The 55,536-nt window shown below is 67.8% G+C and carries 53 protein-coding genes (1 of these 53 only partly in view); 20 read left to right on the top strand and 33 right to left on the bottom strand.

All coding sequences use genetic code 11. The annotated features are described in order from the left end of the window. Both yedA and rarD read left to right on the top strand, forming a co-directional pair. On the top strand, positions 1-480 hold the 3' portion of the coding sequence (gene yedA / locus AC5P5W_RS19185) for a drug/metabolite exporter YedA (RefSeq protein WP_049441840.1). The gene continues 426 nt to the left of window position 1, outside the view; 480 of the gene's 906 nt are visible here — the last part of the coding sequence; its start codon lies off the left edge, out of view; its stop codon occupies positions 478-480. Further along, the gene (rarD, locus tag AC5P5W_RS19180; RefSeq protein WP_197575149.1) at positions 477-1,373 is read left to right on the top strand and encodes an EamA family transporter RarD; all 897 of its coding nucleotides are present in this window, start codon (positions 477-479) and stop codon (positions 1,371-1,373) included. The genes yedA and rarD overlap by 4 nt, the downstream gene beginning before the upstream one ends. Before the next feature lie 207 nt (positions 1,374-1,580). On the opposite strand, the gene AC5P5W_RS19175 is transcribed toward rarD, so the two are convergent. Beyond that, positions 1,581-4,406 carry a TonB-dependent receptor gene (locus tag AC5P5W_RS19175; RefSeq protein WP_495221383.1) on the bottom strand — a complete coding sequence of 942 codons (2,826 nt, stop codon included), beginning with the start codon at positions 4,404-4,406 and terminating at the stop codon, positions 1,581-1,583. A gap of 358 nt (positions 4,407-4,764) precedes the next feature. Here AC5P5W_RS19175 and AC5P5W_RS19170 point away from each other — a divergent pair, with 358 nt between their 5' ends. Next, positions 4,765-5,043, top strand: coding sequence for a YrhB domain-containing protein (locus tag AC5P5W_RS19170; RefSeq protein WP_019661820.1), 279 nt, complete (start codon positions 4,765-4,767; stop codon positions 5,041-5,043). A gap of 96 nt (positions 5,044-5,139) precedes the next feature. Here AC5P5W_RS19170 and AC5P5W_RS19165 read toward each other — a convergent pair whose 3' ends face one another. The 4 genes from AC5P5W_RS19165 to AC5P5W_RS19150 all read right to left on the bottom strand — a co-directional run bounded on the left by AC5P5W_RS19165 (position 5,140) and on the right by AC5P5W_RS19150 (position 9,687). Then, positions 5,140-6,462, bottom strand: a complete 1,323-nt coding sequence (locus AC5P5W_RS19165; protein WP_197575379.1) for an ABC transporter permease — start codon at positions 6,460-6,462, stop codon at positions 5,140-5,142. Positions 6,463-6,475: 13 nt separating this feature from the next. Then, complete coding sequence (locus AC5P5W_RS19160; protein WP_014035671.1) at positions 6,476-7,633, bottom strand: ABC transporter permease; 1,158 nt, start codon at positions 7,631-7,633, stop codon at positions 6,476-6,478. Positions 7,634-7,647: 14 nt separating this feature from the next. Beyond that, positions 7,648-8,337, bottom strand: coding sequence for an ABC transporter ATP-binding protein (locus AC5P5W_RS19155; RefSeq protein ID WP_004137569.1), 690 nt, complete (start codon positions 8,335-8,337; stop codon positions 7,648-7,650). A gap of 102 nt (positions 8,338-8,439) precedes the next feature. Then, complete coding sequence (locus AC5P5W_RS19150) at positions 8,440-9,687, bottom strand: efflux RND transporter periplasmic adaptor subunit (protein ID WP_197575381.1); 1,248 nt, start codon at positions 9,685-9,687, stop codon at positions 8,440-8,442. Between the two features lie 202 nt (positions 9,688-9,889). Between AC5P5W_RS19150 and AC5P5W_RS19145 the strand changes: the two genes are divergently transcribed. The 3 genes from AC5P5W_RS19145 to AC5P5W_RS19135 are packed head-to-tail and all read left to right on the top strand — an operon-like array spanning position 9,890 to position 11,837. Beyond that, positions 9,890-10,018: a hypothetical protein gene (locus AC5P5W_RS19145; RefSeq protein ID WP_257473236.1), complete on the top strand. Its 129-nt coding sequence runs from the start codon at positions 9,890-9,892 to the stop codon at positions 10,016-10,018. Beyond that, positions 10,015-11,238, top strand: a complete 1,224-nt coding sequence (locus AC5P5W_RS19140) for a sensor histidine kinase (protein ID WP_032956229.1) — start codon at positions 10,015-10,017, stop codon at positions 11,236-11,238. The genes AC5P5W_RS19145 and AC5P5W_RS19140 overlap by 4 nt, the downstream gene beginning before the upstream one ends. Then, a complete protein-coding gene (locus AC5P5W_RS19135) occupies positions 11,235-11,837 on the top strand; it encodes a response regulator transcription factor (RefSeq protein ID WP_014645643.1) in 603 nt (200 codons plus the stop codon). Before AC5P5W_RS19140 ends, AC5P5W_RS19135 begins: the two co-directional genes overlap by 4 nt. A 533-nt stretch (positions 11,838-12,370) precedes the next feature. On the opposite strand, the gene AC5P5W_RS19130 is transcribed toward AC5P5W_RS19135, so the two are convergent. The 10 genes from AC5P5W_RS19130 to AC5P5W_RS19085 all read right to left on the bottom strand — a co-directional run bounded on the left by AC5P5W_RS19130 (position 12,371) and on the right by AC5P5W_RS19085 (position 20,876). Beyond that, entirely contained in the window at positions 12,371-12,907 is a 537-nt protein-coding gene (locus AC5P5W_RS19130) for a cytochrome b (RefSeq protein ID WP_049441850.1), read from the bottom strand. Then, positions 12,904-14,007 carry a catalase family peroxidase gene (locus tag AC5P5W_RS19125; RefSeq protein ID WP_053495702.1) on the bottom strand — a complete coding sequence of 368 codons (1,104 nt, stop codon included), beginning with the start codon at positions 14,005-14,007 and terminating at the stop codon, positions 12,904-12,906. The genes AC5P5W_RS19130 and AC5P5W_RS19125 overlap by 4 nt, the downstream gene beginning before the upstream one ends. 136 nt (positions 14,008-14,143) lie before the next feature. Then, complete coding sequence (locus AC5P5W_RS19120) at positions 14,144-15,511, bottom strand: leucyl aminopeptidase family protein (protein ID WP_005411979.1); 1,368 nt, start codon at positions 15,509-15,511, stop codon at positions 14,144-14,146. Positions 15,512-15,514: 3 nt separating this feature from the next. Continuing rightward, complete coding sequence (locus AC5P5W_RS19115) at positions 15,515-16,234, bottom strand: HAD family hydrolase (RefSeq protein ID WP_049441851.1); 720 nt, start codon at positions 16,232-16,234, stop codon at positions 15,515-15,517. Between the two features lie 74 nt (positions 16,235-16,308). Beyond that, on the bottom strand, positions 16,309-16,776 hold the full coding sequence (locus AC5P5W_RS19110) for a hypothetical protein (RefSeq protein WP_495221380.1): 468 nt from the start codon (positions 16,774-16,776) through the stop codon (positions 16,309-16,311). Positions 16,777-16,867: 91 nt separating this feature from the next. Further along, positions 16,868-17,977, bottom strand: a complete 1,110-nt coding sequence (locus AC5P5W_RS19105) for an AI-2E family transporter (RefSeq protein ID WP_049441853.1) — start codon at positions 17,975-17,977, stop codon at positions 16,868-16,870. Between the two features lie 67 nt (positions 17,978-18,044). Continuing rightward, a complete protein-coding gene (locus AC5P5W_RS19100) occupies positions 18,045-18,500 on the bottom strand; it encodes a hypothetical protein (RefSeq protein WP_014645650.1) in 456 nt (151 codons plus the stop codon). After that, complete coding sequence (locus tag AC5P5W_RS19095) at positions 18,497-18,967, bottom strand: phage holin family protein (protein WP_014645651.1); 471 nt, start codon at positions 18,965-18,967, stop codon at positions 18,497-18,499. Before AC5P5W_RS19095 ends, AC5P5W_RS19100 begins: the two co-directional genes overlap by 4 nt. Before the next feature lie 8 nt (positions 18,968-18,975). Continuing rightward, positions 18,976-19,341: a hypothetical protein gene (locus AC5P5W_RS19090; protein ID WP_004153835.1), complete on the bottom strand. Its 366-nt coding sequence runs from the start codon at positions 19,339-19,341 to the stop codon at positions 18,976-18,978. 101 nt (positions 19,342-19,442) lie between these two features. Then, positions 19,443-20,876, bottom strand: coding sequence for a Do family serine endopeptidase (locus AC5P5W_RS19085; protein WP_014645652.1), 1,434 nt, complete (start codon positions 20,874-20,876; stop codon positions 19,443-19,445). 490 nt (positions 20,877-21,366) lie between these two features. Here AC5P5W_RS19085 and AC5P5W_RS19080 point away from each other — a divergent pair, with 490 nt between their 5' ends. Beyond that, on the top strand, positions 21,367-22,263 hold the full coding sequence (locus tag AC5P5W_RS19080; RefSeq protein ID WP_495221378.1) for a histone: 897 nt from the start codon (positions 21,367-21,369) through the stop codon (positions 22,261-22,263). Between the two features lie 107 nt (positions 22,264-22,370). After that, complete coding sequence (locus tag AC5P5W_RS19075; protein ID WP_014645654.1) at positions 22,371-23,057, top strand: hypothetical protein; 687 nt, start codon at positions 22,371-22,373, stop codon at positions 23,055-23,057. A 15-nt stretch (positions 23,058-23,072) separates the two neighbouring features. Here AC5P5W_RS19075 and AC5P5W_RS19070 read toward each other — a convergent pair whose 3' ends face one another. After that, positions 23,073-23,432, bottom strand: coding sequence for a DUF1428 domain-containing protein (locus tag AC5P5W_RS19070; RefSeq protein ID WP_014645655.1), 360 nt, complete (start codon positions 23,430-23,432; stop codon positions 23,073-23,075). Positions 23,433-23,709: 277 nt separating this feature from the next. Between AC5P5W_RS19070 and AC5P5W_RS19065 the strand changes: the two genes are divergently transcribed. Then, on the top strand, positions 23,710-24,282 hold the full coding sequence (locus AC5P5W_RS19065) for an OmpO family porin (protein ID WP_014645657.1): 573 nt from the start codon (positions 23,710-23,712) through the stop codon (positions 24,280-24,282). Between the two features lie 198 nt (positions 24,283-24,480). Next, positions 24,481-25,164, top strand: coding sequence for a response regulator transcription factor (locus AC5P5W_RS19060; RefSeq protein ID WP_032961444.1), 684 nt, complete (start codon positions 24,481-24,483; stop codon positions 25,162-25,164). Between the two features lie 6 nt (positions 25,165-25,170). Here the strand turns inward: AC5P5W_RS19060 and AC5P5W_RS19055 are convergent, their stop codons facing one another. Next, positions 25,171-25,560, bottom strand: a complete 390-nt coding sequence (locus AC5P5W_RS19055) for a DUF6165 family protein (RefSeq protein ID WP_010486915.1) — start codon at positions 25,558-25,560, stop codon at positions 25,171-25,173. 178 nt (positions 25,561-25,738) lie between these two features. Between AC5P5W_RS19055 and AC5P5W_RS19050 the strand changes: the two genes are divergently transcribed. Then, a complete protein-coding gene (locus AC5P5W_RS19050) occupies positions 25,739-26,437 on the top strand; it encodes a TorF family putative porin (protein WP_197574627.1) in 699 nt (232 codons plus the stop codon). Here the strand turns inward: AC5P5W_RS19050 and AC5P5W_RS19045 are convergent. Further along, positions 26,434-27,582 carry an MFS transporter gene (locus AC5P5W_RS19045; RefSeq protein ID WP_329768298.1) on the bottom strand — a complete coding sequence of 383 codons (1,149 nt, stop codon included), beginning with the start codon at positions 27,580-27,582 and terminating at the stop codon, positions 26,434-26,436. The two genes, AC5P5W_RS19050 and AC5P5W_RS19045, sit on opposite strands and share 4 nt — an antisense overlap. Positions 27,583-27,725: 143 nt before the next feature. Between AC5P5W_RS19045 and AC5P5W_RS19040 the strand changes: the two genes are divergently transcribed. Further along, the gene (locus tag AC5P5W_RS19040) at positions 27,726-28,613 is read left to right on the top strand and encodes a LysR family transcriptional regulator (protein WP_032961439.1); all 888 of its coding nucleotides are present in this window, start codon (positions 27,726-27,728) and stop codon (positions 28,611-28,613) included. On the opposite strand, the gene AC5P5W_RS19035 is transcribed toward AC5P5W_RS19040, so the two are convergent. Continuing rightward, complete coding sequence (locus AC5P5W_RS19035; RefSeq protein WP_014645662.1) at positions 28,582-29,049, bottom strand: YehS family protein; 468 nt, start codon at positions 29,047-29,049, stop codon at positions 28,582-28,584. The two genes, AC5P5W_RS19040 and AC5P5W_RS19035, sit on opposite strands and share 32 nt — an antisense overlap. A 160-nt stretch (positions 29,050-29,209) precedes the next feature. Between AC5P5W_RS19035 and AC5P5W_RS19030 the strand changes: the two genes are divergently transcribed. Next, positions 29,210-29,962: an SDR family NAD(P)-dependent oxidoreductase gene (locus tag AC5P5W_RS19030; protein ID WP_014035694.1), complete on the top strand. Its 753-nt coding sequence runs from the start codon at positions 29,210-29,212 to the stop codon at positions 29,960-29,962. A 90-nt stretch (positions 29,963-30,052) separates the two neighbouring features. On the opposite strand, the gene AC5P5W_RS19025 is transcribed toward AC5P5W_RS19030, so the two are convergent. From AC5P5W_RS19025 to AC5P5W_RS19010, 4 genes are all read right to left on the bottom strand, one after another. Then, the gene (locus AC5P5W_RS19025; RefSeq protein WP_046428160.1) at positions 30,053-30,949 is read right to left on the bottom strand and encodes an SPOR domain-containing protein; all 897 of its coding nucleotides are present in this window, start codon (positions 30,947-30,949) and stop codon (positions 30,053-30,055) included. A gap of 21 nt (positions 30,950-30,970) precedes the next feature. After that, complete coding sequence (argS, locus tag AC5P5W_RS19020) at positions 30,971-32,659, bottom strand: arginine--tRNA ligase (RefSeq protein WP_032961431.1); 1,689 nt, start codon at positions 32,657-32,659, stop codon at positions 30,971-30,973. Positions 32,660-32,771: 112 nt separating this feature from the next. Next, positions 32,772-33,476 (bottom strand): RadC family protein, encoded by a 705-nt coding sequence (radC, locus tag AC5P5W_RS19015; protein WP_014035697.1) that lies wholly within the window; start codon positions 33,474-33,476, stop codon positions 32,772-32,774. Between the two features lie 70 nt (positions 33,477-33,546). Next, entirely contained in the window at positions 33,547-34,173 is a 627-nt protein-coding gene (locus AC5P5W_RS19010; protein ID WP_014645666.1) for a response regulator, read from the bottom strand. Between the two features lie 199 nt (positions 34,174-34,372). Between AC5P5W_RS19010 and coaBC the strand changes: the two genes are divergently transcribed. Genes coaBC through AC5P5W_RS18995 form a run of 3 tightly spaced genes read left to right on the top strand, consistent with a single transcriptional unit; the run spans position 34,373 to position 38,493 of the window. After that, positions 34,373-35,662: a bifunctional phosphopantothenoylcysteine decarboxylase/phosphopantothenate--cysteine ligase CoaBC gene (gene coaBC / locus AC5P5W_RS19005; protein ID WP_495221370.1), complete on the top strand. Its 1,290-nt coding sequence runs from the start codon at positions 34,373-34,375 to the stop codon at positions 35,660-35,662. Next, positions 35,659-36,132, top strand: coding sequence for a dUTP diphosphatase (dut, locus tag AC5P5W_RS19000; protein WP_014035700.1), 474 nt, complete (start codon positions 35,659-35,661; stop codon positions 36,130-36,132). Before coaBC ends, dut begins: the two co-directional genes overlap by 4 nt. Before the next feature lie 12 nt (positions 36,133-36,144). Then, positions 36,145-38,493, top strand: a complete 2,349-nt coding sequence (locus AC5P5W_RS18995; protein WP_197574623.1) for a phosphomannomutase/phosphoglucomutase — start codon at positions 36,145-36,147, stop codon at positions 38,491-38,493. 395 nt (positions 38,494-38,888) lie between these two features. Here AC5P5W_RS18995 and AC5P5W_RS18990 read toward each other — a convergent pair whose 3' ends face one another. From AC5P5W_RS18990 to pyrE, 8 genes are all read right to left on the bottom strand, one after another. Further along, on the bottom strand, positions 38,889-39,602 hold the full coding sequence (locus AC5P5W_RS18990; RefSeq protein WP_032961423.1) for a response regulator transcription factor: 714 nt from the start codon (positions 39,600-39,602) through the stop codon (positions 38,889-38,891). Next, a complete protein-coding gene (locus AC5P5W_RS18985) occupies positions 39,583-42,243 on the bottom strand; it encodes an ATP-binding protein (RefSeq protein ID WP_495221369.1) in 2,661 nt (886 codons plus the stop codon). Before AC5P5W_RS18985 ends, AC5P5W_RS18990 begins: the two co-directional genes overlap by 20 nt. Positions 42,244-42,294: 51 nt before the next feature. After that, positions 42,295-42,945: a potassium-transporting ATPase subunit KdpC gene (gene kdpC / locus AC5P5W_RS18980; RefSeq protein WP_197574622.1), complete on the bottom strand. Its 651-nt coding sequence runs from the start codon at positions 42,943-42,945 to the stop codon at positions 42,295-42,297. Then, a complete protein-coding gene (gene kdpB / locus AC5P5W_RS18975) occupies positions 42,942-44,999 on the bottom strand; it encodes a potassium-transporting ATPase subunit KdpB (protein WP_197561268.1) in 2,058 nt (685 codons plus the stop codon). Before kdpB ends, kdpC begins: the two co-directional genes overlap by 4 nt. Before the next feature lie 10 nt (positions 45,000-45,009). Further along, positions 45,010-46,719 carry a potassium-transporting ATPase subunit KdpA gene (kdpA, locus tag AC5P5W_RS18970; protein ID WP_014645673.1) on the bottom strand — a complete coding sequence of 570 codons (1,710 nt, stop codon included), beginning with the start codon at positions 46,717-46,719 and terminating at the stop codon, positions 45,010-45,012. A gap of 11 nt (positions 46,720-46,730) precedes the next feature. Next, on the bottom strand, positions 46,731-46,823 hold the full coding sequence (locus AC5P5W_RS18965) for a potassium-transporting ATPase subunit F (protein ID WP_005407770.1): 93 nt from the start codon (positions 46,821-46,823) through the stop codon (positions 46,731-46,733). Positions 46,824-47,044: 221 nt separating this feature from the next. Continuing rightward, positions 47,045-47,707 (bottom strand): hypothetical protein, encoded by a 663-nt coding sequence (locus tag AC5P5W_RS18960; RefSeq protein ID WP_032961414.1) that lies wholly within the window; start codon positions 47,705-47,707, stop codon positions 47,045-47,047. 18 nt (positions 47,708-47,725) lie between these two features. Beyond that, positions 47,726-48,385, bottom strand: coding sequence for an orotate phosphoribosyltransferase (pyrE, locus tag AC5P5W_RS18955; RefSeq protein WP_032961411.1), 660 nt, complete (start codon positions 48,383-48,385; stop codon positions 47,726-47,728). A 162-nt stretch (positions 48,386-48,547) separates the two neighbouring features. On the opposite strand from pyrE, the gene AC5P5W_RS18950 reads away from it, so the two are divergent. The 3 genes from AC5P5W_RS18950 to AC5P5W_RS18940 all read left to right on the top strand — a co-directional run bounded on the left by AC5P5W_RS18950 (position 48,548) and on the right by AC5P5W_RS18940 (position 50,958). Further along, on the top strand, positions 48,548-49,348 hold the full coding sequence (locus tag AC5P5W_RS18950) for an exodeoxyribonuclease III (RefSeq protein ID WP_069118571.1): 801 nt from the start codon (positions 48,548-48,550) through the stop codon (positions 49,346-49,348). Further along, entirely contained in the window at positions 49,345-50,649 is a 1,305-nt protein-coding gene (locus AC5P5W_RS18945) for an AmpG family muropeptide MFS transporter (RefSeq protein WP_197574619.1), read from the top strand. The genes AC5P5W_RS18950 and AC5P5W_RS18945 overlap by 4 nt, the downstream gene beginning before the upstream one ends. 78 nt (positions 50,650-50,727) lie before the next feature. Further along, positions 50,728-50,958: a hypothetical protein gene (locus tag AC5P5W_RS18940; RefSeq protein ID WP_014645678.1), complete on the top strand. Its 231-nt coding sequence runs from the start codon at positions 50,728-50,730 to the stop codon at positions 50,956-50,958. A 106-nt stretch (positions 50,959-51,064) separates the two neighbouring features. Here the strand turns inward: AC5P5W_RS18940 and AC5P5W_RS18935 are convergent, their stop codons facing one another. Together AC5P5W_RS18935 and AC5P5W_RS18930 are read right to left on the bottom strand one after the other, a co-directional pair. Further along, a complete protein-coding gene (locus AC5P5W_RS18935) occupies positions 51,065-52,192 on the bottom strand; it encodes an anhydro-N-acetylmuramic acid kinase (RefSeq protein ID WP_080281908.1) in 1,128 nt (375 codons plus the stop codon). Between the two features lie 66 nt (positions 52,193-52,258). Next, positions 52,259-53,731, bottom strand: a complete 1,473-nt coding sequence (locus AC5P5W_RS18930) for a M23 family metallopeptidase (protein ID WP_032961400.1) — start codon at positions 53,729-53,731, stop codon at positions 52,259-52,261. A gap of 167 nt (positions 53,732-53,898) precedes the next feature. On the opposite strand from AC5P5W_RS18930, the gene tyrS reads away from it, so the two are divergent. Then, entirely contained in the window at positions 53,899-55,110 is a 1,212-nt protein-coding gene (gene tyrS / locus AC5P5W_RS18925) for a tyrosine--tRNA ligase (RefSeq protein WP_049441862.1), read from the top strand. The last annotated feature ends 426 nt before the right edge of the window (positions 55,111-55,536 follow it).

The raw sequence follows: 55,536 nt of genomic DNA, 5'->3' as shown, positions 1-55,536 counted from the left end.
TTCCTCGGTGTGGTCTGGCTCAATGCCGGCAGCAGCCTGACCGCCTCGCCGACCGGGCTGGTGCTGCTGCTGATCGCGCCGATCGGCTGGGCCTTCGGTTCGGTGTGGGCACGCGGGCTGGACCTGCCGGGCCCGTTCATGACCGCGGCCGGGCAGATGATCTGCGGTGGCGTGCTGCTGGTGCTGATCGGCCTGGCGGTCGGCGAGCGCCCGAGCACGCTGCCCGATACCGGTGGCCTGCTGGCGATGGCGTACCTGTGCGTGTTCGGCTCCATCGTCGCGTTCACTGCCTACGTGTGGCTGCTGCAGAACGTGCGTCCGGCGCTGGCCGGCAGCTATGCGTACGTCAACCCGGTGATCGCGGTGCTGCTCGGCGCGCTGCTCAACGGTGAACGCTTCGGCTGGCGCGACCTGCTGGCGATGGCGGTGATTCTCCTGGGTGTGGTGGTACTGACGATGGCAAGGACGCGAAAGAGATGAGCATGGACGAGAAAGAACAACGCCGGGGCCTGCTGGTCACCGCGTCCACCTTCGTGATCTGGGGTCTGGTGCCGGTGTACTGGCACCTGCTCAACGAGGTGCCTTCGTTCCAGATCATCGCCCACCGCATCATCTGGAGCACCGTGCTGGTGCTGGGCTGGCTGCTGATCAGCTCGCGCCTGGGCTGGTGGCAGAAGATAGCCGCGCAGCCGCGCGCGCTGCCGATCCTGCTGGTGTCGAGCCTGACTATCGCCTTCAACTGGGGCCTGTACATCTGGGCGGTCAACGCCGGTCATGTCATCGAGACCAGCCTGGGCTACTTCATCAACCCGCTGGTGAACGTGCTGCTGGGCGTGCTGGTGCTGAAGGAACACCTGCGCCGCCTGCAATGGGTGGCGGTGGCGATGGCGGCGGTGGGCGTGGCCTGGCTGACCATCGACGCCGGCACACCGCCGTGGATCGCGCTCGGCCTGGCTTGTTCGTTCGGCCTGTATGGGCTGTTGCGCAAGCTGGTCTCGGTCGACCCGGTGGCCGGCCTGGGCGTGGAAAGCATGTACCTGTTCCTGCCGGCGCTGGCCTTCGCGATCTGGGCGGAAAACGGCCATGGCGGTGCGTTCTTCCATGGCTGGGGCTGGCGCAACGACCTGCTGCTGATCTTCGGTGGCGCAGTCACCGCCGTACCGCTTATCGGCTTTGCCTACGGCGTGAAGCGCATTCCGCTGTCGCTGGTCGGCATCCTGCAGTACATCGCACCGAGCCTGCAGCTGCTGCTGGGCGTGTTCTTCTTCCACGAAGTGTTCGATACCGCCAAGGCGATCGGTTTTGCCGCGATCTGGGCCGGCCTGATCCTGTTCGTCGGCGACAACATCCGCACGATGCGCGCCAAGCGCTAGCGCCGGCGGGGCTGCGGGGTCGGATCCCTCCGCAACGCGGAGGGCTCTGACCCTGTTCTATCCGTCGCGTGGGGTCGGATCCCTTCGCAGGGCGAAGGGATCCGACCCGCTTCCACCCAAAAAAGAACGGCGCCCCGAGGGGCGCCGTTCTGCTTCCGTCCACGGCCAGGAGAGAGGGATGGCCGTGGCGGGAAGGCGGTTGCAGGCTTAGAAGCGCTGCTGGTACTTCATGTACATGAAGCGGCCGATGTCGAAGCCACCGTAGTAGGTGAAGCTGCTGTTCGGCTGGCTGTACATGATCGGACCCTGGTGGTTGAACACGTTGTTCACGCCCAGCGACACGGTGCCATCCCACGGCAGGCTGTAACGCACCTGCAGGTCGTGGAAGGTGTTGGAGCCCACCTTGTTGGTCGGCGACGCGCTGGTGTACGACGAGTTGAAGCCCGGCAGGTTGCACTCATCCATGTACGAGCACTTCTCCTTCATGCTGGAGTAGTAGCGCGCGGTCCAGCCGATGCCGAGGTCGCCATACTGCCAATCCAGGTTGAAGGTGGAGCGCACGCGGAAGTCGCCGGCCCAACCGGTACGCTGTTCCACCGGGGTGGTCGCGGCGCTGTCGTTGCGCTGCTCCAGGTAGTCGGTGTACGTGGTGTTCCAGTTGACGGCGAACTTGCCGAACGCGGTTTCCGGCAGGCGGTAGCGCACGTTGATGTCATAGCCGGCGGTTTCGCGGTAGCCCGCGTTGACCAGCGAGCGGTCCAGCGAGTTGACCTGGCCGTTGCTGCCACGGGTGAAGCGGCCGCAGGCGGCATCCGAACCCTGCACGTAGCACTGTTCCAGGATGTTGGTGGCCGACTCACCGACGATGGCGTTGTCGATGCGGATCTTCCACCAGTCCAGGCTGACGTCCAGGCCCTGCACGAAGTCCGGGCTGTAGACCAGGCCGACGGTCCAGGTCTTGGCGGTTTCCGGCTTCAGGCCCGGGTTGGAGCCCGAGCTGAAATCGGTGGTGGCCTGCTGGCCGGGCTTGGTGGCCACGCTGCCATCGCTGTTGAGCTGGCGGAAGTTGGCCGGCACCTTCAGCGCCTGGCAGCGGGCAGCGACGGTCGGGCTGGTGGCGGCGGTACCGAAGGAGGTATCGCACGGATCGGTGAACGAGTCGCGGCTGCTGACGGTGCCGCCGTACAGGTCATCCACGGTCGGCGCACGGAAGCCGGTGCCGTAGGTGGCGCGCACCAGCAGGCTGTCGATCGGCTTCCACTTCAGGCCGAACTTGCTGTTGGTGGTCGAACCGAAGTTGTTGTAGTCCGAGTAGCGGCCGGCCATGTCCAGCGACAGTTCGCGGGCGAACGGCAGGTCGGCCAGCAGCGGCACCTGCAGCTCCAGGTAGACCTCGTTGAGCGAGTAGTTGCCGCGGGTCGGCTGGCCGCTGGTGCCGGCGATCTCGCCCTTCTGCACCATCGTGTCCGGAGTGTAGCTGGCTTCTTCGCTGCGGTGCTCGAAGCCCATCGCGGCCAGGATGTCGCCGGCCGGCAGGGTGAACAGCGAGCCGGAGATGTTGCCGCTGGCGACCTTGGTGGTGCTCTGCATCTTGTCGACGAAGCGGGTGAACAGGTAGTCCTGCACGTCCTGGTTGCTCAGCGAGCCGGGTCCGGTGTAACCCATCGGGGCGGCCGGGTTCCACGGCACGCAGCCGGCGATCACCGCGCCCGGCGCACCGCAGCGGGCCACGTTGCCGTCCATGAAGGACGGGCCGACGGCCAGGTTGACGTGCGGCTGGTACATGCTGCCGGTACCGATGCGCTCGCCTTCGTTGCGGCTGTACATGTAGTTGACGTTCCAGTCCCAGTACCGCGAACCGGTTTCGAAGCTGCCTTCCAGACCAATGCTGGCGCGCTTGGTTTCCAGGTTGTTCTCGGTGCCGCGCGGCAGTTCCTCGGTACGGTGCGCGAACAGCGCATCCTGGCCCCACAGGTTGAACGCGCTGTCCTTGGACAGGGCGGCACGGCTGCCATTGCGGGCCTGCGCGGCGCTGACCGAGTACGGGTAACCGGCCAGGTGCTTGGTCGACTCGCGCTTGCTGTACAACGCGTCGGCGACGATGCGCAGGTTGTCGGTGATCGAGAAGCCACCGTTGGCGAACACCGAGGTGCGTTCCAGGCCGGTCAGCAGGCTCATGTTCGACTTGGTGTTTGCACCATCAGCCGGGTCCGGCGCATGGAAGTTGCCGGCCTTGCCCGGGTCGCCGCCCGGGCCCACCGTCAGGTTCTTGCCACCGACGGTGACGTAGCCCCACGGGGTGTTGCCATTGAGGCCATCGTTGGGGTGGCGCGGGCCGTTGGTGTAACGGCTGAACTCGCGGTCCTTGCCCAGCACCTCATCTTCCTTGGTGCGCTCGGCGCCCACGCTGAACCAGCCGCGCTCGAAGGTCTTGCCGAAGGTCGCGCTGTAGGCGCGCTTCTGGCCGTCACCCTGGCCGTACTGGCCGACATAGACGCTGGCTTCGCCACCATCGAAATTCTTGCGGGTGATGATGTTGACCACGCCGGCGATGGCATCGGAGCCGTACAGCGCGGAGGCGCCGTCGGTCAGCACTTCCACGCGCTCGACGATGGACGACGGGATCGAGGCCAGGTCGGAGTAACCGCCGGCGCTGACGCCCATGCGGCGGCCGTCGATCAGCACCAGGCTGCGTTCCGGGCCCAGGTTGCGCAGGCTGACGTACATGCCGCCGAAGTCGCGCGAGGAGGTCAGCGACGAGGCGCGGCTCATGCTCGGCGCACCGGCGGCAGGAATGTCCTGCAGGATGTCAGCGACATTGACGTAGCCCTTCTTCTCGATCTCGGCGCGGTTGAGCGCGACCACCGGCTGTGCGGTTTCGACACTGGCCTGGCGGATGCGCGAGCCGGTGATTTCGATGCGGTCGAGGTTGGTCGGGGTATCGCTGGTGCTCTGTGCGAAGGCGGGGGTGGTGCAGCTGGCGGCCAGCGCGATGACGATCGCGTTGCGCAGCGGATTGGTTTTCAGGGACATCCGTGAAATCTCGTGTTTCGGTAAAAACAAGCGCCCGTTCTATGGGCGCGTGGGGTGCTGCAAACCAACGTGGGGGGCGCGATTCTAGAATGTTTCCATTCGTAACTGTTTGTCTCGGCGCTGCTGGAAGTGCGCGAAAATGAATCGCAACCAACAATCCACAGATGCGCTGTGCGCAGCGTCACGCGCGCTGCGTTTGCGATGGGCAGAGGCATCGATAGCGGCACGAAGCTGGCACGCTTGAGTGGTTGCGACAACGCGTCGCAGTACGCGCTTGTATGCAGGCGCGCAGCCGTTGTGATGCACCTGCCCGCATGAAATGCTCTTCGCCTTGTCATCGAAGGCAGGAGACGAAGGAATGATCCAGCTTGAAGAAGCACGCCGTCGCGTGGAGGCTGCACTTGCCAGCGACGATGAGCCGGTTGCCATCACGCATGAGCACGAAGTGGTCGAAGGCTGGCTGTTCTGCTTCCAGTCGCTGCGCTACCTGCAATCCGGCGAAATCTCGGATGCATTGGCCGGCAATGGGCCGATCTTCGTCGACCGGCACACAGGCGAGCAGCACGCGCTGGGCACGGCGTATCCGCCCGAGGAGGTCCTTCGCCAGCATCTGGCCGCGCGCGGCCCCGCCGTCTGATGCTGCGGCGGCGGATTTCTGAGTTCGGCAACGTGAAAGGGACGGAGCCTTCGCTCCGTCCCCTTGCGTGATGCGCAGTCCACCGCTGCGCGATGCTCAGGTTTCGCGCAGCGCCGTGGTGATCGGCAAACGTGCCGCGCGCAGTGCCGGGAACAGGCCGCCGACCAGGCCGATGCCCAGTGCCCATTTCAGGCCGGTCCACAGCAGTTCCGGCGACACATGGAACTTGAACACCACTGCGCTGAAGTTGCTGCCGATGGTGGACACGCTGTAGCCATTGAACAGCAGCCACGCCACCGCACAGCCGAGCAGGCCACCGAGCAGCGCCAGCAGCATCGTCTCCAGCATCACTGCCGTCACCACCGGCAGGCCGCGGAAGCCGATCGCACGCATGGTGGCGATTTCGCGGGCGCGCGTGGCGACGGCCGCATACATGGTGTTGAGCGCGCCAAACACCGCACCGACCGCCATGATCGTGCCGATCACCTTGCCAAGGATGTCGATCAACTTGGTCAGCCCGCCGCCCTGCTTGCTGTAGTACACGCGGGTGGTTTCCACGTCCAGTTTCAGGCGCGGGTCGGCGGCGACGGCGGCCTTGAACTGATCGAAGCCTGCCTTGCCCTCGGTGCGCACGCTGATCGACTGCCAGGCGCTGCGCTGGTAGGTGGTGGCCAGCGTATCGGCGTCGGTCCACAGTTCCGAATCATGCGCATCGCCGGTGGCGAACACACCCACTACGGTCCAGGTCTGGTTGCCCAGGGTCAGTGTCCTGCCCACCTCCATGTCGCGGAACTGGCCCTTGGCGCCCTGGCCGACCACGATCTCGCGCAGGCCGGTGGCGAACTTGCGCCCCTCGACGATCCTGACCTTGTCATGCACCGCCCATGCCTGCGGGCCCACGCCGCGGAACTGCGCGTTGACGTCGGTGCCATCGGACTTCGACACCAGGTTGACCACCTGCGACAGCTCCGGCGACAGCAGCGGCCGGCCCTGCGCATCGCGGCTGATGCCGGGCAGGGTGGACAGCATCGGTACCTGCTCGCGGGTGATCACCGAGTTGGTCTCGGCCTGCGAGCCACCGCGCAGCACGATGGCAGTGGTGTCATCGCCGGTGTTGTTGAGCGTGGCCTGGAAGCCTTCGCCCATCGCCAGCATTGCCACCAGCACGCCGACCACGCCGGCGATGCCGACCACGATCACCGAGGACGCGCCCCAGCGCTGCGGCAGGCTGGCCACGCCGATATGGGTGGCGGCCAGCGCCAGTCGCCCCCCGCGGGTCAGCAGCAGCCACAGGGCCACCAGCACGGTCACGGCCAGCACGCCGGTCCACGGCAGGCTGATCCACAGCACCAGGCCGACCGCCAGCAGCAGCACCGTCACGCCGTTGCCCAGCCACTTCTTGAGTTTGCTCTTGAACATGTCTGTGTTCTCCTCAGCGACCGGCCAGTGCGTCGACGATCTTCAGGCGCTTGGCACGCAGCGCCGGCAACAGGCCGACGATGATGCCGATCACCACGATCAGGCCCAGCCCCATCAGCCAGGTTGGCGTCGGCACGTGCGGCGGCAGCATGCCCATGCTCTTCGGGCCGATGGCCGGCAGGATCAGCGCGGCCAGGCCCATGCCGATCAGGCCGCCCAGGCCGATCAGCAGCACCGATTCCACCATCACCAGGGTCAGCACGGTGCTGTCCTTGAAGCCCAGCGTTTTCAGCGTGGCCAGCTCCGGCACGCGCTCGCGCACGGCCTGCGCCATGGTGTTGCCGGTCAACAGCAGCAGGGTGAAGAACACCGCGCCCATGATCGAGGTGACGATCATGCCGATATCCGCGAACTGCTTGACGAAGGCCTGCTGGAACGCCGATTCGGTCTGGGTCTTGGTCTCGTGGTCGGAGTTGGCCGAGATCGCGTCGATCGCCTGCGCCACCCGCGAAGAGTGGTCCGGGTTGTCCAGCGTTACCGTGTACCAGCTCACCTGGTTCTTGATGTAGTCGTTGGATTCATCGAAGTACTTCCAGTTCATCATCAACTGGCGTTCTTCGTTGGCGGCCAGCGCACGGTCCTTGGAACGGTAGATGCCCTTGAGCACCAGCGGCCAGTCGTTGCTGCCGCCACGCGGGAAGATCGTGGCCTGCAGCGGGATGGTGTCGCCGATCTTCCAGCCGAACTGCTTGGCCAGGGTTTCGCCGACGATGGCGCCGGTACGGGTCTGCTTCCAGTCTTCCAGCTGTGCCGGGTCGATCTGCAGCTCGCGGTAGACATCGAAGTAGTTGGGGGACACCGAGAAGTTCGGGAAGAAGTTCTTCGGGTCCTGGTAGATGCCGCCGAACCACATGCCATAGGCCACGTCGCGCACGCCGGCCACCTGCCGCACCTGGGCCTCCAGGCGGATCGGCAGCGACTGGGTGATCGACAGCCGCGATGCGACCACCAGGCGGTTGGCGCCTTCCACGCTGCCGCCGGAGGTGAATGCCACGCGCACCGAATCGAGCATGCCGAACAGCAGGAACGCGGCCACCACGGAGAGCAGGGTCAGCAACGTGCGGGTACGGCTGCGGAACAGCTGCGCCCACACCAACGAGAAGTATTTCATCGCCGTGGCCTCCGTCAGTGGGCCAGCGGCGCGTCGGCCAGCTCGCCCTTGTCCAGGTGCACCGTGTGCGTGGCGTACTCGGCGGCCTTCGGGTCATGGGTGACCATGATGATGGTCTTGCCATGCTCCCGGTTGAGCTGCTGCAGCAGGCCGAGGATCTCCTCGGCGGACTGGCGGTCGAGGTCGCCGGTCGGTTCGTCGCAGATCAGGAAGGTCGGGTCGGAGACGATCGCCCGGGCGATTGCCACGCGCTGCTGCTGGCCGCCGGACAGTTCATTCGGGCGGTGGCTGCGGCGGTCGGCCAGGCCGACCAGGGTCAGCGCGATCTCGGCGTTGCGGCGGCGCTGCGCCGCATTGAGGTGGGTCAGCAGCAGCGGCAGTTCCACGTTCTTCTGCGCGGTCAGCATCGGCATCAGGTTGTAGAACTGGAACACGAAGCCGACGTGGTGGCTGCGCCAGGTCGACAGCTGGCCGCCGCTCATCTGGTCGATGCGCTCGCCCTCGATGCTGATCTCGCCGCCGCTGGGGTTGTCCAGGCCGCCGATCAGGTTGAGCAGGGTGGTCTTGCCCGAGCCGGACGGGCCCATCAGCGCGACGAAGTCGCCGCTGGCGATGTCCAGGTCGATGCCGTGCAGCACCTGCACTTTCTCGGGGCCACGCTGGTAGGTCTTGGTGATGTTGCGCAGTGAAACCAGGGTCGACATGGGTGGTTCTCCACGGAAGGCGGGAAACGGGGAAGCGCCACGGCAGGGGCCGCAGGCGTGCGTCGAGCGGTGCTGCCGGCGGCGCCCGTGGGCGCCAGGCCGCTACTGCGCTTGTTTCTGTTGCACCTTGGCGCCATCGCGCAGGCTGTCCGGCGGGTTCAGCACCACCGATTCACCTGCGCTCACGCCCTTGAGGATCTGGCGGTCCTTGCCCATCGCCTGGCCGGCCTCGACCGTGCGCTGCTGCACGCGGCTTTCGTCACCCAGCACGAAGGCAACCGAGGCGCCCTCGCGCTGGACCACGGCGCCCGCCGGCACGCGCACGCCCTGCGGTTTGGCGGCCGCCTGCGGCTGCGCCTGTTCCAGGAAGCTGACGCGCACGCCCATCTCCGGCACGATGCGCGGGTCCTTCACCTTCAGCGCCACGCGCACCTTCACCGTGGCCTTGCCGCGGTCGGCGGTGGGGATGATGGCGATCACCTCGCCCGGAATCTTCCACTCCGGATAGGCGTTGAGCGTGGCTTCGACCGGCATCTTCGGCTGCACGCGGCCGATGAAGGCCTCGCCGACCTCGACTTCGATCTCCAGCGAGTCCATGTCGACGATGGTGCCGATGCCGGTACGGGTGAACCCACCGCCCGCCGACAGCGGCGAGACGATTTCGCCGGGCTGCGCGGCCTTGGCAGTGACCACGCCGGAGAACGGCGCGCGCACGATGTTGTTGTCCACGCCCAGATCGGCGATGGCCAGCTGGTCGTTGGCCACCCTGACGTTGCGCTGTGCGGTGTCCAGCTGTGCACGCAGGCTGTCACGCTGGGCCACCGCCTGGTCGTACTGCGAGCGCGACACCAGCTGCTGGCCGACCAGTGCCTGCAGGCGGCTGGCTTCAGCGGCCGCCTGCTTCTGCTGCGCTTCCAGGCCGGCCACCTGGCTGCGTGCGGCCTGCAGCTGCGAGGCATACAGGCTGCGCTGCGCGTCGGCATCGATCGGGTCCAGGGTGGCCATGATCTGGCCCTGTTCCACGCGCATGCCTTCCTCGATCATCACCTCGCGCACCTTGCCGGTGATCTTGGCCGATACCGTGGCCATGCGCCGGGCGACCACGTAGCCACTGGCATCGAGCACCGAACTGCTGGCGCTGCCCTGCTGGATGGCCACGGCGGGGGCGGTTTCCACGTCCACTGCCGGCGTACGCCCGAACAGGGCGAAGCCGACAGCGGCCAGCAACAACACGACCACGATGATCGCGATCCACAGCCAGCGGCGGCCACCGCCACTGCCGCCGGAGGCGGGCGGCGGCGATTTGCGGTCGATACGGAGTTCCTTCAACAGCTCGGCAGAAGCGTTCATTCGTTCCATCACAGGCGTTTGGGCGGGTGTGGCCGGAAGGGCGGACGGCGGCGGTTCCGGCGGTGGAGCGTGCGGCACAGCATGCAGGCAGGCACAGCGATGACGGCAGTGACAGCTGTCACCCGATGACACTGACGGCGGCAACTGCGAAACGTGACCACGGCGGCACAGGATGGCAACGTCCCCGCTACCGGTACCGCCCATGGATCCGATCACCCCGTCGCTGGCCCGCCACAGCCGCGCCGCCAAGCGTACCGTGATCCGCGCTCGGTTGCGCCGGTGCCGCCCGGCCGGTGGTGGCGCCTGCGCGCAGGCGGCTGAACTGGCATGATCGGCGGCGATCGTCCCCGCCTGGAACCGCCCGTGCCGTCGACATGGCTTGCCTCGCTGCTGCGCCCCGCGCCGGACTCGGCGGTGGCCGATACGCTGCGCCGGGGAAAATCGCCCTGGAGCGAGGCAGTCCACCTGCTGTGGTCGGTGTGGATCTTCCTGACGCCCTTGCTTGGCCACGGCTTCACCCTGCGCTGGCTGCTGCTGACGCTGGCCAGCTATCCGGTGTTCCTGCTGCTGTACGCCAAGGTGATGGTGGCGCCGCGCCATCACGCTCCGCGCTATGCGCTGGGCCTGATCGCGATGTCGCTGGTGCTGCTGCCCTGGTATCCGTCCGGGCTGACCTACTTCGTGTTCGGCTGCGTGCTGCTGCGGGTGAGCGGACGCGGTGGCTGGTGGCAGTATCTGCTGCAGCTCACTGGCCTGAACCTTCTGTTCTGCAGCCTCGCGCTGCTGTTCCAGTACCCGTGGCAGAGCCTGGTCTGGATCCCGGCCGTGTCCTACATCGTGGGGCTGGTCGTGAACGTGGAAGCGCTCAACCAGCAGAAGGATGCGGCACTGCAGCTGTCGCAGGACGAGGTGCGGCGGCTGGCGGCCACTGCCGAGCGCGAACGCATCGGCCGCGACCTGCATGACCTGCTCGGCCACACCCTGTCGCTGATCACATTGAAGCTGGAGCTGGCGCGCAAGCTGCACGACCGCGGCGACGCGCGCGCGCGGCTGGAGATCGGCGAGGCCGAGGCCATCGCCCGCGAAGCGCTGGCACAGGTGCGCAGCGCGGTTACCGGCATCCGCGCCAGCGACCTGGCCGGTGAGCTGGCATCGGCGCGGCTGCTGCTGGAATGCCAGCAGGTCCACCTTCAATACGCACCACCACCGGCGATGCCGGTGGATGTCGAACGCGGGCTGGCGCTGGTGCTGCGCGAGGCCGCAACCAATATCGTGCGCCATGCACAGGCGACACAGGCACGGGTGGAGTTCATGCTGGAGGGACGCATGCTGGCGATGCAGATCCGCGACGATGGCCGTGGCGGCGTGCAGGCCGAGGGCAACGGGCTGAGCGGCATGCGCGAACGCGTGGCCGCCCTGGGGGGCAGCCTGCAGGTACAGTCCGCAAAGGGTGAGGGCACGCGACTGACCGTGCGCGTGCCACTGGCTGCCGCGACCACACCGTTGCCGCCGGGAGCGCCGCCGTCGCTGGCACAGGACGGTGCCGCATGATCCGCATCCTGCTGGCCGAGGATCAGGCGATGGTGCGCGGTGCACTGTCGGCGTTGCTGGGCCTGGAGCCGGATATCGAGGTGCTGGGCAGCGCCGCCGATGGCGAAACAGCGTGGCGGATGCTGCAGCAGCTGCAACCGGACATCCTGGTCACCGACATCGAGATGCCCGGCCTGTCCGGGCTCGAGCTTGCCCAGCGCATCGCGCGCCACGAGCTGCCGATCAAGGTGGTGATCGTGACCACCTTCGCCCGCGCCGGCTTCCTGCGCCGCGCGCTGGAAGCCGGCGTGCTGGGCTACCTGCTGAAGGATGCACCGGCCGAGAACCTGGCCGATGCCCTGCGCAAGGTGAAACAGGGCATCCGCGCGATCGACCCGCAGCTGGCACTGGATGCGTGGTCGCAGGCCGATCCGCTGACCGACCGCGAGCGCCGCGTACTGCGGCTGGCGGGCGAGGGCCGCACCGCCAGCGAGATCGCCGAGCAGCTGGGGTTGTCGCACGGTACGGTGCGCAATTACCTGTCCGAGTGCATCGGCAAGCTGGGCGTGGCCAACCGGATCGAGGCGTACCGGCTGGCGCGGCAGAAAGGGTGGTTGTAGCGGATCATTTCCGCGCCTGCGGAGAGGTGTCACTTTCTTTGCTCGTGCAAAGAAAGTAACCAAAGAAACACGCCGCCAGAGCGCGAGCCGTCGCTACGCGACGGTTCCCTGCGCTTCTCGGCGAATCAGGGGACGGCGCCGAACTCGCTGCGCTCAGACACCGGCGCCTCTGCGCCCCCTGATTCCCCTGCGATGCTCGGCTCGCTCAAGGCGGACCCAACGTCAAAGGCAAAATCTGCACCCGGTAGATCCACGCCATGCGTGGATGCTCTTGCTGTTGATCTTGACCTTCCAGTCCGCCTTGAGCGAGCCGAGCACCGCAGGACCGGCGAGGGCGAAGAGGCGCGGGTGTCTGAGCGCAGCGAGTTCCCGCGCCGTCCCTCGACGGACCGAGGAGCGCAGGGCACCGGCGTGCGAAGCACGCCGGCTCGCGGCCGGCGGAGCGTTTCTTTGGTTACTTTCTTTGCGCGCAAAGAAAGTGACACCCCCCGCGGTCGCGGAAACAATCCGCCGGGAACGCCCGGCGAATCCTTTCAATTCTTCCCGCGCGCCATCGCCTGGAACACCCCGTCACGCCGCACCCACAGGTGGAACAGCGCCGCACCCACATGCATCAGCACCGTGGCAAACAACACATAGGCCAGCAGGCTGTGCGCATTGCGCAACGCGGCATACAGCGCCGGGGTATGGGGCACGATCGGCGGCAGGTGCAGGCCGCCCCACAGCACGATCGGGTAACCGCCGGCCGACAGCATCGCCCAGCCGATCAGCGGCATCGCCAGCATCAGTGCGTACAGCATCCAGTGCGAGGCCTTGGCCGCCATCACCTGCCACACAGGAAGATCCGCCGGCAGCGGCGGTGGGCGATGACGCAGCCGGTTGTACAGGCGCAGCAACACCAGTACGCCGATGGTGATGCCCAATGGGCGGTGCAGGTCGATCAGCATCGGCCGCAGGTGCAGCGAGGCGACCATGGTCACGCCAATGAACAGCATGGCGACGATCATCAGCGCCATGGACCAGTGCAGCACCCGCGCCAGCAGGTTGAAGTGGCCGTTGCCGGTGCTCATCGTGCGGCCTCCTTCCGTTGCTCGACGTTGCCGGTGGCGCGCTCGCGTTCGCGGCGGTTGAAGGACTGCGAATACACGGCCGAGCGGGCCGCCAGGATCGGATCGTCACTGCCACGCACGCCGCTGGGCAGGATCAGCGGATCGAAATTGATCTGCCCGCAGGCGCCCTGTTCCTGCGACTGCATGCGGTCCAGGCTGAGTACGCCGGCCACTACCTGATCACGCGATTCGGGCCACGGTACCGACGGATCATCGATGGCATCGCCAGGCTCGGCGGTGGTCACGACCAGGTTCCAGCGCACCGGGCCGCTGGCCAGGCGCTGCTGCAGTTCCTGGCTGAGGAAATCGACGCTGGCCTGCTTGCGGGTTTCCGCATCCATCTCCACCACCGGCGCCTGCGGCTGCCAGCGCCAGCGCACCGCGCGCTTCTGGCCCTGCGCATTGGTGAACCAGAAGCTGTTGACGCTGTTGAAGGTGGTGTCGGCCCAGCTGCTGGTCCACGGCGCGGTCTTGGCCCACTGCTGGAAAGCCTGCGCACTGGGGTATTTGGCCAGCACCGCGGCCATCTTCTGCGGATCGGGCTTGCCGGTGACCGGGTCGGGAATGGAGGCGCGGGTCTGCTCGTAGAACGCCTCGGCGCTGGGCACGGCGAAGAACGGGAAGCTGTTCATCGCCATGCGCCATTCCTGGCCATCATCGCTGACCATCTGCACCGCGAGGCTGCGCACGCGTGCAGTGTTGTCGGCGCCGTAGGGGTCGCCGCCGCCGATCGACAACCGGCCCATCACCGGCACGCGGCGCTGCGAGAACACCCGTGCGCTGGACAGGGTGGGCGCCTGCGCGCTGGGTTCGAACCAGCCGCTCACGCAGATGCCCTTGCTGTGCGCGCGGCGGAAGCCCGGGTGGGCCGGGCCGGTGGCCTCGATGGTGTCGGTGAAGCGCTGCGCGGTCAGGCGGTTTCCAATCCAGCCGGCCAGCCAGGCGAAGGCCAGCGCGACCGCACCCAGAATGAGTGCGATCAGTGCGATCCAGAGCAGGGGTGAATGCTTGCGTGGCGCGCCCGGCGTCTGGCCAGCGCGGGTGTAGCGGAAGAGCGACATGGTCGGAGTCCTGCCTTCACGGAGCGTGTGGGTGGTCGACCCACACATCCTCGCAGAACCCGGCCGGGGCCGAAATTCAATTTTTCGTCAGATTTTCCGGGGACGGGGTGCCGACCAACGGTCGGCACCCACCCGATCAGCTGTAGCGCTGCTTCAGCATCGCCCACGCCGAGCGCAGCGCCAGCGCTTCGCCACCGGCCGGACGGCCCGGGCGCTCGCCGTCGTTCCAGGCATACACATCCAGGTGCGCCCAGCGCTGGCCGTCTTCCAGGAAGCGTTCCAGGTACAGCGCGGCGGTCACCGAGCCGGCCATGCGCGAACCGGCGTTGGCCAGGTCGGCGATGCCGCTGCTCAGGTAGCGCAGGTAGGGGCGCCACAGCGGCATGCGCCAGACCGGGTCGCGGGTCGCGTCACCGGCCTGCAGCCACTGCTGGGCCACCGTGTCGTCGTTGCTGAACAGTGCCGGCAGGTCCGGGCCCAGTGCGATGCGCGCGGCACCGGTGAGGGTGGCGAAGTCCAGCACCAGGTCCGGCTTCTGCTCACCGGCGAAGGTCAGCGCATCGCACAGGATCACGCGGCCTTCGGCATCGGTGTTGTCGATCTCCACGCTCAGGCCCTTGCGGGTGGCGATCACTTCGCCCGGGCGGAAGGCATCGGGACCGATCGCGTTTTCCACCGCCGGCACCAGCAGGGTCAGCCGCACCGGCAGCCCACGTGCCATCACCAGGCCGGCAAGGGCCAGTGCATGCGCGGCGCCACCCATGTCCTTCTTCATGTTGCGCATGCCGTCGGCCGGCTTGATGTCCAGCCCGCCGGTATCGAAGCACACGCCCTTGCCCACCAGCACCAGCGCCGGGTCGGTTTCCCTGCCCCAGCGCAGCACGACCAGACGCGGCGCACGATGCGAAGCGCGGCCCACGGCGTGGATGGCCGGGAAATTCTGCTTCAGCAGTTCGTCGCCGGTAATCGCCTCGACCTGCGCACCATGTGCATCGGCCAGCGCGCGCGCGGCGTCTTCCAGCTGCTGCGGGCCCATGTCTTCGGTCGGGGTGTTGACCCAGTCGCGCACGCGCAGGCTGGCGGCGATCAGGTCGGCCACTTCGCCGGTCGGCGAGGCCACCAGCTGCGCCGGTGCGCGGTTGCGCTTGCGATAGCGGTCAAAGCGGTAGCTGCCCAGGCCCCAGCCCAGCTGCAGCAGCGCCAGTTCGGCGGCCGGCAGTTCATTGGCCAGCTGCCAGACGCTGCCTTCCGGCAGCGCGTGCGGCGCATGCGCATAGCTGTAGGCATCGGCACGATCACCCACGCCCATCACGGCACCGGCCAGGCCATCGGCGCCCGGCAGCAGTGCCACGCTGTGGGCGCCGGCGTTGAAGCCCTGCGATGCCAGCCACGCCTGCGTGGCAGCCGGCTGGCTGTCCTTCCAAGCGGCGAACTGCTCGCGGTCCAGCACGTACAACGGCAGCGCCGCAGCGGTGTCGGCGGTGAAACCAGTGATCTCGCTCATGCGTCAGGTACTCCGGGGTGCGGCGGCGTCGAGGTTGGCATCCAACCAGTCGGCCAGGCCGGTAAGGGTGTCGAACTGCAGGTCCGGCTGCAGCTGCGGATGGGTCCAGGTGGCTGCGTCGCGGTTGATCCAGCAGCCGCGCAGGCCGGCGGCAATCGCCCCGGCCACGTCCATGTCGGCATGGTCGCCGACGTGCAGCACCTGTGCCGGTGCCACACCCAGGCGGGTGCACGCGGCATGGAAGATGCTGGCTTCGGGCTTGGCCGCGCCGTGTTCGCGCGAACCCAGCTGGAAGGCGAAATGATGGGCCAGGCCGATCCGCTCCAGGTCGGCGTTGCCGTTGCTCAGCGCCGCCACCGGTACCCGTGCGGCAATGCGCGCCAGCGCGTCGATCGCATCGGGATAGCACTCCACCTGGTTGCGCGCGGCGTAGAACACTTCATACGCAGGCTCCAGCAGATCGAGGCTGGCACCGCTGGTGTGCAGTGCTTCGTGCAGGGTCAGCCGGCGCAGCGCACTCAGGTCGTGGTGGAGGTGCGGATGGGCGTGGTACAGCCGCTCGCGCAGTTCGCGCATCGCCTCCACCGGATACATCGCGGCGGTAGCAGGGCTGTGTTCGCACATCCAGGCGTGCAGGACCTGTTCGATGCGGGCGCCGATCGGAGCGAACGGCCACAGCGTGTCGTCAAGGTCGAGGGTGATGGCTTGGACGGGGAAATTCACCTCGCCATTCTACCCCTGCCCGCGCGGGCTTTCATGCGACGCGGCGGGCGGGTGGGCACTGTGGCTGGGCCGGGTCAGCGCAGGTTGTACGAGCAGGCGATGGTGGTCTGGCCGTCGAACTGCTGCACGTCCAGGTTGTGCTGCCCAACTTCCTTCGTGTAGGTGCCTGCTACCGGGTCGGACATCTTCGCCAGTGCCGCGACCTGTTCCACACTGGCCGAGCTGAAGTACGCGGTGAAACTGTCGATGCCATCCTCGCCGCTGTCGCCGTCATAGGACTGCAGCCGGTTCACGGGCTGGCCCAGCACCATCAAGGGCGTGGTCAGCCGGAACTCGCCGCTGGATTCGCCGTCCTGCGCCCTTGTCGGGGCCGGTGCCAGCATCCGGGCCATGGCGTCGAACTGCATGGGCGTGAGGTGCCGCTTGCAGGTAACCGCCTCAGCAAGCTGGGTGCGCGCCTGATCGGCAGTCGGCGGTGTCGCGGCGAACGCGGGAGCGGCAATGCAGGCCAAGGCAAGGCAACGCGTGGCGAGAGAGTTCATACGAGCGGATCCATCCGGGTAGGGCGCCATAGTCTGCCACTTCGTCCCTGTTTCTGGTTCCGCCACCTGCGTCCATCCGTTGTTGATGCCGTCACTCCAGCAGGCGTGCCCAGCCCTGCATGCCATCCAGGCGTGCCAGCACCAGCTTGATGCACACCAGCAGCGGCACTGCCAGCAGCAGCCCGATCATGCCCCAGGCCCAGCCGAACACCATCAGCGCCAGGATCAGCACCAGCGGCGACAGCTTCATCCGACGGCCCAGCACGATCGGGGTCACCATCTGCCCTTCCAGGGTGTGCAGGCCCAGGTAGGCGGCGGCCGGCAGCAGGGCCTGCAGCGGGTCGCGGAACTCGACGAAGCCCATCAACAGCATCAGCGCCACGCCGATCAGCGGACCCACGTACGGGGCGAAGTTCAGTAGTGCAGCCACCGTGCCCCACAGCAGTGCTTCCTGCAGGCCGATGCCGAGCAGCATCAGCACGCCGGCGAACACCAGCCCGACCAGGGTGTTGATGACGCTGATGGTCAGCACGTAACGCGAGACCTCCCGTTCGATCGAACGCAGGATGTCGGTGGTGAACCGCTGCTGCTGGCGGTTCGGGAACAGGGCGATCGCTGCGCGCTGCAGGCTCTGCCCGTAGATCATGAAGAACAGGGTCAGCAGCACCACCGCCAGCACCGACGCGGCCAGGCGCGGTGCACGGGTCAGCATGCGGTATGGATCGTCCAGCTGGGTGCGGATCACCTGCACCTTGTGGTTGCTGTCACCGCCGGCCACGCGGGCGAAGTTTTCCGCCGCCTGGTTGGCCTGCTGCACCGGCTTGGTCAGGTCCTGCACCTGCCGGGCCACCTTGCGCAGCTGCTGCGGTGCTTCCTGCGCCCATTCCATCGCCGGACCGATCAACTGCACCGCCAGCGAACCGGTCACGCCCAGCCCGGCGCCGAGGATCAGCAGTGCGCCCAGCGCGCGCGGAATCCACAGCTTCTGCAGCAGGCGCAGGATCGGGTTGCCGACCAGTGCGAAGAACACCGCCAGCAGCACCGGCAGGATGATGTCCTGCGCGGCCCACAGCGTGTAGCCCACCGCCAGGGTGGCCAGGACCACCAGCGACATCGGCCCGCGTGGACGCGACGGGGGCGGCAGCGGTGCCTCCGCACCCTGCGGATCGGCTGGTGACGGGGACAGGAGGGACTCGCTCATCGACGCACCAACCGGGAAGGGGAGCGCATTATCCGCCGGCCGCGATCGGCGCGGCGGAGTGCGTGGATCAACGTTCGGACAGCTCGGTGGCGGCTTCGGCCGGGCGCGGTTCGCGCGGTTCCGGTTCGGGTTCCGGGCGGGGGGCAGGTGCCGGCCGTGCGTTGGCGGCGGAGGCCGCCGCCTGTGCCTGTTCGCTGGCATCGTCGGCTTCTTCGGCCGCGTCGTCGGCGGTCGCTGCAGCCTGTGCCGCCATCGCCGTGGCGAACGCCGCCTGGGCACTGGCGAACAGGTTCGAGACCGAACCGACCATCTGCAGCCAGCGCGCACCGTTGACCTTGCCGGGCACTTCCAGCTTGCCGGCGATGAAGCCACCGGCCAGGCCGACCACCACGATGCGCAACGGCGACCAGCCCTTTCGCCAGACGTCGCTGAGCGTGGACCAGTGGTCCTGGGTCTCGCCCAGGCGCACGGTCACCACCTGTTCGCAGCGTTTCACCCGCCGCTGCAGCGCGCCGAACTTCATGGCTTGCCCTCGGGCAGCTGCACGCCGGCATCGGGGTCGTCTTCGCTGGGCTCGTCGAACAGGCCCAGGCGTGACAGCTGGCGCCGGGTGGCATGCATGCCGGTGTGATGGAAGAAGTAGGACACCCGCCAGATCGCGTAGCCGGTGACGGCCAGGCTCAGCAGCGAGGTGATCAGCAGCGCCTGCAGCCAGCTAAGGCCCCAGCTCTGCAGTAGGGCGATGAGGGTGGCCGCCATCAGCAGCCAGGCCGACGCACCAAATACGATCGCCACGCCGGCCCAGGCCAGCGCACGGCCGAAGGCGCTGCGGGCCAGGGCGAAGTCGGCCGAGGCCAGCCGGCGCAGCGAGCGCACGGTGTGCTTGGCCGAATCGGCGGCGGCACGACCGGCCGCGCCGACCTGGCGGATGCTCTCATCCAGCGGCGGGGTGGCCGCCGGATCAGGGGCTTGCGCGTTGTCTTCGCTCACGCCGCGGCTTACTTGTCGCTGCTGCCGCGGGCCAGCTTGGCGATGATCCAGCCGGCAGCGAAGGCGACGCCGAACGAAGCCAGCGGACGCTCACGGATCAACTCGGCGGCGCTGTCGATCAGGTCCTTGCCCTTGTCCATCAACGCGTCAACCTGTTCCTTGGCAGCGGCACCACCGAATTCGGCGGCGGCCAGGCCAGACAGTGCGCTGTCGGACAGTTCGGCCTTGACGTTGGCCTTGCCGATGCGCAGCTCGTCGGTCGCGGCACCGGTTGCGCCCTTGATCGCACCGCCGGCGGCCGTGGCGGCCTGCTTCAGGTGGGAACCGGCTTCACCCAGGTGTTCCTTCAGGTTCTCGGTATTGGTGGGGCTCATCGAATCACTCCTGTTGCGATGGGGGAACGGGTGTCGGCGGTGCCGACCTGGACTGACAGCAATAGCATTGCCGGGGTATAGGGGGTGTTACGGCAGGGCGATCAGCGCATCACGAGCTGGCCCTGCTGCTGGCCATTGTTGCGCAGCACGCGCACCACCAGGGTCGGCGGGCGCTGCTGGAAGTTGGCGCGCCAGCTGGCCAGGTCGGCGAATTCACCCACGGTGGCGTCGGTGATGATGTCGCCCTGCTGCAGGCCGTTGCTGGCCGCGCGGCTGCCACGCTTGACCTCGCTGACCAGCACGCCGCCGACACCCGACTGTCGCAGCGACTCGGGCAGGTCGACGAAGGTGGCACCGGTCAACCGCGGGTCCAGGCTCTCGCCGGTGACCGCACGCGCCTGTTCCTTCAGCGTGGCCTTGATCTGCACGGGCTTGCCTTCGCGGCGTACATCCAGCGTCATCGGGCTGCCGACCGCAGCCAGGCCTTCCACGTTGTGCAGGGCTTCGGCGCTGTCCACGCGTTGCCCGTTGGCCGAGACCACCACGTCGCCCGGCTTCAACCCGGCCGCGGCGGCCGCCGAACCGGCCAGCACGCGGGTGATCAGCGCACCGCGCGTTTCGCCCAGGCCCAGCCCCTGCGCGATCTGCGCGGTCAGGTTCTGGCTCTCCACGCCCAGCGTGCCGCGTACCACCACGCCGTGCTTGACCAGCTGGTCGACCACGCTGCGCGCCAGATTGGACGGAATCGCCAGGCCCAGGCCGATGTTGCCGGCCATGCTGCCCTGCGGGTTGAAGCTGGCGGTATTGATGCCGACCAGCTGGCCCTGCAGGTCGACCAGGGCGCCACCGGAATTGCCGGGGTTGATCGACGCATCGGTCTGGATGAAGTTCTGGTAGCCCAGGCCACGGATGCCGCTGCGGCCCACCGCCGAGACGATGCCCGAGGTGACCGTCTGGCTGAAGCCGAACGGGTTGCCGATGGCCACCACGAAGTCACCGACCCGCAGCTGGTCGCTGTTGCCGAGCTTGATGTCGGTCAGGTTCTGCGCCGGGATGCGGATCAGCGCGATGTCGGTATCGCGGTCCGAACCGAGGAACTCGGCCTTCACCGTGCGCCCGTCGGCCAGTGTCACCTGCACGTCATCGGCGTTGTCGATGACATGGTGGTTGGTCAGCACCAGGCCTTCCTTGGCGTCGATGATCACGCCCGAGCCCAGCGATTCGTTGATGCGCTCCTGCGGGATATCCGGGAACAGGCGGCGGAAGAACGGGTCGTTGAAGAACGGGTTGCGCACGCGCACCACCTGCTTGGTGTTGACGCTGACCACGGCCGGCATCGCCTTTTCCAGCATCGGCGCCAGCGAAGGCACCGCCTGTCCGGCCACCGCGGCCGGCAACGCGGCGGTGGTCGGCAGCACCGCTGGCAGCGGTGCTGCATCGGCACGGTTGTCCAGGTGGGCATTGATGCCGGTGGCAACGAAGCCACCGAAGGCGGCGGCGATTGCGAGCGTAAGCAGGGTGGGAAGCGGTCGCATGGTTGTCGGTTCGCTGGCGTGGGTGGGGGCGATTCGGCCCTACGGTAAAACAAGCTGAATGAGTGTGTCGCGATCTGGATAAATGCGCCATGAAAACCGCAGGCCGCGAAAGGCGAGTGAGGAGGCTGACAGCATGGCTGTGGCGACACCGCACAGGCGACGCCTGCACCACCGAAGACGATCGCCGGGGGCGCCGACACAGACCGATACCTGCGCAGTTCCGCGCAACCGGGTGCCGCAATGCGCCACAGCACGCATCGGATGCCGCGTCCGTGCAACGGCACGCAACGGCCATCTTCGACCACGCGCTTGCTGTGGCGTAGTCCTTAAAAAAAGGGGTTTCCTGTGAACCCGCCGCTTCCGCGGCAGTGGTGGGCTACACCATGGCCGTCGCATCAGATGCGATTGCGGGCGCGTGCCCCGTTCCACGATCGTCAATGTCGGTATAGCATCGCCCCGTTTTGATACTTAAGGCCCCCAGGAGGGCAACATGAGCAACGGTAATGGTGTGTCGGTCGTGACCGACGCCGTCGAGAACGTCAAAGAAGCCGCCACCAACGTTGGCGAGACCATCGCCCACGCCGCCGAAGACGCCGTGAAGTCGGTCAAGAAGACCGTCAAGCGCGCCACCAAGGCGGCCGGTACCCGCGTTGCCAAGGCCAAGAAGGCCGTGGCCAAGGTCGAGAAGACCGTTGCCAAGAAGGCCGACAAGGCCGCCAAGTCGGTCGGCAAGACCGTTGCCAATGCCAAGAAGAAGCTGGAAGCGGCCAAGAAGAACGCCAAGGCCGAAGCCGCTGCCCTGAAGAAGGAAGTGGCCAAGAAGAAGGCCGCTGCAGGCAAGGCTGTGACCAAGAAGGCCGCTGCCGCCAAGAAGACCACCAAGGCTGCCGGCAAGAAGGTCGCCACCGTGAAGAAGGCCGCCACCAAGAAGGCCGCCACCAAGAAGGCCGCCGTCGCGAAGAAGACCGTTGCCAAGAAGACCGCGGCCGCCAAGAAGGTGGTCGGCAAGAAGGTCGCCACCGCCAAGAAGGCTGTGGCCAAGAAGACCGTCGCCGCCAAGAAGGTCGCCGGCAAGAAGGCCGTGGCTGCGAAGAAGGTTGTCGGCAAGAAGGTTGCCGCCACCAAGAAGGTCGCCACCAAGAAGACCGCGGCCGCCAAGAAGGTTGTCGGCAAGAAGGCTGCCGTCGCCAAGAAGGCTGTTGGCAAGAAGGCCGCCGTCGCCAAGAAGGCTGTCGGCAAGAAGACCGCCGTCGCCAAGAAGGCGGTGGGCAGGAAGGTTGCCGCCACCCGCAAGACGGTCGCCAGGAAGGCTGCGCCGCTGAAGAAGGTCGCCGCCAAGAAGGCTCCGGCCAAGAAGGCCGTGCGCAAGGTCGCCAAGCGCAAGTAATCGCGCCGTGACCGAAGGCCCTGCCACCCACCGGGTGGTAGGGCCTTTCGCGTTTCTGGGGTGCTACCTGGGGCAAGATGCAGGTTCTTCCCGCCGGAGCCCCGACCATGCGCGGTATCGACTTCAGTTCCTGGCAGGGCGTGCTGTCCACGTTGGCCGGCCTGGTCCTGATCACCCTGCTCGGCGTCGGCATCCGCCTGCTGGTGATGCAGACCCTGCAGCAGCGCCGCGAGCGCGAGAACCGGCAGATCAACGAACGGCTGCGCACGCTGATGGCCGCCTACAAGACCCTGGGCGGTTCGTTCACCGGCGAGCTGGGCGTGGATCCCAGCCATCGTCGCGACCTGCGCCAGCGCGAAGATGCCGACGGCATCGCCGAGCCGCGCTCGGACCGTGCGCGGCGCATCCGCGATGCGGTCGAGGCCGCGCTGTCGGACATCCTGCTGCTGGGCACCGACGAACAGGTGCGGCTGGCCACGCGTGCCGCCAACGAACTGGCACAGGGGCGCCCGGTGCATACCCACGAACTGGTGGTCTCGCTGCGCGACTTCGTGCGCGAAGCGCTGGATCTGGCCCCGATTCCGGCCGATCTGCAGATTCCACCGCAGGGGCCGACCCGGCCCGTTGCCAGTGGTGGCGGCAAGGGCCGTAACGACGGCGATGCCAAGGGCGGCCGTGCAGGCGGTGGCGGTGGTGGTGGAATGGGCGCCGGCATGGGCGGCATGGGCCTCGGTGCCGGCGCCGCACTGGGCGCCGGCCATGCTGCTGCCAGCGATGAAACGGACGCGCGCTGAGCACGTCCGCCGGGTTCAGCGCGTCAGCTCGTAGAGCGGCACGAAGCCGCCGTAGATCATCCGCGCGCCGTCGAACGGCATCGGATTCTTCGTTGGATCAAACCGCGGATCCTCCATCATCTTCTTCATGCCGGCGTCGCGGGTCGGCTTGTCCGGCCATTCGATCCAGGAAAACACCACCGTCTCATCCGGCGTGGCTTTCACCGCGCCGAAGAAGTCGGTGGTCTTGCCGTGCGGCACGTCATCGCCCCAGCACTCGACCACGCGCAGCGCGCCGTACTCGATGAAAACGGGATCCCCTGTGCGTGCATGGGCGAGGAACTTCTCCTTGTTGGCGGTGGGCACCGCCAGGACGAAACCGTCGATGTAGCTCATTGCCTGCCTCCGGATGGACCGTGCCACATGCACGGCCTTCAGGTACACGACGAACCAGGGGATCGGGGATCGACAACGGTGGACGGTGAAGAAACCTGAAAAATGCACGCGCGCCGCGCGCGTATGCCAGACGCAGCCTGAATCAAGCCAAAAAATTCAGCAATGCGAAGACCGCTGTTTTCAGGGAGCGTTGTGGCGAATAACGGAGAATTTACATTCCCGATGCGATGGCGCCTTGGCGCTGCTGCACACCATAAGAAAGTAAAGGTGTACCCCCATGAAGAATTCGCTGATTGCTCTGGCCCTGGCCGCTGCCCTGCCGTTCACCGCTTCGGCTGCTGAGAACCTGTCCTACAACTACGCCGAAGCCGACTACGCCAAGACCGACGTTGAAGGCATCAAGGCCGACGGCTGGGGCGTGAAGGGTTCCTACGGCTTCCTGCCGAACTTCCACGCCTTCGGCGAATACAGCCGCCAGGAAATCGACCACACCAACCTGAAGGTTGACCAGTGGAAGGTCGGTGCCGGCTACAACGTTGAAATCGCTCCGAGCACCGACTTCGTTGCCCGCGTTGCCTACCAGAAGTTCGACCGCAAGCACGGTCTGGACTTCAACGGCTACAGCGCTGAAGCCGGTATCCGCACTGCCTTCGGCGCCCACGCCGAGGTCTACGGCATGGTCGGTTACGAAGACTACGCCAAGAAGCACGGCGTCAATCCGGATGGCCAGTGGTACGGCCGCCTGGGTGGTCAGGTCAAGCTGAACCAGAACTGGGGCCTGAACGGCGAGCTGAAGATGAACCGCCACGGCGACAAGGAATACACCGTCGGCCCGCGCTTCAGCTGGTAATTGCTGCCTCGGCGCGATTGCGCGCTGGAGACGCCCCAACAGGCCCGGCATTTGCCGGGCCTGTTGCGTTTGCGCCGTGGCAAACCGGAATGCTGTCTGACTGGCGGAATGCGCGGGCCAGCCATTGCAAGGAATTGGATTCCGCCGCTGCGGGCACCGACCTACGTTGGATGTCCCATGTTGCCTGGACATGCCGCAATGCCGCTGACCCTCCCGCCTCTGCTGCCTGATCGGCCACGACGCCTGGCGCTGCTGGACCCGCACCCGGTACTGCGGTTGGGCGTGGAAGTGCTGCTGCGCCAGCACGCGGGTGTGCAGGTACGGGTGAGCCTGTCCAGCGAGGCGCACCTGCTGCACCTGCTGGAGCGCAGCCCGACGTGTGTCGACCTGCTGCTGATCGATGCGTTGCCCATGGGCGACCTGGGCGATGGGTTGGCCCTGTTGCACGTGCTGTCGCAGCGCTGGCCGGCACTGCCGGTGCTGGTGCTCTCGGCACACTGCAATGCCAGCACGGTGGCCACCGCGATGCGTGCCGGTGCGCGCGGCTTCCTGTCCAAGTCGACGCCACCGGACGTGTTGCTGCGTGCCATTGATGTGGTCGCCCGGGGAGGGCGCTTCGTGCCACCGGAGCTGCGCGCGGAACTGAACCTGCCGGGCACGCGTGCACGCAGAATGCCGGCCCCGGCACTGGTGCCGTTGAGCCAGCGCGAACGGGAAGTGCTCGGGCTGGTGCTGAAAGGGGTCAGCACCAGCGAAATGGCCCTGCGATCGGGGCGTTCAGCCAGCACGATCAGCTCGCAGAAAACCTCGGCCTACCGCAAGCTCGGCATCCGCGGGGACGGTGACCTGTTCCGCTTCCGCCACCTGCTGGAATGCGGATGAGCGGCGTTACTCGCCCTGGTACTGCTTCTCTTCCACCAGTGCAGAACCGGCCACGCGGTTGATCTCGTTCTTCACCTGCACGCGCTCGCCATTGGTGCCATAGACACCGCGTGCCAGCTGGATGAATGCATCATCGAACACCTGGGCCGCTTCCTTGTCGCGCAGCTGGTCCTGGATGTCCCACATACGCTCGTTGATCGCCTTCAACTGCTGCTGCAGCGCGGCCAGGGCCGGCTGTGCCTGCAGCTGCTGCTGCAACAGGGGCAGCAGGCCGTCCAGCTCGGTGCGCACGTTGGCCAGCTTGGCGGCATCGTCGATGCGCTCGGCCTTGATCTGGAGAATGGTGATCTTGTCGATCAGCTCGCCGATCGATACCGGGGTCAGGATGGCGTCCACGCGGTTGGTTCCTGGAAACAGGGCGCCATGATACCGCGCCGCTGGCGCATGGCCCCGATCCACGGGATTTACGCCGAATTTGCGCCGTGGGCCGGGCCGCACCCTCGATCCGTTACGGCCACGCGCTGGACACTGCCGTCCCGGCGGCGTGACCGCCTTCGACGAGGAACACAGTGCAGTGAACAGCAAGGGGACGATGGCGGCGGTGGTGGCCGCCCTGGCAGGGCTGCTTGGCATGGGCAGCGCGCAGGCACAGGTGCAGGTCAGTGGCAGTGCGGCCTTGACCAGTGACTACGTGTGGCGCGGCAGCTCGCAGAGCGATGGTGACCCGGCGGTGCAAGCCGGCGCGAAGATCTCGATCCCATCGGGCTGGTACGCCAGCGTGTGGGGGTCCAACGTCTCGTTCAAGCCGGACAATGGCGCGCGCAGCGAGTTCGACCTGGTGGCGGGCTGGTCCGGCGCGCTGGCACCGGACTGGACGCTGGATGCGAACCTGACCCGCTATGTGTATCCGGGTACCGGTCGTGCGCTGGACTGGACCGAACTCAACACCACCGTGACCTGGAAGCAGCGCGCCTGGCTGCAGGTCGCGCATTCCAACGATGCGTTGGCCGGTGGCCATCGCGGAACCTATGCCCAGCTGGGCGTGCGTGTGCCGTTGCACGAACGCGTCCGCCTGGAAGCAGCGGTGGGCCAGTACTGGCTGGCCACCGCGCAGGGCCCGGATTACCTGCATGGCCAGCTCAGTGCCATTGCCACGCTGACTCCGGCATGGGAGCTGCGCGCCACCGTGCATGACACCGACAGCGCGGCCAAGCGACTGTTCCCGGGCAATGCCGGTGGACGCTGGGAGCTGGCGCTGCAGGGCAGCTTCTAGTTCGACGATGCCGCCTGGCGCGCGCGCAGCGCGCCGGGCAGCCACAGCAGCAGGGCCAGCACGGCCACGGCGGCACCGGCCACGCAGACGCCGGTCCAACCGTAGCGCTGGTAGACCTGCGCCGACAGCAGCGAACCCAGCGAGCCGCCGATGAAGTAGCCGGTCATGTAGCCGGCATTGAGGCGGTTGCGCGCCGCGGGCTGCAGCGCATAGATCAGGTTCTGGTTGCTGACGTGCAGCAGCTGTGCGGCCAGGTCCAGCACCACCACGCCGATCAGCAGCGCCAGCAGCGAGTGGGCCGACAGCCCCAGTGGCAGCCACGACAGCAGCAACAGCACCAGCGCGATGGCAGTGGCGCGTCCGGTCTGGCCGCGGTCGGACATGCGCCCGGCCAGGCCGGCCGCCAGCGTACCGGCTGCACCGACCAGCCCGAACAGGCCGATGGTGGCATCGCTGTAGGCGTACGGTGGCTGCGCCAGCAGGAACGCGAGCGGGGTCCAGAAAATCGCGAACATGGCAAAGCTGCAGGCACCCAGCAGGGTGCGCTGGCGCAGCACCGGCTCCTGCACGAACAGCACGCCGATCGAGCGCAGCAAGGCGAAATAGCCCAGGCCGGCGCTGTGGTGGAATCGCGGCAGGCCGCGCTGCAATGCCAGTGCGGTCAGCACCAGGGTGCCGGCAGCGATGGCATACACCAGGCGCCAGTCACCCAGGCTGGAAAGCAGGCCGGCCACGGTACGCGCCAGCAGGATGCCCAGCAGCAGGCCACTCATCAGCGTGCCGACCACGCGGCCACGATGTTCCGGCGCGGCCAGCGTGGCCGCGAACGGCACCAGCACCTGTGCCACCACCGAAAACAGTCCGGTGATCGCGGTCCCGACCAGCAGCCAGGCCAGCGACGGCGCGCAGGCACTGATCACCAGGCCACCGGCCGACAGCAGGCTCATCACCACGATCAAGCGGCGGCGCTCGAACAGGTCACCCAGTGGCACCAGCAGGATCAGTCCGGCGGCATAGCTCAGCTGTGCTGCGGTAACCACCATGCCGACCTGGCCGAACGGCACGCCGAAGGCATCTGCGATGGTGTGCAGCAGCGGTTGCGCATAGTAGTTGCTGGCCACGGCCACGCCGGTGGCGACCGACATCAGCAGCACCTGCCAGCGGTGCAGAGGGGGAAGGGAGGGGCTCACGTGGTGTTCCAGGAAGCGGGGTGCACAGTGTCCGCCTGCTGCGGTCATGATGGAAATGAATCATCATCATCCTTGTCATCTGAAAACAAGATAGCTGGATGAACCTCAAGCAGCTCGAGTTTGCCGTCGCCCTGGCCGAGGAGGGCAATTTCACCCGTGCCGCCGAGCGCTGTCACGTGGTGCAGTCCGCGCTCAGCCACCAGATCGCCCACCTGGAACAGGAACTGGGTGCCACGCTGTTCGAGCGCCTGCCACGCCAGGTGCGGGCTACCGCCGCCGGCGAGGCGTTGCTGGTGCACGCACGCCAGGTGCTGGCCAGCCTGCGCCACCTGCGCGCCGACGTGGCTGCCGTCAGTGGCGAAGTGCGTGGCCTGCTGGCCATCGGGCAGATTTCTTCGCTGACCGACATCGACGTCGTGGCGATGCTGGCGGCCTTCCAGCGGGTGCACCCACAGGTGGAGTTCCAGCTGCGCGTGGACAAGAGCGAAGACCTGATCGCACAGGTGCAGTCGCGCGCGCTGGATGTGGCACTGGTCGGCCTGGCGCCGTCGGCAGCGCTGGAGGGCGTCTGCCACCAGGTGCTGCAGGAGGAGGATCTGGTAGCGGTACTGGCGCCGTCGCACCGGCTCGCCGGGCGCACGCGGTTGCCATTGACCGCACTGCAGGATGAAGCGCTGGTCGACTTCCCGCGCGGTACCGGTGCGCGCCGGCAGACCGACGATGCCTTCGCCGCCGCTGGCCTGCCGCACACGGTGCGTTTCGAGGTCAACCTGATGGAACTGGTCGAGCGCTTCGTCCGCCACGGATTGGCGGTCGGCATCGTGCCGGCGTTGATCGCCGAAGGTTTCCAGGGCGTGGTTCAGATTCCACTGCAGCCGACCCCGACCCGGCGCGTACACCTGGTCTGGCAGCGGCTGCCGACGCCGGCCGCGCGCGCCTTCGTCGAGGCCGTGCTCAGCCGCGCAGGCGCAGGCTCAGGCCCTTGAGGAAGTTGCGCAGCATCTGGTCCAGGCAGCGCCGGTAGTTGGTGTGCCCGGGCTGGCGGAACAACGCACCGACTTCCGACTTGGACACGTTGAAGCCGGCGCTGGCGAAGATCTCCATCAGGTCCACGTCGCGCAGCTGGAAGGCCACGCGCAGCTTCTTCAGCACCAGGTTGTTGTCGATGCGCGTTTCCACCGCACGCTGCGGCTGGCTCTCGTCGCGACCGCGCAGGTGCACGATCAGGCCATCGAGGAAGTGCGCCAGTGCGCTGTCGTTCATCGCCTCGAAACCGGCTTCGTCCTCGCGGCGCAGCCAGGCCTTCACCTGCTCGGTATCCACGGCGAAGGCCGGGTCGGCCATCTGGCACAGGGTGACCACGTGCTGGTCACCCAGGTCCAGGGAGTAGCGCACGCTGCGCAGGACATCATTGTTGATCATGGCGCAATTGTACCGGTCACCCCGGCACGTGGGGTCGCCGCCGGGGTCAGATCCCTTTGCTCCGCAAAGGGATCTGACCCCGGATCCGGCCGATCCGGCAACACGGGTGCTGCCGGACGGTGCCAGAATGGAGATCTGGTTTTCCCCTTGGAGTTGCCTGATGACCCGCACTGTCCTGATTACCGGCGCCACGTCCGGCTTCGGCGCCGCCGCCGTCCACCGCTTCGCCCAGGCCGGCTGGAAAGTGATCGCCACCGGCCGCCGCGGCGAACGCCTGCAACCGCTGGTCGAGCGCTATGGCAAGGACGTGGTGCACGCCGCCGCCTTCGACATCCGCGATCCGGTGGCGATGGAGGCGGCCCTGCTGGCGCTGCCGCCGGCCTTCGGCGAGATCGACCTGCTGGTCAACAACGCCGGTCTGGCGCAGGGCACCGCACCGGCACAGAGCGCCAGGCTGTCGGACTGGACCACGATGATCGACACCAACATCACCGCGCTGGTGACCCTGACCCACCGCCTGTTGCCGCAGCTGGTGGAGCGCAAGGGTGCGATCATCAACATCTCGTCGGTGGCCGGCGTCTACCCGTACCCGGGTGGCAACGCCTACGGTGGCACCAAGGCCTTCGTCAGCCAGTTCTCGCTGGGCCTGCGTTCGGACCTGCACGGCACCGGCGTGCGCGTGACCACGATCGAGCCGGGCATGGCCGAGACCGAGTTCACCGTGGTCCGCACCCATGGCGACCAGAATGCGTCGGACAAGCTGTACAGCGGTGCCAATCCGATGACCGCCGAAGACATCGCCGAACAGATCTTCTGGGTGGCCACGCTGCCACCGCACCTGAACATCAATCGCCTGGAGCTGATGCCGGTCAGCCAGTCCTTCGCCGGGTTCCAGGTCGCCCGCGAGGGCTGACGCCGTGTGTGGAGTCGAGCCATGCTCGACTCGGCAGAAACAAAAAAAGCCGGGCAATGCCCGGCTTTCTTCATGCAGTCCCGCAGAACGTCACTGCGCCTTGATGGCCATCGCCTGCAGGCCGGTGCCATCCAGCTTCTGCTTCGCTTCAGACAGTTCGCCGGCGCTGCCGTACGGCCCCATGCGCACGCGATACACGGTCTTGCCGTTGATCTGCGCCGACTCCACGCGTGCCGCCAGGCCCATCATGGCCAGCTTGGCCTTGGTGGCTTCGGCGTCGCCGGACGCACCGAAGGCACCTGCCTGCAGGATGTAGCGGGCGTTGTCGGCGGGCGCCGGTGCGGCAGTGGTCGCCGGCGCGGTGGGCGCGGCTTCCGCGCGCGGCGCGGGGGTGGCGGCCGTGCTGGTCGACGCCGGTGCGGTGCTGGCCGGCGGGGTTGCCGCGGCCGGGCGCTCGCTCAGCGGTGCCGGCAGCGGACGGTTGCTCGCGGTCACCGGTGCGGTGCTGGCGACGCTGGCCGTTGCGGTCGGTGCCGGCGTGGCCGTGCTCGCCGGCGGCACCGGCTTGCCCTCCAGCGCGGCCTGCGCGCGCGACGCTTCGGCCTTGGCCCGGCGCTGGTCCTCGGCACGCGCGCTGGCGGCCAGTTCGGCGTCGGACATTTCCACTTCCTTGCCCGGCAGCAGGGTGTAGAAGTCGTACTGCGTCGCCGCGGGCTTCTCCGGTTCGGCCGGCTTCGGCGTGGCCGGCTGCGCGGCTGGCTGGCTGCCGACATCGCTGTCTGCATCAGCAACCGGGGCCGGCTGCGCGTTCGGGTTCGGCTGCGGACCGGCGCGCAGGAAGCCGTCGCCTTCGCCCTTGAACAGGTTCGGCGCCGCCAGGAACACCACGGCGGCGATCGCCACACCGGCCACCAGCCACACCCATCCGGGTGTGCCCTGGCTGCTGCTGTTGCGTCGTGCCTGGGTTTTGCCGCGTCGTGCTGCCATGTGTACTGCGTCTCCTGATGCTTACATTTTTTCCGGGGCGCTCACGCCCAGGAGTTCAAGGCCGTTGGCCAGCACCTGGCGCGCCGCGCAGGCCAGGGTCAGCTTGGCGTTGCGATCGGCGGCGTCTTCCACCAGCACCGGCGTCCCGTGATACCACGTGTGGAAGGCATGCGCCAATTCACGCAGGTACTGCGCCACCAGGTGCGGCTCCAGCGCCACGCCGGCCGCTTCCACCACTTCCGGATAGCGCGAGATCTCGTTCATCAACAGCAGCGAGGCATCGTCGGCCAGGTGGCCAAGGTTGGCCAGGCCATTGCCCTGCTCGTACACCAGGCCCTTTTCCTGCGCCTGGCGCAGCAGGCTGCAGACACGGGCGTGCGCGTACTGCACGTAGAACACCGGATTGTCGTTGCTCTGCTGGCGCGCCAGGTCGATGTCGAAGGTCAGCTGCGAATCGGGCTTGCGCGCGATCAGGAACCAGCGGGTCGCATCGCGGCCGGCTTCTTCGATCAGGTCGCGCAGGGTGAAGTAGCTGCCGGCACGCTTGGACAGCTTCACTTCCTCGCCGCCGCGCATGACCGTGACCATCTGGTGCAGCACGTATTCCGGCCAGCCCTGCGGGATGCCCACTTCCATCGCCTGCAGGCCGGCGCGCACGCGCGCCAGCGAGCCGTGATGGTCGGCGCCCAGTTCGGTGATCGCGCGCTCGTAGCCGCGCTGCCACTTGGACAGGTGGTAGGCCACGTCCGGCACGAAGTAGGTGAAGGTGCCGTCGGACTTGCGCATCACGCGGTCCTTGTCGTCACCGAAGTCGGTGCTGCGCAGCCACAGCGCGCCGCCTTCCTCATAGGTGTGGCCGGACGCCTGCAGCTTGGCCACCGCTTCGGCAACCTTGCCGTCGGCGTACAGCGAGCTTTCCAGGAAGTAGATGTCGAAGTCGACACCGAACGCGGCCAGGTCCAGGTTCTGCTCGTTGCGCAGGTAGGCCACGGCGAAGCGGCGGATTGCCTGCATGTCGTCCGGATCCTTGGCGCCGACCACGGTGCTGCCTTCCAGGTCGACGCTGGCACCGGCCATGTAGGCGCGGGCGACATCGGCGATGTACTCACCGCGGTAGCCGCCTTCCGGCCAGCCGTCCTGATCGGGTGCGATGCCCTTGATCCGCGCCTGGGTGGACAGCGCCAGGTTCTCGATCTGCACGCCAGCGTCGTTGTAGTAGAACTCGCGCTTGGCGTTCCAGCCGTTGGCATCGAGCACGCGGGCCACGCAGTCGCCGATCGCCGCTGCGCGGCCATGGCCGACATGCAGCGGGCCGGTCGGGTTGGCCGACACGTACTCCACGCCCACCGTGCGGCCATTGCCGGACAGGTTGCGGCCGTAGTCGTGGGCTTCCTTGATGACCGAGGCGGTTTCGCGCTGGTACGCGGCCGGGGCCAGATGGAAGTTGATGAAGCCGGGGCCGGCGATCTCGACCTTGCTGACGTCCTCGCTGCGCGGCAGCGCCTCGACCAGCGCCTGTGCCAGTGCGCGCGGATTGCTGCGCGCGGCCTTGGCCAGCAGCATCGCGGCGTTGGTGGCGAAGTCGCCGTGGTCACGGGTCTTCGGGCGCTCGACCACGAAGTCCGGCGGCAGGGAGTCGGCGGGCAGGGTGCCATTGGCGCGCAAGGCTTCGATGCCTTGGCTGATCAGGGCGCGGAGGAGATTTTTCACGAGGCCTGCTGTGAGAATGAGCGGCGGAATCGCCCATTTTAGCGCAGATGCCCGCGCCCACGCTGACCAGGACATGCCTGCGGGGCGCCCGCCCGGCCCTGACCAGGGCCGTTCAGCCGAACAGGCGCGGCTGGGGCGGGGACAGCAGGCCCCGTTCAGCAAATGAAACGGGGCGGCCCTCGCCGACGACGAAGTGGTCGAGCAGGCGCACGTCCACCAGTGCCAGCGCCTGCTGCAGTTCATCGGTGATGCGGGTGTCGGCGCCGGAGGGCTCGGGGTCGCCGGAAGGATGATTGTGGCTGAGGATCACCGCTGCCGCATTGTGCAGCAGGGCTCGACGCACCACCTCGCGGGGATAGACCGGGGCGGCATTGATGGTGCCCTGGAACAGTTCTTCGCAGGCGATCAGGCGGTGGCGGTTGTCCAGGAACAGCGCCATGAAGATCTCGCGGGCCTGGCCGCGCAGGCGGTGCTGCAGATAGCGGCCGACCGCAGCCGGGTTGTTGCCGACGGCCTCGCCCTGCTGAAGTTCGGCCGCCAGATAGCGGTGGGCCAGTTCCAGCCCGGCGGCCAGTGCACAGCTTCGAGCAGGGCCCAGCCCCGGCAACCGGGCCAGCTCGCGGGCCGGGCGGTCCAGCAGCACACGCAGGGGACCGTGCGCCTGCAGCAGGTCGCGCGCGGTCTGCACCGCATCGCGTCCACCGAAGCCGGAGCCGAGGAACAGTGCCAGCAGTTCTGCGTCGGACAGCGTGGCGGGGCCGCGTGCGATCAGCTTCTCGCGGGGACGTTCCTGTTCGGGCCAGTCGTGGATGGGCATGCCTGCATCATCGCCAGTGGGGGCGATGCGGCCCATCAGGGCAGGACGCATGCCCGGGTCGGCCGTTGCCTCAGTCGCGTCGCGACTGCAGGTAGGCGAACAGCTCCTGGTTGTTCTGCAGCCCCAGCTTGCGCTTGGCCTCGGCCTTCTGCCGGCTGATCGTCTTGGGGCTGCGGCCGCAGTGGACGGCGATGGCGTTCACTTTCAGCCCGGCGGCCAACAGGTCCAGCACTTCCTGTTCGCGGGCGGACAGCGCCGCCGGTTCGCGCGCGAACATCAGGTCGCGCGCCTGCAGGTGGTGGCGCAGCTGCTGCGAGACGAACACCTGCCCTGCCATGGCCGCGTTCAGGGCCTGCGGCAACTCGCCGAAATCGGCGCACTTGTCGACCAGGCCGCTGACACCCTCACGCAGCAGGCCATCGAGCAGGCCGGGGTGGCGGGCGCCGGTAAGCACCACCACGGGCATGCGCGGGTGGCGTGCGCGCAGTTCAGCGATCAGTTCCGGGCCATCCGGGCCGGTGCCCGGCATGGAGAGGTCGGTCAGCACCGCGTCGCAGCCGTGGTGCTCGACCAGCTGCAGCAGCTCGGCGCCGTCACGCGCGCTGCCGACGACCTCCATCAGGTGGGTCTGCAGCACGATGCGGATGCCATGCAGGACGACGGGATGGTCGTCGGCGATGATGATGCGCGGGTGCACGCGGAATCCTCGAAAAGCGAAGCGGCACACCTGCGGCGGCCACTGACGATTCTGCAAACGTGGCCGGCCTACAGGTATAGGAAAGTTCCGAATCGCAGTGTCTTGAACCCCGGAAGCGCTGTGGTGCAAGTCCCATCTGCTGATAGCTGCCCGCTATGTGCGCTGTGCACCGGGACATTACCGACCATCGGGTAAGCTAATGCCCTCGTTTGCACAGGAATTCCAGGTGGCTGACTCCCCCAACGCTTCCCCCGCGCCCGGCCGCGCGCTGGAAGGCCAGAAACTGCTGTTGTGCGTCGGAGGCGGGATCGCGGCCTACAAGGCCCTGGAACTGGTGCGACGCCTGCGTGATGCGGGCGCCCAGGTGCAGGTGGCGATGACCGCCGGCGCCCAGCAGTTCGTCACCCCCCTCAGTTTCCAGGCCCTGTCCGGGCAGCCGACCCGCACCACGCTGTGGGACGGCGCCGCCGAACAGGCCATGGGCCACATCGAGCTGGCCCGCTGGGCGGACCGCATCGTGGTCGCGCCGGGAACCGCCGATCTGCTGGCCCGGCTGGCCCAGGGCCATGCCGATGACCTGGTCAGCACCCTGTGCCTGGCCAGCACCGCACCGCTGACGATCTGCCCGGCGATGAACCATCGCATGTGGCTGCATCCGGCCACCCAGGCCAACATCGCCCTGCTGCGCCAGCGTGGTGCGCAGGTGATCGGCCCGGTCGATGGCCCGCTGGCCGAAGGTGAATCCGGCCCCGGCCGGCTGGCCGAACCCGGCGACATCGTGGCCGCGCTGGCCGCCAATGGCGGCGCCGCTGCGACGGTTGCCGCGCCGGAAACCCGTGCCCTGCAGGGGCTGCGCCTGCTGATCAGTGCCGGCCCGACCTACGAAGACATCGATCCGGTGCGTTACGTCGGCAACCGCAGCAGCGGCAAGATGGGCTTTGCCCTGGCCGCCGCTGCTGCCGCGCTGGGCGCGCAGGTGGTGCTGGTCAGCGGTCCGGTACAGCTGCCGACGCCGCCGGGCGTGCAGCGTATCGACGTGCGCTCGGCCGCGCAGATGCGCGATGCCGTACTGAAGTCGCTGCCCGCCGACATCTATATCGGTGCCGCCGCGGTGTCCGACTACACGCCGCGCCAGGTCGCCGCGCAGAAGCTGAAGAAGACCGCCGACAGCCAGTCGCTGGTGATCGAACTGGTGCGCACGCCGGACATCCTCGCCGAAGTCGCTGCACAGACGCAGTCGCTGAAGCTGGTGGTCGGCTTCGCCGCCGAGACCCACGACGTGGAGAAATACGCGCGCGGCAAACTGGTCGACAAGCGCCTGGACCTGGTGATCGCCAACCAGGTCGGCATCAGTGGCGGCGGTTTCGAGAGCGACAACAATGCCGCCACGGCCTTCTGGCAGGACGGCGAACAGGTATTCCCGGCCACTTCCAAGCGCGAGCTGGCCGAACAACTGCTGGCGCTGATCGCGCGGAGACTCCAGGCATGACCCAGGCATCCACTTCCCACCCGCTGCAGGTCAAGCTGCTCGATCCGCGCTTCGGCGACAGCTGGCCGCTGCCGGCCTATGCCACCGAGGCCAGTGCCGGCATGGACCTGCGCGCGGCGCTGGATACCGCGCTGACCCTGCAGCCGGGCGACACCGCGCTGGTGCCCAGCGGCCTGGCCATCCATATTGCCGACCCGAACCTGTGCGCGGTGATCCTGCCGCGTTCCGGGCTGGGCCATCGGCATGGCATCGTGCTGGGCAACGGCACCGGCCTGATCGATGCCGACTACCAGGGGCCGCTGCTGATCAGCGTCTGGAACCGTGGCCGCGAGGCCTTCACCATCGAGCCGGGCGATCGCATCGCGCAGCTGGTGGTGGTTCCGATCGCCCGCGTCAGCCTGCAGGTAGTGGATACTTTCACCGACAGCGTGCGGGGCGCGGGTGGATTCGGCCATACCGGGGTGCGTTGACAGGGGACATCGATGAGCGGCATCGGGGAAGGACAGCGGGGACGGTCGTTGGGTCGCAGTGCACCTCTACTGGGGGTGCTGTTGATCCTGTTGGCCGGCTGGTTCGGATGGAGCGCGGTGCAGCAATGGCGGCAGGAGGCCAACGGGCAGGCGCTGGAAGAGGCGCGTGACCAGGCCGTGCAGGGCCTGCAGCAGGCTGCTGCGGGCCAGTTGCAGCAGCTGCAGCAGCAGTTGAAGAACGATCGCGTGCAGCAGGCGCTGCAGGCCGGCGACGCCGCTGCGGCGGCGCTGGCCGTTCGCGAGAGCTGGACCGGAGTCGAGCAGGTCGAGGTGCTGGCGGCCGATCTGGCCAACGCCTATGCCGATCCGGCCACCTTCGGGTATTCCCGCCTGGCGCTGCTGGAAGCGGCGCTGGCCGAGGCCAGGCCAAGCCTGCGCGTGGTCCGCGACGGCGGCGGCAACCGCCTGGGCCTGGCCGCGCCGGTGCAGCTGGGCAGCCTGGGGCCGGCCGTCATCTATGTCCGCCAACCACTGCTGCGGCTGACGTCGCCGCTCGACCAGGTCAGCGCGCCGTCCGCCGGCTTCCTCGGCCTGCGCCAGGGAGCATTCGATCTGGTCACCCAGGGCGACCCGAGCCTGGCCGAAAGTGCGGAAGCGCTGGCGCGCCCGGTTGCAGGCACGCCGTTGCGGCTGGTCGCGTCGGTGCCGAATGTCGAGGCCGGTCCGCTCGGCCTGGGCGCGCTGGCCAGCGCCATTGTGGCGTTGCTGCTGGCGTTCATTGCCGTGTTGCTGGTGGTGGGGCGCGACCGGCTGCCGAAGTCGCTGCCGTTGCCGCGCCGCGCCGCCGCGTCCGAGGCCGACCATGGCCCGACCCTGAGCGAGAGCCTGCAGCAGGCGCCGCCACCGGTGGCCGCCGTGACCGGCAGTGGCGATGCCACGCCACCGCCGCCACCGCCGGTGCCTGCCGAAGAGCTGGCCGCCGGCATCTTCCGCGCCTATGACATCCGCGGCATGGTGGGCAGCGAACTGACACCGAAGACCGCGGCGCTGATCGGCCAGGCCATCGGCACCGTGGCACTGGAGCAGGGCCTGCGCGAGGTGGTGATCGGGCGCGATGGCCGCCTGTCCGGACCCGAGCTGACGGCCGGGCTGGCCGAGGGCCTGCGCCGTGCCGGCTGCGCGGTGATCGACATCGGCCTGGCGCCGACCCCGCTCGTGTACTACGCCGCCTTCCATCTGCGTACCGGCACCTGCGTGGCGGTCACCGGCAGCCACAACCCGCCCGAGTACAACGGCTTCAAGGTGGTGATCGGCGGCGAGACGCTGTCCGGCGATGCGATCACCGACCTCTACCAGCGCATCGTCGAGGGCCGCCTGGTGCAGTCCGCCGAGCCGGGTGACTACCAGCAGCGCGATGTGAGTGCCGACTACATCCAGCGCATCGCCGATGACGTGCAGCTGGACCGTCCGCTGAAGGTCGTGGCCGATGCCGGCAATGGCGTGGCCGGCGCACTGGCTCCGCAGCTGCTGGAAGCAATCGGCGCCGACGTCATTCCGCTGTACTGCGATGTCGATGGCACCTTCCCCAACCATCATCCCGACCCGAGCGAGCCGGCCAACCTGGAAGACCTGGTGCAGACGGTCAAGCGCTTCGGCGCCGACCTCGGCGTAGCCTTCGATGGCGACGGCGACCGGTTGGGCGTGGTCACCGGCGAAGGCAGGATCATCTATGCCGACCGCCTGCTGATGCTGTTCGCTGCCGACGTGCTGATGCGCAATCCGGGCGCGATGGTGATCTACGACGTCAAGTGCACCGGCAAGCTGTCCGACCATGTGCTGCGCAACGGTGGCAGCCCGCTGATGTGGAAGACCGGGCATTCGCTGATGAAGGCGAAGATGCGCGAGACCGATGCCGAGCTGGCCGGTGAGATGAGCGGCCACTTCTTCTTCAAGGAACGCTGGTTCGGTTTCGACGACGGCCTGTACGCCGCTGCGCGCCTGCTGGAGATCCTGGCCCAGCGCGAGGAGACCCCGGACGAAGTGCTGGGCGAACTGCCGGAAATGGTCGCCACGCCGGAGCTGAAGGTAGCGGTGGCCGACGGGACGTCGCATGCGCTGGTGGCGATGCTGGTGGCGGCGGCGCAGTCGCCGGACAACCCGTATGTGGGGGGCCGCCTGTCGACCATCGATGGCCTGCGCGTGGACTTCGCCGATGGCTGGGGCCTGGTGCGCGCCTCCAACACCACGCCGGTGCTGGTGCTGCGCTTCGAAGGCAACGACGATGCCGCACTGGAGCGCATCAAGGCCTTGTTCCGCAGCCAGCTGCAGCCGGTGCTGGGCGACACCCCGCTGGGGTTCTGAGGTGGGGCCGGGCGGCGCCCGGCACCCGCCGAATCAACGTCAACGTCAAAGGCCGGCTATCCGTGGGATGCGGGGTGGGTCCGGTTACGGGGGACGCTGCAAGTCCCCCTCCGGGGCCCGGCCCAGCCGCTGGCGGCTGGGCGTTCGGGCGCTTGCGAAGCAGTGCTTCGCAAGCAAAGCGCCCTCACCCATGTAAGCTCGGTCGCCGCATCCATGCGGCTCACGCCCCCGCAACCGGACCCACCCCGCCTTCGACAGATTTCCGCGATCTGTCCGAACCGCATGAACTGCTCTTGGTAGGTGTCGACCTTGGTCGACACAGCAGAGATCCACGCTATGCGTGGATGCTCTTCCGAATTTGCTTTGGTGGGTGCCGACCGTTGTTCGGCACACCCTCACCCCTTGAATCGCAAGCCCACGCCCGGTTCGGTGAACAGGTAGCGTGAATCCAGCGCCGAATCGCCCAGCTTGTGCCGCAGCTTGCCGACCAGGATGCGCAGGTAATGGGTATCGTGCTGGTGGGTCGGCCCCCAGATCTCCTGCAGGATCTGCGGCTGTGTCACTACCCGCCCGGCATTGCGCAGCAGCAGCGACAGCAACGCGTATTCCTTGCGGGTCAACGCCACCGGTTCACCCTGCAGGGCGACTTCGCGGCGCACCAGGTCCACGCGCAGGTGGCCGTCGTCGAACACCGGTGGCGTGCCATCACTGGGTACGCTGCGCGTGCGCAGCAGCGCCCGCACCCGTGCCATCAGTTCCTGCGTGCCGAACGGCTTGGTCACGTAGTCGTTGGCGCCGGTATCCAGTGCGCGCACCTTCTCGGCTTCGCCGGCGCGCACGGTCAGCATGATCACCGGCACCTGGCTCCACTGCCGCAGCTGTTCAAGTACCTCGTGGCCTTCCATGTCCGGCAGGCCGATATCCAGGATCACCAGGTCCATGTCCTCGCTGGCCGCCAGCTGCAGGCCTTCCTGGCCGGTGGCGGCCTGCCGCACCTGGTAGCCCTGCGCGCGCAGGCTGATGTCCAGGAACCGGCGGATCTGGGTTTCATCATCGATCACCAGCACGCGCGCGGCCGGCACGCTGGCATCAATCGGGGTCGGGCTCATCGTGGGAGGCTGGCTTGAGCAGGGGCAGGGTGATGCGGATCAGGGTACCGCGACCGTCGCGTCCGGGCAGCGCCTGCACGCTGCCGCCATGTGCGCCGATCATGCCCTGGCAGATGGTCAGGCCCAGGCCGGTGCCGTGGCGGCCGCGGTCGCCGCGCTCGACGCTGTAGAACATGTCGAAGATGCGCGCGCGCTCGTCGTCGGGAATGCCGGGGCCGGCATCGATCACGTCGATGCGCAGCTGGCCGTCCAGTTCGCGCGCCTGCACCTGCACGGCGGCGTCGGGCGGCGAGAACTTGGCCGCGTTCTCCATCACGTTGAACACGGCCTGTTCGACCAGCGCCGGGTGTACCCAGATCGGCGCCAGCGTGGACGGAATGTCCAGCTCCAGCCGCACCTTGGGCTGGTAGCGCTGCAGGCGCCGTGCGGCCGAGCCGATCAGTTCGTCCACGCCGATCCAGTCACGGTTGATCTTCAGACCTTCGTGGCCAAGGCGGGTCATGTCCAGCAGGTTCTGGATGTAGCGGTCCAGCCGCTCGCCTTCGACCAGGATGGTGTCCAGCAGGGCACGGCGATCGGCCGTGTCCATCGCCGCGCCGTAACTGGCCAGGCTGTCGGCCGAACCGATCATCGCCGCCAGTGGAGAGCGCAGGTCGTGCGACACCGAAGAGAGCAGGGCCGAGCGCAACCGCTCGGTCTCGTTGCTGACATGCGCCTGTTCCAGTTCGGCCACCAGCCGGGTACGCAGTGCGGCCTGCGCGATGTCATCGACCATCGCTTCGGCAAGCTGCCGCTGTTCGGGCAGCAGGCGTGCCTGTGCGCCGGGCAGGTACAGGCCGGCCACGCCGATCGCGCGATCTTCGCCATCCAGCAATGGCAGGAACCACCACTGCGCACCGGCCAGGGTGTCGGTGAAGCGGCCGCTGGGCTGGCCGTGGCGCAGCGCCCAGTCGGCGGCAGCCAGGTCGGTATCGCCGGGTTGGCTGCGGCCACCGGCGGCAGTGTCCGCGCCGATCCGCAGCCACGCCGGCACATCCATCGCCTGCTCCAAGGCATGCCGACCTGCCTGTGCCACCTCGCCGTTGCCAGCGGCGCTGGCCAGCTGACGGCCCAGCTGCTGGCGTGCACGTGCATGGCGGTTGGCCGCACGCAGCGCAATGACCTGCATGCGCAGGCGCGAGGCCAGCCGTCCGGCCACCAAGGCGGCGGCCAGGAACAGGAACACGGTGATCACGCCCTGGCGCGCACCGATGGCGAAGGTGAAGCGGGGCGCGATGAACAGGAAGTTGTAGGCCAGGAAGCACAGGATCGCCGCCATCACCGCCACGCTGGCACGCGTGCGCGCCGCCACCAGCACCACTGCCACGATGAACACCATCGACAGGTCGGCCATGCCGACCCAGCGTTCGGCCAGCCAAGCCACCGCACAGGCCAGCGCGGTGGCGATCAGTGCCTGTACCGGCTCGTAGCTGATGCCGCGCATCGGTGGCAGCAGACCTTCGCGGCGCGAGCGCGCCCGGGCCTGCGGCGTGCTGATGATGGTGATCTCGTAGTGCGCGCCGCGCTGGATCAGCTGCTGGGTCAGGGTTCGGTTGAACATCCGCGCCAGCGGGCGCTCACGGGTGCGCCCCAGCACCAGGGTCGATACGCCGTTGTGCGCTGCATGGTCGAGCAGGGCATCGGCGATGCTCGATCCGTGCAGCAGTTCGGCGTCGCCGCCCAGCCGCCGTGCCAGGGCGAAGGCCGCATCGATCTCGCGCCGCGTGGCCTCGTCCTGGCGCCGGCCCTGCACGGTCACCACCGTCCACGGTGCGTCGCGGCGCTCGGCGATGCGGCGCGCCACCCGCACCAGGTACTCGCTCCGGCCGCCGCCATCGATGGCCACCAGCACGCCGCGCCGCAGCGGCAGGTTGCCTTCGCCCCGTGCGGCGCGGGTTTCACGCAGGCTGCTGTCGACGCGGTCGGCGGCTTCCTGCATCGCCAGCTCACGCAGGGCGGTCAGGTTGGCCGGCGAGAAGAACGCCTGCAGCGCCTGCGCGGCCTGTTCGGGCACATAGACCTTGCCCTGCTGCAGGCGCGCGATCAGTTCGCGCGGCGGCAGATCGACCAGCACGATGTCGTGCAGGCGATCGAGCACGCCATCGGGCACGGTCTCGCTGACCCGCACGCCGGTGATGCGCATCACCACGTCGTTGAGGCTTTCCAGATGCTGGATGTTGACCGTGGTCCAGACGTCGATGCCGGCGTCGAGCAGCTCCATCACATCCTGCCAGCGCCGCTCATGGCGGCTGCCGGGCGCATTGCGATGGGCCAGTTCGTCCACCAGCACCAGCGCTGGATGCCGTGCCAGCACGGCATCCAGGTCCATCTCCTGCAGGGCGTGGCCGTGATAGGCCACGTCCTTCAACGGCAGCTGCGGCAGACCTTCCAGCAGGGCCTGGGTTTCGGCGCGGCCATGGGTTTCCACCAGCCCGACCACCAGGTCCACGCCGCGGCGCAGCTGCTCCTGGGCACGGGTCAGCATGGTGTAGGTCTTGCCCACACCCGGCGCAGCGCCGAGGAACACGGTCAGCTTGCCACCGGCTTCGCGTTGCAGGCCTTCCACCAGGGCATCGGCCTGGCGGGTACGCGCATCAGTCATGGGGGCCGCTGTCATGGCCGCCATTGTGCGCGCAGCCGATGCAGGCCGGCATCACGGCGCCTTGGCCGCATGGTCCAGCGCGAAGTTCAGCGTCACCACGTTCACCCGCGGCTGGCCGAACACGCCCCACTGGCGCCCTTCAGTATGTGCCTGCACCATGGCCTGCACGCGCTCCACCGGCAGGCCGCGGGCACGTGCCACGCGTGCCACCTGCAGCTGCGCCGCCGCCGGCGACAGCTGCGGATCCAGCCCGCCGCCGGACTGGGTGACCAGGTCGGCCGGCACCTGCGCCGGGGCGACACCTTCGCGCGCGGCCACCGCCGCCGTGCTGGCGGCAACACGCTCGGCCAGCGCCGGGTTGCTGCGCGCCAGGTTGGAACCGGCCGCGGCCATCGGGTCGTAGTTGGCCGCCGACGGCCGTGCCTGGAAGTAGCCATCGCCGGTGAACGGCTGCGACAACCATGCCGAGCCGCGCACCTGGCCGCTGCCATCGCGCAGCAGGCTGCCCTCGGCCTGGGTGGGGTAGGCCAGGCCGGCGAAACCGGTGGCGATGCCGGCGTAGACCGCGCCGGCCAGCAGCAGGGTGGCCAGGCCCAGGCCGATCGCCGGGCGCCAGCCGGCGCCGTCCTGCAGGCTGGCCACGCGGGCTTCGGCCTTCGGTTCGCGGGGCAGGGAGGTGGAGGTGGAAGCAGAACGGTTCATGCGCCGAATACCAGGACAAGGAAGAGGTCGATCAGCTTGATCGCCGCGAACGGCAACAGCACGCCGCCGAGGCCGTACACCAGCATGTTCCGGCGCAGCAGCGCGGTGGCCGTGGCCGGACGGAAGCGCACGCCACGCAGGGCGAGCGGGATCAGCGCGGGAATCACCAGCGCGTTGAAGATCAGCGCCGCCAGCACCGCGTTGCGTGGGCTCGACAGCTGCATCACGTTCAGTGCGGCCATGGCCGGAACCGCAGCGGCGAACAGCGCCGGCAGGATCGCGAAGTACTTGGACACGTCGTTGGCCAGCGAGAAGGTGGTCAGCGCACCGCGGGTGATCAGCTGCTGCTTGCCCACTTCCACGACCGCCAGCAGCTTGGCCGGGTCTGAATCGAGGTCGACCATGTTGCCGGCCTCCTTCGCCGCCTGCGTGCCGGAGTTCATCGCCAGGCCGATGTCGGCCTGGGCCAGCGCGGGAGCATCGTTGGTGCCATCGCCCACCATCGCCACCAGGCGGCCACCGGCCTGTTCCTGGCGGATGCGTGCCAGCTTGTCTTCCGGACGCGCCTCGGCGATGTAGTCGTCAACGCCCGCTTCGGCAGCGATGGCGGCGGCGGTCAGCGGGTTGTCGCCGGTGATCATCACCGTGCGGATACCCATCGCCCGCAGCTGTGCGAACTTCTCGCGCATGCCGTGCTTGACCACGTCCGACAGCTCGATCACGCCCAGCACGTGGCGGCCCTCGGCCACCACCAGCGGGGTGGCGCCATTGCGCGCGACTTGCTCGACGCGGCCGGCCAGTTCAGCCGGCACGTTGCCGCCGAGCGCCTGCACGTGGGTGCGGATCGCATCGGCAGCGCCCTTGCGGATCTGCCGCCCATGCTCCAGATCGACGCCGGACATCCGGGTCTGGGCACTGAAGGCCAGGTAGTCGGCACGGTCCGGCTCGGCGGTGGCGCAGCCCTGTTCGCGCGCCAGGCGCACGATCGACTTGCCTTCCGGGGTCGGGTCGGCCAGCGAGGACAGCAGTGCGGCCTCGCGCAGCTGGCTGGCGTCGATGCCGGCCAGCGGATGGAAGTGGCTGGCCTGGCGGTCGCCGTAGGTGATGGTGCCGGTCTTGTCCAGCAGCAGCACGTCGACGTCGCCGGCCACTTCCACCGCCTTGCCCGACTTGGCCAGCACGTTGGCAGCCAGCGCACGGTTCATGCCGGCGATGCCGATGGCCGGCAGCAGGCCGCCGATGGTGGTCGGGATCAGGCACACCAGCAGTGCGATCAGCAGCAGTGGATCGACCTGCACGCCCACGGCCGCGCCGATCGCCGGCAACGTGGCCACCACCACCAGGAAGGTCAGCGTCATCGCCGCCAGCAGCAGGGTCAGCGCGATCTCGTTGGGGGTCTTCTGGCGATTGGCACCTTCCACCAGCGCGATCATGCGGTCCAGGAAGCTGTGGCCCGGCTCGGCGGTCACCCGCACGATGATCTGGTCGGACAGCACCTTGGTGCCACCGATCACACCGGAACGGTCGGTACCGGCCTCGCGCAGCACCGGTGCCGATTCGCCGGTTACTGCCGCTTCGTTGATGGTGGCCAGGCCCTGCACGATCTCGCCATCGGCCGGCACCAGCTCACCGGCACTGACGATCACATGGTCGCCCGGGCGCAGCTCGGCGGCAGGCACCTGGGCTTCGGCTGCGCCCGGCTGCGGCGCCGCCAGCCGGCGCGCCACCAGGTCCTGGCGGGCACGGCGCAGCGAGGCGGCCTGGCCACGGCCACGCGCTTCGGCCACTGCCTCGGCGAAATTGCCGAACAGCACGGTCACCAGCAGGATGGCGGTCACTGCCAGGCCGAAGCCCAGCGGTGCATTGCCGGTCAGGGTGACGATCGCGGCGACGATCGTGCCGGCCATCACCACCGCCATCACCGGGCTGCGCACCAGATGCATCGGCGCCAGCTTGCGCACCGCTTCGACCAGCGCACGGCGCAGGCCGGCGCCATCAAGCAGGGCAGGGCGCGGTGCATGGGTACTACGGGTTGAACTTGCTTGGGTACTCATCAGGGTGTCCTCAGCGCAGTCCCAGGCTCAGGTGATCGGCGATCGGGCCGAGTACCAGCGCCGGCATGAACTGCAGCACGGTCAGGATGACGATCACCGAGACCAGGGTCAGGGCGAAGGTCGGGGTTTCGATCTGCAGGCTGCCGGCAGACTCCGGCGCCTGGCGCTTGGCGGCCAGCTGTGCGGCCACCACCAGCGGAATGATCAGCAGCGGGAAGCGGCCCAGCAGCAGTACCAGCGAGCAGCTCAGGTTCCACCACAGCGTGGCGTCACCCAGTCCTTCGAAGCCCGAACCGTTGTTGGCGTAGGCCGAGACATACTCGTAGAACACCTGGCTGATGCCATGGAAGCCGGGGTTGGAGGTGCCGGCCAGGCCGGGCACGGCCAGGGTGATCGCAGTGAACACCAGCAGGGTGATCGGCTGCAGCAGCACCAGCAGGGCCAGCAGGCGCACCTGGGGCGTCTCCAGCTTGCGGCCGAACAGTTCCGGCGTGCGCCCGGTCATCAACCCGGCCAGGAACACACCCAGCAGCAGATAGACGATGAACTGCTGCAGGCCACAGCCGATGCCGCCCCAGATCGCGCTGACCAGCATGTTGACCATCGCGATGCCACCGCTCAGCGGCGCCAGCGAATCGTGCATGCCGTTCACCGAGCCATTGGAGACCTGGGTAGTCACCGCCGCCCACAGCGCCGTGCCGTCGGCGCCGAAGCGCACCTCCTTGCCTTCCATCAGCAGCGGTGTGGCGGCGCTGGCGCTATGCCCTTCGCTCCACATCATCGCGCCGGTGGAAAGCAGCGACATGCCCAGCATGCAGCTGAACACCAGGGCGCCGAAGCGACGCCGGCCGGTGAACGCGCCGATCATGAAGATCACCGCCATCGGCACCAGCAGGATGCCGACGATTTCCAGCGCGTTCGACAGCGGGGTCGGGTTCTCCAGCGGGAAGCTGCTGTTCGGGCCGTACCAGCCGCCACCGTTGGCGCCAAGCTGCTTGGCCGCGACCATCGCCGCCACCGGGCCCAGCGGCAGCTTCTGTCCGGTCATGCCGGCGCTGGCATCGATCGGCGTGGCCTGCGGGCCACCGGCCATCGTCGATGGCACACCCTGGCTGGTCAGCAGCAGGGTCCACACCAGGCACAGCGGCAACAGGAAACGCACGCACAGGCGCACCACGTCCACGTAGTAGTTGCCTACCGCCACCTGGCGGTCATCGCCGGCACCGGTGGCCGCCGCAGCCTGCGGCGCACGCGAGAACAACGCGCGCAGCGTCGCCACCGCCAGCGCCAGGCCCATCATCGGCGTCACCACCTGCAGGCCGGTGATGCCGGTCATCTGCGAGAGGTAGGACAGCTGCGCCTGGCCCGAATAGTGCTGCTGGTTGGTGTTGGTCAGGAACGAGATCATCGTGTGCAGCGCGGTGTCCCAGCGCATGTTCGGGATCTGGTCCGGGTTCAGTGGCAACCAGGCCTGGGTCATGAACACCGCCTGGGTCAACACAGCGACCACCACGTTGCTCAGCACGAAGGCCAGCACGTAGCCGCGCCAGGACATCGCGCGCGAGGGATCGACGCCGAACACCTTGTACAACGGCTTTTCGATCCAGTTGAACAGCACGTCGACCTTCATCGGCGTGCCGCGCATCACGCGGGCCAGGTACAGGCCCAGCGGCCACGCCAGCAGCAGGCTGGCGGCAAGAATGACAAGCATCTCAGTCATGGCCGGCTCCGTTAGAACGATTCGGGCCGCAGCACGACATAGAGAAGATAGGCGGCGGCGACCAGCACCAGCACGCCACACAACAAAGACAGCCAGGGGGACATTTCAATAGCGACCTGGTGGAACCCCTCCACCTCAGGCCGTCATCGTCGTCCTGCCACCCATAAACGCACTACGCGCCGGACCGGGCCGACGCGTAAAGAGTGCATAAATTCCGTGGGCCAACCCGTAACCACGCGCCGCCTGCTGTAGAGCCGAGCCCATGCTCGGCTGCCCTTTCCCAAGGTCACGCGGAGTCGAGCGTGGGCCCGACGCTACAGGCGAATCACGGCGCCTGGCTCGCCTGCGCCACGCCCTTCAGCTCGCGATAGCGCTGCAGCGTGCTGTCGATCTCGGCCTTCAGCGCCTGCTGCTGCTGCAGGAACCCGGCCTGCAGGCGTTGCTGCGACTGCAGTTGTACATGCCGCTGGCGGATCGCCTCGGCCTGCTTGTCGGCCACCTTGCCACCGGCCAGTTCGCGGTCACCGGCGGCCGACAGCAGCGCCACCAGCGATTCGCGCAGGCTGGTGACGTTGTACTCGGCGGTCTTCAGGTTGTTGTCCAGCACTTCCTGGCGTTCGGCGAACACCCGGCGCAGGTCGTCCTCGCTGCCATAGGTGGACAGCATCGCCTGCTCGGTGCGCTGGCGGGTCTGCTCGGCCATCAGGTCCAGCTGCTGCTGCTGTGCCACGGTGCTGGCTGCGGCGCGCTCCTCGTCGGTCAACGCGCGCTGGACCTGCGCATTGCGCAGGCCGCTCTTCGCGTTGAACTCCTCGCGGGCGTGATTGACCGCATCGGCCGGCAGCGAATCACTGCAGATCCGCTCCTTGCCCTCGTTCCAGCAGTACAGCTTCTTTTCCACCTTGCCGCCGTCGCGCGACTGCGCCGGCACGGTGAACGGCACGGCCAGCAGCAGGCCGGCAAAGAGAACAGCAGGAACTCGGGACATGACCTTTCCCCTGGTCGGTCAGCGGATCGAACGGACGCCGTACTGGGCCCGGTAGGCTTCCAGCGGCTGCCGGTAACCGACAAGTTCCGGGTTGCCGGAGGCGAAATCAAGCAGATCGGCCAGCGATGCCACGGCGATCACCGGAATGCCGGCTTCTTCGGCCACCGACTGTGCCGCCGAGCGACGGTCGGCTTCCGAGGCGATCTCCTGGCGGTCCAGTGCCACCACGATGCCGGCCGGGGTGCCGCCGGCAGCGCGGATGATGCCCAGCGCTTCGCGGATCGCGGTACCGGCGGTGATCACGTCATCGACGATCAGCACGCGCTTGCCATTCAGGTCGGCGCCGATCAGCTGGCCGCCTTCGCCATGGTCCTTGGCTTCCTTGCGGTTGAACGACAGCGGCAGGTCGCGGCCACGCTGGGCCAGCTCGCAGGCCATCGCGGTGGCCAGCGGAATGCCCTTGTAGGCCGGGCCGAACACCACGTCGTACTTGATCCCGGTGGCATCGATGGCATCGGCGTAGCAGGCGCCGAGCTGCGACAGCAGCGAACCGGAGTCGAAACGACCGGCGTTGAAGAAATAGGGGCTCAGCCGGCCGGACTTGAGGGTGAACTGGCCGAAGCGCAGGGCGTCGGCAGTCAGGGCCAGCTGCAGGAAACGGTGGCGGTGGTCGCTCATCAAAACTCGATTCATCTTCATTTGGAGCACAAATCCTAATCCAGCTGGGCGTTTCGCGCTCGTCCAGCGCCATGTGAAAGCCGTCCAGGCCCGGCCTGGCGGACTGCGCAGCCCTGCGGGCAACCGTTATGCTTGCCCGGTTTCCCGCCGCAGGTCCCCCGCATGCGCATCATCAGTTTCAACGCCAATGGCATCCGTTCCGCCGCGACCAAGGGCTTCCTCGACTGGTTCCGTGCCCAGGACGCCGACGTCCTGTGCATCCAGGAAACCAAGGCCCAGGAAGACCAGCTGACCGACCCGATGTTCCGTCCGGACGGCCACCACTGCTTCTATCGCGATGCCATCACCAAGAAGGGCTACAGCGGCGTGGCGATCTACAGCAAGCGCGAACCGGACCAGGTCATCACCTCGCTGGGTTGGGCGCCGTTCGACGACGAAGGCCGCTACATCGAGGCGCGCTACGGCAATCTCAGCGTGGTTTCCTTCTATATCCCATCGGGCAGCTCGGGCGACCTGCGCCAGGGCTTCAAGTTCGAAGTGATGGAATGGCTGCGGCCGATCCTCGAAGCGTGGGCGCGCAGCGGCCGCGACTACGTGCTGTGCGGTGACTGGAACATCGTGCGTTCGGCGCTGGACATCAAGAACTGGAAGTCCAACCAGAAGAACTCCGGCTGCCTGCCGGAGGAGCGCGACTGGCTCAACGCGCTGTGCGCCGACCACGGCCAGACCACCGATGTCGCCGGCGGCCGTGGGTGGGCCGATGCCTACCGCCTGCTCAACCCCACCGGAGAGGACTACACCTGGTGGAGCAACCGCGGCGCCGCCCGTGCCAACAATGTCGGTTGGCGCATCGACTACCAGTTCATCACCCCGGGCCTGCGTGACCGACTGCGCAGCTGCTCGATCTACCGCGACGAGCGCTTCTCCGACCACGCCCCGTTCACCGTGGACTACGACCTGTGACCGAGGCCGCCACGCCGGTCAGCTACAAGGGCTGGGCCGGCATCAAGCGCGCCTTCGGTACCCCGTCGGCGCTGACCATGGCCATGCTCGGCTTCGGCAGTGGCCTGCCGTTCCTGCTGATCGCCTCGCAGACCCTGTCCACGCGCCTGCGCGACGTCGGGCTGGACCTGGGCAGCATCGGCCTGATCAGCCTGGCCAGCTTCTTCTACCTGCTCAAGTTCCTGTGGGCACCGCTGCTGGACCGCTACGCCTTCCCGCTGTTGGGGCGGCTCGGCCGCCGCCGCTCCTGGCTGCTGGTGTCGCAGGTGCTGGTGCTGGTCGGGCTGGTCGCGCTGGCCTTCGTGCGGCCCGAACAGGGCGTGTGGCCGTTGGTGATGTGGGTGCTGGTGGCGTCGTTCGCCGGCGCCACCCAGGATTCGGCCGTCGATGCCTACCGCATCGAGATCGCGCCGCAGACCGCCCAGGCGGCGCTGGCCGCCACCTATACGCTGGGCTACCGGATCGGCCTGATCCTGGCCGGTGCCGGCGCGCTGTACCTGGCCCAGTTCGAAGGCTGGATCGTCGCCTACCTGGCGATGGCCGCGCTGATGCTGCTGCCGATCGTCACCACCCTGCTGTGCGCCGAACCGCAGCGCCCGGCCACCGCCGTGCAGCGCCGCATCGATATTGCCGAAGCGTTCGTCCAGCCCATCTCCAGCTTCTTCAGCCGCAATGGCGTGGCACTGGCGCTGGTGCTGCTGGCCTTCGTCGGCCTGTTCAAGTTTCCCGACCAGGTGATCGGAGTGATGGCCGGGCCGTTCTATCTCGACTCGGGGTTCGACAAGGCCGACATCGCCACCGTCTCCAAGCTGTTCGGTGTGTGGATGGGCATCGGCGGCGCGTTCCTTGGCGGCATCGCGGTGGCTGCGTTCGGCTTCCGCCGCATGCTGCTGGTGGCCGCGCTGGGCGTGGCGCTGTCCAACCTGGCCTTCCTGCTGATGGCGCACAATCCGGGCAAGCTGTGGGCGTTCTACGCCGCGCTCAGTGCCGACAACCTGTTCCAGGGCTTTGCCGGCACCGTGCTGGTGGCCTTCATGTCGTCGCTGACCGACCGCAACTTCACCGCCACCCAGTACGCATTGCTGGTCTCGCTGGCCAACCTGCCGGGCAAGTTCGTCGGTGGCGCCTCCGGCTACATCGTCGAAGCCACGTCCTACAGCACGTTCTTCATCCTCAGCTCGATCACCGTGGTGCCAACCCTGCTGCTGCTGGCGTGGCTGTGGCCGCGGATCGCCGATCGCGGGCCGCCGCCGGTCGCCTGATTGCCTGCCCGCCCGGACTGCGGGATCATCGCCCCCGACGCGCCGAGGGGGCGGTGCCTTGCGAACGGGGAAGTGAGCATGGCCGACGTTGTGCTGCGGGACCTGGACCCGCTGCTGCTGGAACGCATCCGACGGGTCGCGGTCGCCCGCGGCTGGACCCACGAACAGACCTGCGCCGCCTTGCTGGAGCAGGGGCTGTTCAGCAGTGAACTGGAGGTCCGCTCCGGCTTCGGCGATCCCGAAGTGGACGCCCTCTCCGCCGCGATTGCCGCCCTGCAGGCCCTGCCGGCAGGGCAGGGCTTCGATTAGCGCCTTTGTAGAGCCGAGCCATGCTCGGCTGCTCTTGGCCCGGCCCGCGCTAAGCCGAGCAGGGCTCGGCTCTACAACGGCGCCTCACCTGCGCGGACGGCCCACCTCACGCCAGGTGGATCGCCCCCAGGATCCGCGGGCCCGTCGCCCCGGTCACGCTCGGCAGGTTGCCCGCCAGCCCGTCCATCGTCCGCTGCGCCAGCCAGGCGAAACCCATCGCCTCCACGTACTCCGGGTCCAGCCCATGCACCGCGCTGGACTCAACCTGCACCTCCGGCAGCCGCGCCGCCAGCCGCTTCATCAGCTGCCGGTTGCGCACACCGCCGCCACAGACCAGCAGGCGCCGGGTCTGCGGCTGCTGCGCCAGCAACGCATCGGCCACGGTCGCCACGGTCAGCTCCAGCAGGGTGGCCTGCACATCGGCAGCGGCGTACTCGCCCTCCCCCATGTGGGCTTCGGCCCAGGACAGGTGAAACTGTTCGCGCCCGGTGCTCTTCGGCGGCGGCAGCGCGAACCACGGGTCCGAGCGCCAGCCGGCCAGCAGGCCCTCGTCCAACGTGCCACTGGCAGCGTAAGCGCCATCGGCATCGAAGGTGCGGCCGGTATGGCGCTGGCACCAGGCGTCCATCAGCGCATTGGCCGGGCCGGTATCGAAGCCACGCACCGCGCCTTCGCGCGGGATCAGGGTCAGGTTGGCGATGCCGCCCAGGTTGAGCACCGCGCGGTCTTCGTCGGCGGTGCCCAGCATGCCCAGGTGGAAGGCCGGCATCAGCGGCGCACCGTGGCCCCCGGCCGCCACGTCGCGGCGGCGGAAGTCGGATACCGTCGTGATCCCGGTCAGTTCGGCAATGCGGTTGCCGTCGCCCAGCTGCACGGTGAACGCCGGGTCGGCCAGCGGGCGGTGGCGCACGGTCTGGCCGTGCGAGCCGATCGCGCGCACCTGGCTGCGGTCCACGCCGGCCTCGGCCAGCAGTTGATTGGCGGCCCCGGCGAAGTTGATCGCGATCCGCGCGTCCAGTTCGCCCAGTTCCTCCAGCGACTCCAGCGGGCCACCTTCGCCCAGCGCCACCAGCCGCGCGCGCAGCACCGGCTCCCAGCGGGCGGTCAGGCCGTGCACGAAGCGGCAGCCACCGCCGGCGGGGAACTGCACCAGCGCGGCATCGATGCCATCGGCGCTGGTGCCCGACATCAGGCCAAGGTACAGGGGGGCGTCAGCGTCGGCAGTCGTGTTCATGGCAGGCATAAAAAAAGGACGCGGCAAGCTTGGGCTGCCGCGTCCTTCTTCGTCAACGCAAGACGCTCAGCCGCGCTTGCGGCCGGTCGCCTGCTTGTCCTTGGCGCTGGCCACCTCGGGCGCAGCCTCGTCGCGGCTGGTCGGTGCCGGGCTGGCGTCGGCGTAGATCAGCTTCTCCATGCCCTGGATGCGCGCCATCGCCGGCGCGGTCTGCGCGCGGAAGGCGACCAGCTCGGCGCCCTTCAGCGGTTCCGGCGGCGGCATGGTCACGGTCAGCGGGTTGCGGTGCTCGCCGTTGACGCGGAATTCGTAGTGCAGGTGCGGCCCGGTCGCCAGGCCGGTCGAACCGACGTAGCCGATCACCGTGCCCTGGGCCACGCGCTGGCCGGTCCTGATGTTCGCAAAGCGCGACATGTGGCCGTACAGGGTGGTGTGGCCGCGGCCATGGTCGAGGATCACCACGTTGCCGTAGCCGCGCTGCACGCCGGCGAACTGCACGCGGGCATCGCCCGCGGCCATGATCGGAGTGCCGGTGCGCGCGGCGTAGTCCACGCCCTTGTGCATGCGCATCTTGCCCAGCACCGGGTGCTTGCGCGCGCCGAAGGTCGAACTCAGCCGTGCGAACGGGATCGGCATGCGGATGAAGCTCTTCTTCAGCGAACGGCCGTTGATGTCGTAGTACTCGGACTTGCCGTTGCGGTCGAAGCGGAAGCCGGAATAGGTCTTGCCACCGGTGGTGAAGGTCGCCGCCAGGATCTTGCTGGTGTCCACCTTCTCGCCTTCGCGCCAGGTTTCATCCATCACCACGCTGAAGCGGTCGCCCGGCTGCAGGTCCTTGGAGAAGTCGATGTCGTACTTGAAGATGTCGTCGGTCATCGTCGCGATCGCCGACGGCGACAGCCCGGCCCGTCGGGCCGCGGCATACAGCGAACTGGTGATCTCGCCGCTGGTGACCACGGTGCGCGTGGAGGACTCGCGCTTGGTCACTTTCTCCTTGATGTCATCGCCGGCCAGGCTCAGTTCCACGCGGTTGTCGGCATCGCGGTCGAAACGGATGCTGCGCAGGTCGCCGGACAGCGGCATGTCGAAGGCGATCTCGGCACCCGGGCGCAGCTTGGTCAACGCCTCACGCGCGCCGGGGTGGTCCAGCACCCGGTGCAGGGTGGTGGCCGGAATGCCAGCCTTGTCGAACAGGTCGCTCAGGGTCTGGCCACGCTGCACGCGCAGCACCTGCCAGCTGTCACCCGGCACCTGCTGCTGGCGGGCCATGGTCAGCGGCGGCAACGGCAGCGCCAGGCTGGTGTGGCTGTCGGCGTAGGGGGCATCGATGGTGTGCGAGAAACCGGGGACGATCGTCGCCACCAGGGCGCCGATGGTCGCAAACAGGCTGGCATGCATCCAATGGCGGCGGGTCCAGCGCTCATTGAAGGCGGCGGGAAGATGTTGCCTGAGCTTCCGATGCAGGGTGTTGTCGTGCAGGACGTGGAGGCGTTCCTGGAAGCGCTGCTTGCGTGCGCGCCCTTGTTCGGAATTGTGCATCGGCGGTTTTTTCCTGGCGGCCTGGGAGTGCGGGCCTGATCGCCGGTTACCATAGACACCTCAGAAAACCGCGTCAAACCCTTGTGCCCATTGGCTTTTGTGAAGCCAATCGGGTTAACTTCGCTTTAACACCCCACACAAGAATCGGCGTTGCCGGGAGTAGTCACGTGTCCTCGATTGAAGAAGCCCTTGCCCTGATCGGCCGTGGTGCCGACGAGATCCTCAAGCTCGAGGATCTGCGTGCGCGCCTGCAGGAAGGCCGCCCGCTGCGGATCAAGGCCGGCTTCGACCCCACCGCGCCCGACCTGCACCTGGGCCATACGGTGCTGCTGAACAAGATGCGCCAGTTCCAGGACCTCGGCCACCAGGTCATTTTCCTGATCGGCGACTTCACCGGCATGATCGGCGACCCGTCCGGCAAGAGCCTGACCCGCAAGCCGCTCAGCCGCGATGACGTGCTGGCCAACGCCCGTACCTACGAGGAACAGGTGTTCAAGGTGCTCGACCGCAGCCGTACCGAAGTCCGCTTCAACTCGGAGTGGTTCGGCAAGATGGGCGCGGCCGACATGATCCGCCTGGCCGGCCAGCACACCGTGGCGCGCATGCTCGAGCGCGACGACTTCGCCAAGCGCTATGCCGCCCAGCAGTCCATCGCCATCCACGAATTCCTGTACCCGCTGGTGCAGGGCTACGATTCGGTGGCCCTGGAGGCCGACGTCGAACTGGGCGGTACCGACCAGAAGTTCAACCTGCTGATGGGCCGTGGCCTGCAGGAACACCACGGCCAGAAGCCGCAGGTGGTGCTGACCATGCCGCTGCTGGAAGGCCTGGACGGCGTCAACAAGATGTCCAAGTCGCTGGGCAACTACATTGGCATCAGCGAGCCGGCCATCGACATCGTCACCAAGACCATGAAGGTGGACGACACCCTGATGTGGCGCTGGATCGAACTGCTGTCCTTCGACATCAGCCAGGCCGAAGCCGTGCAGCTGCGCGAGCAGGTGGCCAAAGGCGGCTTGAACCCGCGTGTGGTCAAGCTGCGCCTGGCGCGTGAACTGGCGACCCGTTTCCACGACGCCGCGGCGGCCGAGCAGGCCATTGCAGGCTGGGAAGCAGCGGTGACCGGGCAGGGTGACATTACCCAGCTGCCGCTGCAGGACGTGGCGATTCCGGCCGAAGGACTGCGTATCGCTGCGCTGCTGACGGCGGCCGGCCTGACCCCGAGCAACTCTGAAGCCAATCGCAAGCTCAAGGAGCGCGCGGTCAAGGTCGACGGTGAAGTGGTCGAAGATGGCCAGCAGGTGCTGCAGCCGGGCTTCGAAGGCCTGCTGCAGGTCGGCAAGCGTACTTTCGCCCGCGTGCGCCTGGTCACTGCCTGACAGCAGGGAAGGGCCGGCGCCAGCCGGCCCTTCCTTATGCTCTTGTAGAGCCAAGCCTACGCTTGGCTGCGCTTCGCGGGTTCCTACCGCAGCGCGACGGATGAACAGATGCAACATCCGGTGAAAAAAATCGCCACACCCCCTTCACAAATGATGTGGATGGGGCCATACTTCTCCTCCCCCGTCGCAGGGGTCGCCACCAAGGGGCTTCAGCGACATCAGGGTGCCCACCACCGCCGAACGAGATGATCGAACGAAGGTGTTGACGGACTGAAAAAGTCTGGCATAATGGGCGGCTCGCTACGAAGGAAACTTCGCAGCACACGGGAACGGCGCTGAGGCCACTTCCCCGGATCTTTGAAAGTATGCGCAGGTATCTTGTGAAGGCGCCTGCAGGAAGGATGATTGTCCATCTTGCAGACGTTT

It is taken from the genome of Stenotrophomonas sp. YJH_SMC_123, assembly GCF_059368215.1.
The sequence above is the reverse complement of the archived record's forward strand: the minus strand, read 5'-3'. Positions and strand labels throughout refer to the sequence as shown.

Excerpts from the sequence above, each read along its gene's own strand:
- rarD (WP_197575149.1), top strand. The coding sequence starts at position 477 with ATGAGCATGGACGAGAAAGAACAACGCCGGGGCCTGCTGGTCACCGCG.
- AC5P5W_RS19175 (WP_495221383.1), bottom strand. The coding sequence starts at position 4,406 with ATGTCCCTGAAAACCAATCCGCTGCGCAACGCGATCGTCATCGCGCTG.
- AC5P5W_RS19170 (WP_019661820.1), top strand. The coding sequence starts at position 4,765 with ATGATCCAGCTTGAAGAAGCACGCCGTCGCGTGGAGGCTGCACTTGCC.
- AC5P5W_RS19165 (WP_197575379.1), bottom strand. The coding sequence starts at position 6,462 with ATGTTCAAGAGCAAACTCAAGAAGTGGCTGGGCAACGGCGTGACGGTG.
- AC5P5W_RS19160 (WP_014035671.1), bottom strand. The coding sequence starts at position 7,633 with ATGAAATACTTCTCGTTGGTGTGGGCGCAGCTGTTCCGCAGCCGTACC.
- AC5P5W_RS19155 (WP_004137569.1), bottom strand. The coding sequence starts at position 8,337 with ATGTCGACCCTGGTTTCACTGCGCAACATCACCAAGACCTACCAGCGT.
- AC5P5W_RS19150 (WP_197575381.1), bottom strand. The coding sequence starts at position 9,687 with ATGAACGCTTCTGCCGAGCTGTTGAAGGAACTCCGTATCGACCGCAAA.
- AC5P5W_RS19145 (WP_257473236.1), top strand. The coding sequence starts at position 9,890 with ATGGATCCGATCACCCCGTCGCTGGCCCGCCACAGCCGCGCCGCCAAG.
- AC5P5W_RS19140 (WP_032956229.1), top strand. The coding sequence starts at position 10,015 with ATGATCGGCGGCGATCGTCCCCGCCTGGAACCGCCCGTGCCGTCGACA.
- AC5P5W_RS19135 (WP_014645643.1), top strand. The coding sequence starts at position 11,235 with ATGATCCGCATCCTGCTGGCCGAGGATCAGGCGATGGTGCGCGGTGCA.
- AC5P5W_RS19130 (WP_049441850.1), bottom strand. The coding sequence starts at position 12,907 with ATGAGCACCGGCAACGGCCACTTCAACCTGCTGGCGCGGGTGCTGCAC.
- AC5P5W_RS19125 (WP_053495702.1), bottom strand. The coding sequence starts at position 14,007 with ATGTCGCTCTTCCGCTACACCCGCGCTGGCCAGACGCCGGGCGCGCCA.
- AC5P5W_RS19120 (WP_005411979.1), bottom strand. The coding sequence starts at position 15,511 with ATGAGCGAGATCACTGGTTTCACCGCCGACACCGCTGCGGCGCTGCCG.
- AC5P5W_RS19110 (WP_495221380.1), bottom strand. The coding sequence starts at position 16,776 with ATGAACTCTCTCGCCACGCGTTGCCTTGCCTTGGCCTGCATTGCCGCT.
- AC5P5W_RS19105 (WP_049441853.1), bottom strand. The coding sequence starts at position 17,977 with ATGAGCGAGTCCCTCCTGTCCCCGTCACCAGCCGATCCGCAGGGTGCG.
- AC5P5W_RS19100 (WP_014645650.1), bottom strand. The coding sequence starts at position 18,500 with ATGAAGTTCGGCGCGCTGCAGCGGCGGGTGAAACGCTGCGAACAGGTG.
- AC5P5W_RS19090 (WP_004153835.1), bottom strand. The coding sequence starts at position 19,341 with ATGAGCCCCACCAATACCGAGAACCTGAAGGAACACCTGGGTGAAGCC.
- AC5P5W_RS19085 (WP_014645652.1), bottom strand. The coding sequence starts at position 20,876 with ATGCGACCGCTTCCCACCCTGCTTACGCTCGCAATCGCCGCCGCCTTC.
- AC5P5W_RS19080 (WP_495221378.1), top strand. The coding sequence starts at position 21,367 with ATGAGCAACGGTAATGGTGTGTCGGTCGTGACCGACGCCGTCGAGAAC.
- AC5P5W_RS19075 (WP_014645654.1), top strand. The coding sequence starts at position 22,371 with ATGCGCGGTATCGACTTCAGTTCCTGGCAGGGCGTGCTGTCCACGTTG.
- AC5P5W_RS19070 (WP_014645655.1), bottom strand. The coding sequence starts at position 23,432 with ATGAGCTACATCGACGGTTTCGTCCTGGCGGTGCCCACCGCCAACAAG.
- AC5P5W_RS19065 (WP_014645657.1), top strand. The coding sequence starts at position 23,710 with ATGAAGAATTCGCTGATTGCTCTGGCCCTGGCCGCTGCCCTGCCGTTC.
- AC5P5W_RS19060 (WP_032961444.1), top strand. The coding sequence starts at position 24,481 with ATGCCGCTGACCCTCCCGCCTCTGCTGCCTGATCGGCCACGACGCCTG.
- AC5P5W_RS19045 (WP_329768298.1), bottom strand. The coding sequence starts at position 27,582 with ATGTCGGTCGCCACCGGCGTGGCCGTGGCCAGCAACTACTATGCGCAA.
- AC5P5W_RS19040 (WP_032961439.1), top strand. The coding sequence starts at position 27,726 with ATGAACCTCAAGCAGCTCGAGTTTGCCGTCGCCCTGGCCGAGGAGGGC.
- AC5P5W_RS19035 (WP_014645662.1), bottom strand. The coding sequence starts at position 29,049 with ATGATCAACAATGATGTCCTGCGCAGCGTGCGCTACTCCCTGGACCTG.
- AC5P5W_RS19030 (WP_014035694.1), top strand. The coding sequence starts at position 29,210 with ATGACCCGCACTGTCCTGATTACCGGCGCCACGTCCGGCTTCGGCGCC.
- AC5P5W_RS19025 (WP_046428160.1), bottom strand. The coding sequence starts at position 30,949 with ATGGCAGCACGACGCGGCAAAACCCAGGCACGACGCAACAGCAGCAGC.
- radC (WP_014035697.1), bottom strand. The coding sequence starts at position 33,476 with ATGCCCATCCACGACTGGCCCGAACAGGAACGTCCCCGCGAGAAGCTG.
- coaBC (WP_495221370.1), top strand. The coding sequence starts at position 34,373 with ATGCCCTCGTTTGCACAGGAATTCCAGGTGGCTGACTCCCCCAACGCT.
- dut (WP_014035700.1), top strand. The coding sequence starts at position 35,659 with ATGACCCAGGCATCCACTTCCCACCCGCTGCAGGTCAAGCTGCTCGAT.
- AC5P5W_RS18995 (WP_197574623.1), top strand. The coding sequence starts at position 36,145 with ATGAGCGGCATCGGGGAAGGACAGCGGGGACGGTCGTTGGGTCGCAGT.
- AC5P5W_RS18990 (WP_032961423.1), bottom strand. The coding sequence starts at position 39,602 with ATGAGCCCGACCCCGATTGATGCCAGCGTGCCGGCCGCGCGCGTGCTG.
- AC5P5W_RS18985 (WP_495221369.1), bottom strand. The coding sequence starts at position 42,243 with ATGACTGATGCGCGTACCCGCCAGGCCGATGCCCTGGTGGAAGGCCTG.
- kdpC (WP_197574622.1), bottom strand. The coding sequence starts at position 42,945 with ATGAACCGTTCTGCTTCCACCTCCACCTCCCTGCCCCGCGAACCGAAG.
- kdpB (WP_197561268.1), bottom strand. The coding sequence starts at position 44,999 with ATGAGTACCCAAGCAAGTTCAACCCGTAGTACCCATGCACCGCGCCCT.
- kdpA (WP_014645673.1), bottom strand. The coding sequence starts at position 46,719 with ATGACTGAGATGCTTGTCATTCTTGCCGCCAGCCTGCTGCTGGCGTGG.
- AC5P5W_RS18965 (WP_005407770.1), bottom strand. The coding sequence starts at position 46,823 with ATGTCCCCCTGGCTGTCTTTGTTGTGTGGCGTGCTGGTGCTGGTCGCC.
- AC5P5W_RS18960 (WP_032961414.1), bottom strand. The coding sequence starts at position 47,707 with ATGTCCCGAGTTCCTGCTGTTCTCTTTGCCGGCCTGCTGCTGGCCGTG.
- pyrE (WP_032961411.1), bottom strand. The coding sequence starts at position 48,385 with ATGAGCGACCACCGCCACCGTTTCCTGCAGCTGGCCCTGACTGCCGAC.
- AC5P5W_RS18950 (WP_069118571.1), top strand. The coding sequence starts at position 48,548 with ATGCGCATCATCAGTTTCAACGCCAATGGCATCCGTTCCGCCGCGACC.
- AC5P5W_RS18940 (WP_014645678.1), top strand. The coding sequence starts at position 50,728 with ATGGCCGACGTTGTGCTGCGGGACCTGGACCCGCTGCTGCTGGAACGC.
- AC5P5W_RS18935 (WP_080281908.1), bottom strand. The coding sequence starts at position 52,192 with ATGAACACGACTGCCGACGCTGACGCCCCCCTGTACCTTGGCCTGATG.
- AC5P5W_RS18930 (WP_032961400.1), bottom strand. The coding sequence starts at position 53,731 with ATGCACAATTCCGAACAAGGGCGCGCACGCAAGCAGCGCTTCCAGGAA.